Genomic DNA, 57,671 nt, shown 5'->3' with positions numbered 1-57,671 from the left:
CCGCCAAAGGTTAACAGGCCGGATAAGCTCATACCGAAGTGTTCGCCATACAGTAAAATGATGGCAACCACGATGGTAATTTTGATGATACGCGACAGGATCCTCGCGCTGGTGATATCTCTGCCTTTATTAATCTGCGTCTTTTCAAACTGATTAATCACCAGAAAAAGTTTGATGGTCAGGATTAACGCAATCAATGAGGTGCAGATAAAGTCGACCACGCTGGGGGAGATAAATTTCAGGCTGTAACTTTCGATAACGTTATTAGCAATGCTGCCAAACGTCCCAATGATAATGGCATAGACAAAAAATTGTGCGGCATGAAATATGAATCCTTTGCAGCGACGCTCTCCACGATGATACCAGACGCTCATCAGGACCAGCGCGGCACAGCAGCTGAGAATTACCGTCAAATTAAACGCATTATTCATAAACAGTTCAGCGATCATGATTCTTCCTGGCAACTCCATGTTATCTAAATATCATCTGACATCTTAATCCCCAGATATTTTACTCAGTTAGGGCGGTCAGATCATTAATCAAAAGGAGAGATAAATAATGCAATCAGCGTTATTTTCAGCGAAATAGTGCTGACGTCAACCCAGTATGCGGTTTATGTAGCAGACAGTCAGTTGATGTCATGGTATTGTTAGCGCAAAGTAACAAGGTTTTCATCTGCAAAAGGACAGTACTATGATCATGGCTAAGCTGAAAACAGCGAAGGGACGGAAATTTTTGTTGTGCCTGCTTGGAGTGTTTATTATCGCAGCGTCGGTCGTGACGCGCGCGACGATCGGCGGCGTTATTGAACAGTATGACATTCCGCTATCCGACTGGACCGCTTCAATGTATGCCATTCAATCTGCAATGATTTGTGTCTACAGCATGGTGTTTACGATTCTGTTGGCTATCCCGCTTGGTATCTATTTCCTCGGCGGCGAGGAGCAACACTAGGCGTTTAAAATGCCGGATGATATCGCCATCCGGCATTTTATTATGTGGTTAATCGTCTTCTTCGTCGTCCAGTTCAACTGGCGTCTGATATTCATCTGGCTTGATGACCAGCAGGTCACAGCGTAGATGATCGATAACCTGTTCCGCGGTATTACCAAGAAACGCGGCAGAAATACCGGTACGTCCGACGGTCCCCAATACCACAATACCTGCCTGTAAGTGCTCGGCTAAATCAGGAATGACCTCTTCAGGTAAGCCTTTTTCAACGTGCGTCACTTTCTCATCAATACTGAATTTCTGGCGTAGCGCCTTCATGGCCAGCAGATGCTGTCCACGGATTGCGTCGTTATAAACGCTGGGATCAAATTCAGGCAGTTCAATCGCGATGTTGATTGGCGTAACAGGGTAGGCGCCTACCAGATGCACTTCGGTATGGTTAACCTGTTCTGCAAGCTGTAGCGTCTCTTTGACCAGTTTTTCATTGAGCGCGTTGTGATAAGCCTCTTCACTGGCGAGGTTTACTGCAACCAGTGCTTTACCCCCTTCAGGCCATGGCTGGTCTTTCACCATCCATACCGGACTTGGACATTTACGCAATAAATGCCAGTCGGTTGGCGTAAATATTACGGCTTCGAGGCGGTCGTGTTGGTGCGCCATCTTGAGGACCAGGTCATGCTTGGCGCTGATGACTTCCTGGATAATGGCTTCAAAGGGTCGGTTATGCCAGACCACTTTAATCTCCAGAGGGATCCCTGCTTCGATATAGTATTTCGCTTGTTCACGTATCCATGCAGTTCGCTGGCTGATAACCCCCTGACGCATTGCCGTACGCTCATCGGGCGACAGCAGGGTAGTCATCTCATAGGAAAAGTCATAGATCGGCAAAAAGGCTTTAATTTTGCCACCAATCCGTTGATGCAAATAAACAGCTCGCCGTAATGCTGGTTGATCGTCCTGGTTCGGGTCGATGACGACCAGCATATTTTTATACATAGCCATACAGGGTCTCCTTACAACTGTCATCGCAGTTTGTAACTAAAAGAGTAACCCAATAATGTGGTTTGAAACAGGGAATAACCTCCTGCCAGATCAATAAATCGGGATAATTTAGCGATTTGACAGAAGGATAACAGAGATGCTTGCGGAAAGATTACGCAACGTTACGCGTATGGCCAGCAAGAACTGCCAGCGCGTCGCTATTCTCAATAGTGATGTATTTGCCTTTCACCGCCAGCATACCGCTTTTCTGGAAACGACCCAGCAGGCGGCTGATGGTTTCAACCGTCAGACCGAGGTAGTTACCGATGTCGCCACGGGTCATGGTCAGGCGGAATTCACGAGGCGAGAATCCACGCTGGGCAAAGCGACGAGACAAATTGTAGATAAAGGCCGCCAGGCGCTCTTCAGCGTTTTTCTTCGACAACAACAGGATCATATCCTGGTCGCCTTTGATTTCGCCACTCATCAGACGCATCATCTGCTGACGCAGATTTGGCATTTTGCCGGACAGGTCATCAAGGGTTTCGAAAGGAATTTCGCATACCATCGAGGTTTCCAGCGCCTGAGCAAAGCTCGGGTGATGTCCGCTGCCAATCGCGTCAAAACCGACCAGATCGCCCGCCAGATGGAAGCCAGTAATCTGCTCATCGCCTTGTTCGGTAATGGTATAGCTTTTAATCGTTCCGGAGCGGATAGCATAGAGTGATTTAAGCTCATCACCTGCTTTAAAGAGCGTCTGCCCCTTTTGGATAGGCTTTTTGCGCTCGATGATGTTATCGAGCTGGTCAAGCTCATGCTCGTTAAGTGTGAACGGGATGCAAAGCTGGCTGATGCTGCAATCCTGGCAATGGATAGCACAACCGCCAGACTGAATGCGCCGTATAATTCGCTTTTCCGGGATCATAGGTCTGCTCAAGCCGTAATTGATATTTGTCAATTTTAACATCTTTTTGGTGAGCACGTAAGCCTGAGCTACTCCCAAGAGAGAATAATTCAAGCATAACTGGAGTGAATATTTGTATCTGCTTGATTAACCACAATTAATTTGGGATCGCATTATGCGGAAGTGTGATGGATAAGGCATTAATTGCCTGGAATCTAGAGTAGCAAATAACCTTCGTGACGCAATAACCACTCTTTTCGTTGTACGCCACCGGCATATCCGGTCATGGTGCCGTTACGTCCAATGACGCGATGACAGGGGACCACAATGCTTATTGGATTGGAGCCATTAGCTGCGCCGACGGCTCTTGCAGCACCGGGGCGTCCCAACTGTTCGGCCAGTTGACCATAATGCATGACCTGCCCGCAGGGGATAGTGCGTAACGCTTGCCAGACTTCACGCTGGAAAGGCGTCCCAGCGGTTGCCGTTTCCAGCGTGTCAATGATGCTGAGGTTTCCGGCAAAATACTCAGCGAGTTTGTCGCTTAATCCACCTGGGTTTTTGGCGGTAATGCGCTGATAACCTTCTGTGCGGTAATGAATATCCAGCAATTGTTCCATGCGATCGCTGTGCTGATCCCATTCCACTGCGCGCAGGCGAAATTGCTCATCACAAATGACCCACAGCGGGCCCAGCGGCGTGTCGATGGTGTCTTCCAGTAAGTTAAGCATCCGTTTCTCTCATTACAGCATTCAGGCGAGGCTACACATTATCACGCCAGTGACCGTCGCAGCTATACCTCTAAAAATGGATATCAACTTGTCGTGAGTAGATCGGTTCAGCGCGACGGATCCGGTTAATTATTGGAAATAACCGTAAACCGTTACCGGTATAGTTGTCGGTATAATAGTGCGCGGTTATGATAATGCCCGTCGCAATACGCTGGAGGATGAAACATGAACCTTGATGATGCATCGTTGTTTCTTGACGCTATGGGGGATGTTCAACCGCTGAAAAGCCATACCGATGTACACTGGCAGCCCATGCGCAATCTTCGCACTCCGGCGCGTATCGATACGCTTCAACTGGATAATTTTCTCTCGACGGGATTTCTCGATATTGTCCCGTTAAGTGTGCCGCTCGAGTTTCGTCGCGAAGGTTTACAGAACGGTGTGACTGACAAGCTGCGAAACGGAAAATATCCGCAGCAGGCGAGTCTTAATCTTATTCGCCAACCTGTTGAAACATGTCGTCAGATGCTCTTTAGCTTTATTCTGCAGGCGCAGCAAGAAGGGTTGCGTAATGTGCTGGTGATACACGGCAAGGGACGTGACGATAATTCTCATGCCAATATCATTCGCAGCTACGTAGCGCGCTGGTTGACGGAATTTGACGACGTGCAAGCATATTGCGCCGCACTGCCGCATCACGGCGGCAGCGGGGCATGCTATGTGGCATTGCGTAAAACCGCGCAGGCAAAACAGGATAACTGGGAGCGTCACGCTAAACGTAGTCGCTGAACGACGTAAACATCAGGCGGCCAGCACTCTGTTCCTGCCTTCGTTCTTGGCTTTGTACAACGCGTCGTCAACACGTTTGAATAACTCATCGATACTTTCATTTGTTTCGTGCCGTGCTACACCAATGCTGACGGTAAAGCGGGGAAGGCCAGGGAGAGTCACCTTTGCCACCGTCGCACGGATCACTTCTGCGAGGTTGAGAGCGACATCCAGCGACGTTCGCGGCAGGAGCAGCACAAATTCTTCACCACCCCAGCGAAAAATAAGATCGTCTTTTCGCGCACAGGATTCCAGGGTGCGTGCCAGAGCACAAAGCACTTCGTCGCCTTTTAAATGGCCAAACAGATCGTTAATGCTTTTAAAGCGATCCGTGTCTATCAACAACAGGCTGTAGTCCTGCGTCAATGATATCGCATGCGTCTGTTCCGGCTCGGTTACCTGATAAAAATGTCGGCGGTTAAGTAATCCCGTTAAAACATCTCGCAGGGCCGCACGCTCCAGCTCCTGTTCCAGCCGCTTTTGTTCGGTAATGTCATGAATAATGCACAACATCAGTTTATTACCGTAAATTTCGATCGGTCCGGCGTAGGTTTGCACATGACGGGAAGTCCCATCAGCCAGTTTATGGACAAAATGCAAAGGTTTATGGCCGCCGGGCAGATGGGCGATTTCATGCATCACCGGAAGTATATGGCGGCCCAGCATATTGATTTCCCATGTATGTTTCTGACACATCACATCATGAGTGTATCCATAAAAATTGAGCGCACTGAGGTTTGCATCCACGATCAACCCATCGCGGGACGGATCAATAAGTAACATTGGCGCGGAATTAGTCTGGAAGAAGCGCGCATAAAATCCCTGTTTTTTCCGCTGATAGGTTGCTGAACGGCTCGCTTTCAGACCCTGTGCAGCAGGCGTCTCAATGCCTTCGAAAAGGATGACTTCACCCATGCCAGGCAGGGGTTTAATGGAAAGGCGACTTGCCATTGCAATCTCTTCACCGTCGCGGTAAACCGTGAGAATTTCCACTACATGGTGATGATTTCGCAAGTCGCTGAGATACATGGTTAAGTCATTTTGAGCATGCGTTGAAAATGTTCCCTTGCGGAGCGGGGAAAAACAGAGACCCTGCATTAGCTCCCGTGCAACGTTATTAGCGAACACCAGCTCTTCGGTATGTGGCAAAACAATCCACACCGGAAAGGTTAATAAATCCAGTGAATGCAGCTCGGTTGTGCTCATCGATAATCCCGTTATCTTTATCTGCTGTGTTGCCTGTTAAATGGCGAATATTTTTAGATATTACGTCTCACAATGTTATTGATTGTCGGTGAGACAAGGGGTGTACAACTGGCTTTTGCTTGATACTGTTTTCTTGTTGTATCAGTTCATGAATCTTATGTGCTGGCAGCGGTTTTGCAAACAAGAAACCTTGCAGCATGCTACACCCCATCTGAGTAAGGAGTATTTCCTGTTCCTGGGTTTCTATTCCTTCTGCCACCACACGCATATTCATGGAGTGAGCTATGTCAATAATGGTAGACACAATTTTTGTGTTTTTGCTGTTCTCGCTGATATCTTTGACAAATATCCTGTCAATTTTTAATTCGCGCGCCGGAAGAGACTTCAGCATCAATATATTTGAATAACCTGTACCGAAATCATCAATAGATACGGTGATCCCCAAAGCAGAAAAAGCATTCAGGACTTCCACACTGCGTTTCAAATTTTTAAGGGCGGTGCTTTCAGTGAGTTCCAGCGTGAGGCAGGCAGGTGACAGTTGATACTGCGCCAGGGCATTACAAACAACATCAATAATATCATGCTGTTCAAACTGGGCGGGTGAGAGGTTAACGGCGAGCGTCCATTCTGTATTTCCCTGTAATTTCCATTGATGCAACTGCAGGCATGCCTGCTGGATAACCCATTTCCCAACGGGAATAATCAGGCCCGTATCTTCCAACGCAGAAAGAAATTCGGCTGGCAGCAGCATGCCGCGTTCCGGATGATGCCAGCGTAATAATGCTTCAAAACCGGTCAGGGAATGATCTCCAGCGGTATATTTAGGCTGATACCATAGCTCAAACTGGTTGCGTTCAAGTGCTTGCGACAATTCTTGTAAAAATGTCGGCGGTGTATCCGCGATAGCTTCCATTTCCGGATGATAAATAGCCCAGCCGTTTCTGCCCGCCTGTTTGACATGATACATCGCCATATCGGCCTTCACTTTTAGCTCATGCAGCGTTGAGCCATGCTCAGGGTAAATACTGCTCCCCGCACTTAACGAAACCCGAATGGTATGTCCGAACAAGGTAAAGGGTTCACCGATCACATCGGCAATCCGCGTCAGCAGGGCGGAGATATCCTGCTGGTTGCAGTCTGGAACCAGCAGGATAAATTCATCGCCCCCCAGTCTTGCCAGCGTCATTGAGTTATCAAGGCAAGTGAAGATTCGCTGTGTACTGGCTATCAGTAGCTGATCGCCAATGTGATGTCCCCAGGTATCGTTAACGACTTTAAAACGATCGAGGTCGATAAATACCAACGCGAAATGCTGCTGATGCAGTTTAGAATGCCGCAGGCAGGCCAGTAAGCAGGTGTCTATTTGTGTACGATTAGCGAGACCGGTCAGCGCGTCGAAGTGAACCTGATGTTCAAGCTGGCAGTTCAACTGATGCAGATTGTCAGCCAGTCGGGAGGTACGGAGTTGCGAATCCACCATCGAAACCACCAGCATGATCCCCAAAATAACAAGCGTGACGGCGCAGACCCAGATAGAAAGTTCCAGCGTGCTGAGACCATCGTGCGCAGTGTGTCCAAAATGGGTGAACGTAGCGGCTCCCATACCGGTGTAATGCATAGAGGCTATTGCCAGCGCCATAATAAAGGCAGCAATAAGCCGATTTATTAGCGCTCGACGGCTATTTTGGCGTAAGTGAAAGGCCAGCCACAAACCCACGCCAGACGCAGCGACGGCAATAATCACGGAGAGCAGGATCAGCGAGCGATCCCAGGTTATAGCCACATGTTCGATAACGGCATACATACCAACGTAGTGCATTGTAACAACACCGGCACTTAATATGCTGGTAGCAATGAGCAGGCGTTTTGTTGATAGCGTATTACCAGAAATGGCGATATTGATGGCGACTGTCGCAGAAATGAGCGCAATAAAGAACGAAAACGCGGTGAGGGATAAATGGTAATTTATTGGCATACTCATTTTCATGGCCAGCATACCGATAAAATGCATCGACCAGATCCCCATACCCAGCGTAGCGCCGCCAGAGAGTCGCCAGAAGGTAGATTCACGTCTGCTGGAAATTGCCACTTTGCCCGCGCTGTCGAGAGCAATAAAGGAGGCAATAAACGCGACAATAAAGGAAATCCCAATCAATACAGGGTCCCACGACACGTGCAACATCTTACTACCTATCAAAAAAAAGACGTGATGATAAATTTAGCAGGTTTTGTCCAGTTAACCTGATAAAACCTGGGATGTTCTTGTGTTTTTACAATAACTATTAGAGGGAAGGGGCAAACATCGAAAATGATAGACCTTTACTTATACAAATATTCATAAGATTTATAATTCTGTGCATTTTATGCACACGACGTGCTTGTCATCACAATAATCTAACGACAAGCGCCAGTCTCATCCTTTGTAGGATAAAACACCTGGTTAATGTAAATTAATAGTGTGATTGCCTGTCTTAAGTGAAAGGATTGCAGACTCTCATTGAAAGTTCGTCTTTCGTCTCCGCGTTATGGAAATTTGCATTGCAGATGCTATAAAAAATAATATCCACGTTATTTCTTAGCGCACAGGACTAAAATGTTAAATGATATTAGCGTCAGAACCTTTATTATTTTATTTCTGCTCATTACGGCGGTCGCTCTGAATGTTTTTGAAATGATATTTTCTGCTCCCCCGGTAATTATCATTGGAACTAATTTGGTCAGTTTTACTTCTATATTATGTTTGTGGTGGTACATGACGAAATATTTGGTCGTGCCAATTAATACGGTTAAAAGAAGCATTGAGGAGGTAACCTCCGGGAATCTGGCGATTAGTATTCCAGAGTTTGGCAATAACTGTGCGGGGAGATTAATACCGGGCATTAATAGTTTATCAAGTAATATTTCAACACTCGTTAATGAGATCAGAACATCTTCGCAAACGGCGATGGCGCTCTCTGAACAGCTCGCGGAACGCAGCGCTGAGTTATCAGTAAAAACAGAGCAGCAATCCGGAGCATTAATGCAAACGGCTGCCAACATGGATGAAATAGCGGTCAGCACGCGTAACAATGCAGAGAATACGCAAATGGCGAGTGCTAAGGCCAATATTGCAACACTATCTGCCCGGCAGGGCGGTGATTTAATGGTGCAGGTCGCAACCAATATGCAGTCGATCACCGAGTGCGCCCAGCAGATGACAGAAATTATTACCCTGATAGATGGTATTGCATTCCAGACAAATATTCTGGCATTGAATGCCGCCGTAGAAGCGGCGAGAGCGGGAGAACATGGCAAAGGTTTTTCCGTGGTGGCCGGAGAGGTACGAATGCTCGCGCACCGTAGCGCAGATGCCGCTAAGAATATTAAACATCTGATTGCCCAAACTCATGAAAACGTTCAGCAAGGTGCGGCTATTGTGCGTGAAGCTGAAAAAAATATGCAGGATATTGTTGGTGGTGCCGGGCAATTAAACCAACTGATGGGCGAGATATTAACCACTACGCAGGAGCAGGAGAAAGGGATCATCAGTATTACTCATGCGCTCGCGGAACTGGAAAACGTTACCCAGAGTAACGCCATTATGGTGGATGAGCTGTCTGACTCTTCGGATATTCTGAAAAATCAAGTGACTGACCTCCAGTCACGAACGCACAAGTTTCGTTTAAGTCACGCTTTTGAATCTGAGAGACGCCAGCGGGCTTAACAGGGTACCTCACAACAAGCGCCACATTTGTCGGCGCTTTTTGTTATCAGATACTTTTATGAGTCATTTCAGCACAATGGGACAATGAGATATTGCTTAACATATTCTGACGGCTAGACTAACGAAAAAAGCTGAATGTTTGTGGAGGCGCTGTGGAAGCCATTAAGGGAACGGATGTTAATGTGCCGGATGCCGTGTTTGCCTGGCTGTTGGATGGGCGTGGTGGGGTGAAACCACTGGAAGATAACGATGTTATCGATACTCAGCATCCCTGCTGGCTGCATCTTAATTATACTCATCCTGAAAGTGCGCAATGGCTGGCGACAACGCCCTTACTTCCCAATAACGTGCGTGATGCGCTGGCGGGTGAAAGCACGCGCCCGCGTGTCAGCAGGGTAGGAGAAGGTACGTTAATTACGCTGCGCTGTATCAACGGCAGCATCGACGAGCGGCCTGACCAACTGGTAGCGATGCGTTTATATATGGATGAACGTCTGATTGTCTCAACGCGTCAGCGCAAAGTGCTGGCACTGGATGATGTGGTCAGCGACCTCCAGGAAGGTACAGGGCCGGCTGATTGTGGCGGTTGGCTGGTGGATGTTTGTGATGCGCTGACCGATCATGCCAGCGAATTTATCGAACAGTTGCACGACAAAATTATCGATCTGGAAGATAACCTGCTCGATCAGCAGATCCCGCCGCGTGGCTTCCTGGCATTACTGCGTAAGCAGTTAATTGTGATGCGCCGTTATATGGCGCCACAGCGTGATGTCTATGCCCGCCTGGCGAGCGAAAGGTTGTCCTGGATGACTGACGACCATCGGCGACGGATGCAGGATATCGCTGACAGGCTGGGGAGAGGGCTGGATGAAATCGATGCCTGTATTGCCAGAACCGGTATCATGGCGGATGAAATTGCGCAGGTGATGCAGGAGTCTCTGGCTCGCCGAACGTATACAATGTCATTGATGGCAATGGTTTTTCTTCCCAGCACATTCTTAACTGGGCTTTTCGGCGTTAACCTCGGCGGTATCCCCGGCGGTGGTTGGCAGTTCGGTTTCTCACTTTTTTGTATTCTGTTAGTGGTCCTGATTGGTGGTGTTACTTTATGGTTGCATCGTAGTAAATGGTTGTAACAACAACGTTTTTTAGTGACTTTTGCGCATGAAAACGTCCTGAATTTTGAGCGAGGTCAATAAACCATCTACCTATTCGGGGCAATATCTCTCTCGCAGGTGAATGCAACGTCAAGCGATGGGCGTTGCGCTCCATATTGTCTTACTTCCTTTTTTGAATTACTGCATAGCACAATTGATTCGTACGACGCCGACTTAGATTAGTCGGCTTTTTTTTTGCCTGCAGAAAATCAGCGTCTACCCTAAAAGAGTCAACCTGAATGACTGGAGGAGTATATGACCTGTCTGATTGCAACTGCGCACACGGATTCGCTCCCGACTGACCCGGTTCCCATTCCCGATCCCATTCCTCGTCCGCAGCCAATGCCGGATCCGCCGCCGGATGAAGAACCTATTAAATTGTCGCATCGTGGGCGTAGATCTGCGAGGATACGCGCCTGCTGAATGTGAGTTTTTACCGCGAGATTAAATTGTGACCGCTTTTTCAACCCTGAATGTTTTACCTGCTGCTCAACTCGAGAACCTTAACGAGCTGGGTTATCTTGAAATGACGCCTGTTCAGGCTGCCGCATTACCGGCAATCCTGGCGGGGAAAGATGTTCGCGTGCAGGCTAAAACCGGCAGTGGCAAAACGGCTGCTTTTGGTCTTGGGCTATTACAGCATATTGATGCCGCGCTGTTTCAGACGCAGTCTCTGGTGCTGTGCCCAACCCGAGAGCTTGCCGACCAGGTGGCGGGTGAACTGCGTCGTTTAGCGCGCTTTCTGCCAAACACCAAGATCTTAACGCTATGCGGTGGGCAGCCCTTTGGTGCACAGCGTGACTCTCTGCAGCATGCACCTCATATTATTGTCGCCACGCCGGGGCGTTTACTCGACCACCTGCAAAAAGGCACCGTTTCTCTGGAAGCCCTGAATACGCTGGTTATGGATGAAGCCGACCGCATGCTGGATATGGGCTTTAGCGATGCGATTGATGATGTCATTCGCTTTGCACCAGCTTCTCGCCAGACCTTGCTGTTTTCTGCGACCTGGCCGGAAGCCATTGCCGCCATCAGTGGCCGGGTGCAACAAAATCCATTAACCATTGAAATTGATACGGTCGATGCGTTACCGGCGATTGAACAGCAGTTTTTCGAAACCTCCAGCCACGGAAAAATTCCGCTGCTGCAAAAATTGCTCAGCCAGCATCAGCCTGCTTCATGCGTCGTTTTTTGCAACACCAAAAAAGACTGTCAGGCCGTGTGTGACGCATTGAATGCGGCGGGGCAAAGCGCACTTTCACTGCATGGCGATCTTGAACAGCGCGATCGCGACCAGACGCTGGTGCGTTTTGCCAACGGCAGCGCACGCGTTCTGGTTGCCACCGATGTGGCCGCACGTGGCCTGGATATTAAATCACTCGAACTGGTAGTTAACTTCGAACTGGCGTGGGATCCGGAGGTTCATGTCCATCGTATCGGACGTACCGCGCGAGCCGGTAACAGCGGTCTGGCGATTAGTTTCTGTGCGCCGGAAGAAGCACAGCGTGCCAATATTCTTTCTGAAATGCTGCAATTGAAGCTGAACTGGCTGCCAGCGCCAGCTAACGTGTCAATCCTGCCGCTGGAAGCAGAGATGGCGACATTATGCATTGATGGTGGCAAAAAGGCTAAAATGCGTCCTGGTGATGTTCTGGGGGCTCTGACCGGTGATATTGGCCTGGATGGCGCCGATATCGGCAAAATTGCCGTTCATCCGGCACACGTCTATGTCGCCGTTCGCCAGAACATAGCGCACAAGGCGTGGAAACAATTGCAAAACGGTAAGATTAAAGGCAAGACTTGCCGAGTTCGTTTATTGAAATAAATACCCATTGGAGTGCCTGATGGCGCTCCGCTTATCAGGCCTACAACGGGTATATGCTCGTTGTAGGCCTGATAGGGCGTTTACATAATCGACTTACTTCACTTCCACCACGTTCAGGCGTAACTCATCCAGTTGAGCATCATCTTCTTCTGGCTGCCAACCCGCAGGCTGCAGCGGGATCTCTTCACGATCGAACGCTAAATCACCGCCGTCCACAACCTCTGAACCGTGCTTAATGCCTTTAAAATCGAACAGATTGATATCGCTCAGATGTGAAGGCACAACGTTCTGCATCGCACTGAACATGGTTTCAATCCGACCTGGATAGCGTTTGTCCCAGTCACGCAGCATGTCAGCAATGACCTGACGCTGCAGGTTAGGCTGTGAGCCACACAGATTGCACGGAATAATCGGGAAACCTTTCGCTTCGGAGAAGCGCTCGATATCTTTCTCACGGCAGTAAGCCAGCGGGCGGATCACGATGTGCTTACCGTCATCACTCATCAGCTTCGGCGGCATACCTTTCATTTTTCCGCCGTAGAACATGTTTAAAAACAGCGTTTGCAGGATGTCGTCGCGATGGTGGCCGAGCGCAATCTTGGTGGCACCTAACTCGGTTGCCGTACGGTATAGAATGCCGCGACGCAGGCGAGAGCAGAGCGAGCAGGTCGTTTTGCCTTCAGGGATTTTGTCTTTGACGATCCCGTAAGTGTTTTCTTCGACAATCTTGTACTCAACGCCCAGCTGTTCCAGATACTCCGGCAGAATGTGCTCTGGGAAGCCAGGTTGTTTTTGATCGAGGTTAACCGCAACCAAGGAAAAACTGATCGGGGCGCTTTGCTGCAAATTACGCAGGATCTCCAGCATGGTATAGCTGTCTTTCCCGCCGGAAAGACACACCATAATGCGATCGCCGTCTTCGATCATATTGAAGTCGGCAATGGCTTCGCCCACGTTACGACGCAGACGTTTTTGCAATTTGTTCAGGTTGTATTGTTCTTTCTTGCTAATATCTTGATTTTGCGACATTTAATAGAGGCTCAATTCATAGTGTGGCATCAGAAGAGTATGCATCACGCCGGATAGTCCGGCAAAAGAAGTCTGATATAAAAACTGTGGCGTGTATGGTACGGATAAGCGGGAAAAATGTCAGCACATTTAGGACAGGAATCGTGGGGTATAAGTGGTAGAAACAAAAAGCCCGCAGCGATGTGCGGGCCTGAAAGCTTAGCGGACTACCAGTACCGAACACTCCGCATGACGCACTACTGCTGCGGCGTTAGAGCCCAGCAGGTAGGTGGTGATGTCAGGTCGGTGTGAGGCAATAATGACCATATCAGCCGGTAATTTTTTGGCGATCTCCAGAATCTTATCTTTCGGCGCACCTTCTGCGACATGAATGTGCACTCTGTCCGTTGGGATATTGAACTTCTTGATAATCTCTTCCAGTTGAGATTTTGCTTCGGCTTTCAGATCGTCCATGGCCGGTAACTCTGCCGAGTAGGCCAGTCCCAGAGAAGCGTAGTAGGGCAGTGACGGAATTACGGTCAGAAAATGGACCTGCGCATCGTCAATTTTGGCCTCTGCTTCAACATGGGCAATAACGCGTTGAGTTAATTCTGAGTCTGAAATATCGATGGGTACAAGAATCGTTCTGTTCATAAAACCTCCTGTTTAAGTATCCACCTAAAGCTTACCGCGTAATGGCACTTTATGTACAATGACAAAGATCACATTTTGGCATCACTTTATTTTGATTTCAGGAAACTTGCCTTTTATTACGCCGTCGTAAAATCGACCTTTCGAGACCACGCTCAGGAAATCACGAAAAATACGGGCAGGGACAGGCTGATATTGCAGGGTAGCCAATTGGTGAAAGCGAATTTCCAGCGTGTGAGAGGATTCGTCATAGCCGACGGATGCAATACGGGATGATTTTACAGGATGATGATTCATTGCAGGTATCCTCTACTACAGGTCTTAATGCAAGATATCATCTATCAGAGAGATGTTTTAACGCAACAGATATAATGTTTTGATCTGGATAAAACAGAATTGTTAGAACATAAAGAGAGCCCGCTGTTGCCAGCGGGCTGACGGATTAGAACTGGTAAACCATACCCAGTGCTACAGTGTCATCAGTAGAGATGTCATTGCGAGTGTAGAAGCTGTCGTCTTCGTCCAGCAGGTTGATTTTGTAATCAACATAGGTGGAGAAGTTTTTGTTGAAGTAGTAAGTAGCGCCTACAGAAGCATATTTGACCAGATCTTTGTCACCGCTTGTTCCTGCTGGGCTTGCAGCAGTACCTGGCATAGTCAGATCCTTACCTTTAGACATCAGGAAAGAAACTTCCGGACGCAGACCGAAGTCGAACTGGTATTGCGCAGTCACTTCAAAGTTCTGAGTTTTGTTGGCGATAGTATTATCACTACCGTCAGAACCACCATACGGAGTCATATTGCGGGTTTCAGAGTACATGGTTGCCAGGTAGATATTGTTCGCGTCGTATTTCAGACCAGCAGTCCATGCGTCAGCTTTATCACCACCTGCAGTTGAATGGTTTACCTGCTCGTTAGTACGGTCAGAAGAAGTGTATGCGGCACCGAAGCTTACGCCCATACCCAGATCGTAGGTAGAGGAGATACCGAAGCCGTCACCGTTAGAGTTCTTCATGTTACGATCGTCGCCACCGTTATTGGTGCCTTCTTGTTCTGGTGACTGATTTTCGTTCGCGCCTTGGTACTGCAGCGCAACGTTCAGACCGTCAACCAGACCAAAGAAGTCGGTGTTACGGTAGGTTGCAACACCGTTTGCACGACCGGTCATGAAGTTGTCTGCTTTGGTGTAAGAGTCGCCACCGAATTCTGGCAGCATATCGGTCCAGCCTTCAACGTCGTACATGACGCCGTAGTTACGGCCGTAGTCGAATGAACCGTAGTCGCCGACTTTAATACCTGCGAATGCCAGACGAGTCCAGGAGTCGCCTTTATCGCCTTCGGTGCCGTTGGCCTGAACCTGATATTCCCACTGGCCATAACCGGTGATCATATCGTTAACCTGAGTTTCGCCTTTGAAGCCCATACGCATATAAGTCTGATCGCCATCGCTGTTAGCATCGTCAGAGAAATAATGCAGGCCGTCTACTTTACCGTAGAGATCTAATTTGTTGCCGTCTTTATTATAAACTTCAGCAGCGTGAGCAGCGCCTGCAGCCAGCAGGGCAGGAATTATGAGAGCCAGTACTTTTCTGTTCATTGAAATAATCCTTTAGTTTTTTTATTAACCTGTGACTACCCATGTAGGGAGTAAAAGCATGCTAAAGGAGAAGTTCCGTAAAGAGATAAATATGAATTGTTACGCCTTAAGTAAAACCTTAAATAAATAATTCTACGGAAATGATGATAATTGCGATGAATGTGTTGCGTGAAAATATATAAAATAAAAATTATACAATTGAATTTTGTTGGGCTATTCTGCGCGTGTTATATGCCTTTATTGTCACGTTTTATTTTTCGTTGGTATATTGATGGTAATTATTAATTAGCCAGCGAATAAATTGACAAGCCCGAACAACTGTTCGGGCTTTTTTTTGGTTCCAGGCAAATACTGAGATAAATGTATTACTCGGCACCGCTCTTTTCTGCTTTACCTGCCAGTTGGGCCAGGAAGTCGTAGCGTTTTTGCAGATCGGCGGCGGCGTCTTTCCACAGCTGCTCAGCAACTTCTGGCTGTTGGGCATTCAGGCGGCGGAAGCGCTGCTCGTTAAGCAATGTTTCGGCCAGCGCGTCTGACGGTGGGCGAGAGTCCAGCGCCAGCGGCAATTTACCTTCATTTGCACGACGCGGATCAAAGCGGTACAGCGGCCAGAATCCGGTCGCCGTCAGCTGGCGCATCTGATCGTGGCTTAGCGCGAGATCGTAACCGTGCTCCTCACATGGGCTATAGGCGATAATCAGTGACGGACCTGGATAGGCTTCCGCTTCCTGAATCGCTTTCACCGTCTGGTTCAACTGTGCGCCCAGAGAGATCTGCGCGACATAAACATGCCCGTACATCATCATACTGACGCCAAGATCTTTACGCGCCTTGCGCTTGCCGTGTTCGCCAAATTTGGTGACAGCCCCGAGCGGTGTGGCTTTCGACGCTTGTCCACCCGTGTTGGAGTAACATTGAGTATCCAGCACCAGAATATTGACGTTCTCGGTCAGACTCAGGACGTGATCCAGACCGCCAAAACCAATATCGTAAGCCCAGCCGTCGCCGCCAATCAGCCAGATGGATTTCTCGACCAACGCGTCGGCATCGGTTAACAGCTGCTGTGCGCCTTCGACATCTTTCAGGTGCTGGCGCAGCGCGGCAACTTGTTCACGGCGTACTTCTGGCGTCGCTTCAGCGTGCAGGGCGTCATTCAGTTCAGCCGGAATGTTATCGGCAAACTGTTCCAATAAACGCATAACGCGCACACGGTGCTGATCTACCGTCAGACGGAAGCCCAGACCGAACTCGGCGTTATCCTCAAACAGTGAGTTTGCCCACGCGGGCCCACGACCGTTAGCGTCGGTGGTATACGGCGTTGAGGGCAGGTTACCGCCATAAATCGATGAACAGCCGGTCGCATTGGCGATCAGCATGCGGTCGCCGTACAGTTGCGTAAGCAGCTTGATATACGGCGTTTCACCACAGCCCGAGCAGGCGCCGGAATATTCAAACAGCGGCGTTATCAACTGTGAGGTACGAATATCAATGCGTTCCAGTTTAGTGCGGTCTATTTCCGGCAGATTGAGGAAGAAGTCGTAGTTAACTTTTTCTTCTTCAACATGCTCAAGGCGCGACATCATATTGATGGCCTTGATCTCCGGATTCTGCCTGTCTTTCGCCGGGCACACTTCGACGCACAGATTACAACCGGTGCAATCCTCAGGCGCAACCTGCAGGACATATTTCTGACCGCGCATATCGCGTGATTTCACATCCAGAGAATGCAGGCTGGCAGGGGCGTTTTCCATCGCTTCTGGTGAAACCACTTTGGCGCGGATTGCCGAGTGCGGGCAAGCGGCAACGCAGTGGTTACACTGGGTACACAGCTCTTCCTTCCAGATGGGGATCTCTTCGGCGATATTGCGTTTTTCCCAACGCGTGGTGCCCATTGGCCAGGTGCCGTCTGGCGGCAGCGCGGATACGGGAAGAGCATCACCCAGACCGGCGAGCATTGCCGCGGTAACGGTTTTCACGAAATCCGGCGCGGCATCAGAAACCACCGGTGGGCGGTTAGCGCTGTGCGGGTCAACTGGCTGGAGTGCCACTTCGGCGACGGATTCACGCGCCAGAGCCAGCGCCTGCCAGTTACGTTCAACCAGATCCTGACCTTTACTGCTATAGCTTTTCGCAATAGCACCCTGCAATTCAACCAACGCGCTGTCGCCGGGTAAGATTTGCGTCAAATGGAAGAATGCCATTTGCATAACGGTGTTAATACGCGCTGCCAGACCGCATTCGCGAGCGATTTTGGCCGCATTAATCACGTAGAAACGGGCCTTCTTCTGATTCAGTACTGCCTGAACTTCCTGCGGCAAACGCGCCCAGACTTCATCCACGTTGTAAGGAGTATTAAGCAGGAAGATCCCGCCTGGTTTCAGGCGCTCGGCCATCTGATACTTATCGATAAATTGTAGCTGGTGACAGCCAACAAAATCGGCTTGTGAAACCAGATACGCTGATCGAATAGGCTGCTCGCTGACGCGCAGGTGAGAAACCGTCAGACCGCCTGCTTTTTTCGAGTCATACACGAAATAACCCTGCGCATACCACGGCGTCGAGTTACCGATAATCTTGATATTATTTTTGGTGGCCGACACGCTGCCGTCACTGCCCAGACCGTAGAACAGCGCTTCGAGCTTCGCGGTACCGGGCAGGGTGTTTTCCGGTAGCGGTAGTGACAGGTTGGTGACATCATCATAGATACCAACCGTAAAGCGAGGTTTCGGCTTCGCGCTACTCAGCTCAGTAAATACCGCCATGACGCAGTCCGGGCCAAACTCTTTGGAGGAAAGGCCATAACGCCCGCCAATTACGCGTGGTAGGGTTTCCCGCTCTCCGCAGTTAAAGGCTTCCGCCAGCGCGGTCATTACATCCAGATACAGCGGTTCTGCCTGGGCACCCGGCTCTTTAGTGCGATCCAGAACGGCGATGCTGCGTACGGTTTCCGGCAGGGCGCGCAGTAAATGTTTGGCAGAGAATGGGCGGAACAGCCGAACTTTCAGGACGCCAACTTTCTCTCCACGAGCAAGTAACTCTTCGACGACTTCTTCGCAGGTACCAATTGCAGAACCCATCAAGATAATGACACGTTCCGCCTGTGGATGACCGTAATACTCAAAGGGTTGATACTGGCGGCCCGTCGCCGCGGCGAAGTCGTTCATCGCCTGTTCGACGTTTTCGTAAACCGCGTTGTACCAGGGATTTGTCGCTTCACGCGACTGGAAGTAGGTATCCGGGTTCGCAGATGTCCCGCGAATAACGGGATGTTCAGGGTTCAGCGCGCGGGCACGATGCGCATCAATTTCAGCTTGCGGCATCAGGCTGAGGATCGTGTCATCGGCCAGCGGCACAATTTTATTGATTTCATGCGATGTGCGGAAACCATCAAAGAAATGAATAAACGGAACCCGACTTTTCAGAGTGGCCATTTGTGAAATGAGCGCAAAGTCCTGTGCTTCCTGCACGCTGCTGGCACACAGCATCGCGCACCCTGTCTGGCGCACTGCCATTACGTCGGAATGGTCACCGAAGATAGACAGCGCATGAGTAGCAATGGTACGCGCGGCAACGTGCAGCACAAATGGCGTCAACTGACCGGCCAGTTTGTACAGCGTTGGGATCATCAGCAACAGGCCCTGCGATGAGGTAAACGACGTAGAGAGCGCACCGGTCTGCAATGCACCGTGAACGGTCGCGATTGCGCCGCCTTCTGACTGCATTTCTACGACGCGAGGGGTATCTCCCCAGACGTTTTTAAGCCCGTTTCCGGCCCAGGCATCTGCCTGTTCAGCCATTGTCGAACTGGGCGTAATCGGGTAGATGGCGATAACTTCGCTGGTACGAAATGCGACTGAAGCAACCGCACCATTACCGTCAATTGTGATCATACTGACACCCTTACATTGCGCAAAAAGAGGGACTCGCGTAACTGCGGCGAATCCTGTAGTTATCTTTCTATTTTAGCAAAAGCGCTAAAGACAGATTTTCGCTTTTGTGTCCTGGGAATAATCAGAATGAATGGTTTGATCAAAGGAGTAGCCAAAAAATTGCCAGAAAATGTAAATAGCACGCATAAATGCGCATTTTGCCTCTCGACGGCAGTGTTTCCGCTGCCTATTATTTATGGCTGTGTCGTTTGGTTAATATTCAGAGGGGAGTAAGATGCGCGCAGCGTTTTGGGTAGGGTGTGCCGCGTTATTATTATCGGCGTGCAGCAGTGAACCTGTTCAGCAGGCAACCGCCGCTCATGTCGCACCGGGAATGAAGGCCGTAATGTCCAGTTCTGGAGAGGCAAATTGCGCCATGATTGGAGGTTCGCTCTCCGTGGCACGCCAACTGGATGGTTCTGCCATCGGCATGTGTGCATTACCTAACGGCAAACGCTGTAGTGAGCAGTCGCTTGCCGCCGGAAGCTGTGGGAATTATTGAGCCACTGCTTTTATTACATTAAATCTGCCAGTTTAAACGTCAACGTTTGTTCTGCCGTAGCCAGTGTTAACTGGTCAGCAGTCAGATCAACTTGTGCGCCTTGCTTAAACATCTCGCTGACGATGCCGTCGAGCGCGTTAAGCTGTGGATCGGCGCACATCATGCGCGTCATTGCCATGTCTTTCACTTTTAATTCACCGTCGGACAGCTTGCCCTGACCATGGAACTGATTACACATTTTTCCCGACACCGTCATATTTTCACCGAAACTTAATTCAGGTGGGTTATTGGCGACGGTTACCGGCTTACCATTGACGCTCTGCAAAACGAAGCGGTGATGCTGCAACTGTTCGCGATTGACGGACACTTTTCCATTGCTCACACAGCCAGCCATCAGCATGCTGAGCGCAATCAACGTGACAACTTTCTTCATTCTATTTCTCTGGGTTTGTGACGGGAATACATTCAATATAATAATGATACTGAGTGTTTTATCATCGGTGATTGTCTGAAAATGCTCCCCTGAATCCAGGGGAGCACGGAAATCAGAAGAGGGCGTTTGGACAGGTTTCGCCTTTGGAGATTTGTGCCAGATTCTGTAGCGTAGTCTCAGAAATGCTGGTTAACGCTTCGGCGGTCAGGAACGCCTGGTGCCCGGTAAACAGCACGTTATGACAGGCCGACAGACGACGGAACACATCATCCTGAATCACGTCATTGGATTTATCTTCAAAGAACAGATCGCGTTCGTTTTCATACACGTCCATACCCAGAGAACCAATTTTCTGGTTTTTCAGCGCATCGATAGCGGCTTGCGAGTCGATCAATGCACCACGACTGGTGTTAATAACCATCACGCCGTTTTTCATTTGCTCAAAGGCTTCGTGATTGAGCAGATGATAATTCTCCGGTGTTAACGGGCAGTGCAGAGAGATGACATCGGACTCGGCAAATAGCGTTTTAAGATCGACATATTCAACGCCTAACTCCAGCGCAGCAGCGCTTGGGTAGGGATCAAACGCCAGCAGGCGCATACCAAAACCTTTCAGGATCCGCAGGGCCGCAATACCGATTTTACCGGTACCGATCACCCCAGCCGTTTTGCCATACATGGTAAAGCCGGTCAGCCCTTCAAGAGAGAAGTTGGCATCACGGGTACGCTGATAAGCGCGGTGAATGCGGCGATTCAGCGTCATCATCATGCCAATCGCATGCTCAGCGACGGCTTCCGGTGAATAGGCTGGCACACGTACGACCTGCATACCCAGCTCTTTTGCAGCGTCGAGATCGACGTTGTTGAACCCGGCGCAACGTAGCGCGATATATTTCACGCCATGCTTTTTCAGCTCTTCCAGAACAGGGCGGCTACCATCGTCGTTGACGAAAATGCACACGGCTTCGCAGCCATGGGCGGTTTTGGCTGTTTTTTCCGTCAACAGAAAGTCAAAGAATTCAAGTTCAAAACCAAAAGCCTCGTTAACCTGCTGCAGATACTTCTTGTCGTACTGTTTTGTACTATAGATGGCGAGTTTCATAAGACTTTCTCCAGTGATTTTGACGTCACATTAATCCAATTCAAATTATTTTACAAAATATAAAAAGTTATTGATAGTCATAGACGTAATGAATAATTCCAACGTATATCTGGTTAGTGTGGGCAGATTACGCGTTTTCAACAACTGGAGAATTTTCATCCAGCTCATGCCGGTAAAGACAACGTGGTTAAAAAGCCAGCCGAATCACATCCTGACAGCTACGCTTATACAGGTAGCAAATATCGGGAGGAGTCATGCTAACTCACTCTGAAGCAAAACGATGGGCCACCTTAATGCTGAAGGCGGCATTATGTGATGGTATGAAACCTGATGAGATTTCCCGGCAGGTACATCTGGTCTGCGATCATCATGGTAGGGAGTGCCTCGAAGAACTCATTGAAGAAATTCTGATAGAAGCAGGTCGTATAGGACCTAAACATAGCGATGGACAACTGAGGCCCCATTGAGTCTGAATCTTAATATCCCCGACGGCACGTGTAACAGCGTGCCTATAAAACGGTTATCTATCCTTAATGTGGGCATATCCAGTTAAACATGCCACAATACGGGCCTAAACCGGCTTAAATTTTTGCTAAATCAGGATATTAACTACCCATGAAGGGTAAATATAAAGCCGTTCTGGCACTCCTCTTATTATTGATTCTCGTGCCGCTGACGCTAGTGATGACGCTTGGCCTGTGGGTGCCTACGTTGGTGGGTATCTGGTTACCCGTTGGAACACGCATCGCGCTGGACGAGAGCCCGCGGCTGACACGGCATGGGTTACATATACCTGAACTCCGCTATCTGGTTGAAGATTGTCCGCTAGCGCGCATTACTCAGGCGGATCTGTCTCACCCCAGCCGCTGGTTGCTGAATGTCGGGACCCTCGAGCTGGACTCAGCTTGCCTGGCCAAATTGCCACAGACAGAGCCGTCGCCAGTAGCGCCCAAAACGCTGGCTGAATGGCAGTCAATGCTGCCTAATACCTGGATTAACATCGACAAACTTATTCTCTCTCCATGGCAGGAATGGCAGGGAAAACTGTCACTCTCGCTCACTCCCTCCACTCAACAGCTGCGTTACCAGGGGGAAAAAGTTAAATTCCAGGGGCGTTTGCACGGGCAAAACCTCACAGTAACTGAGCTGGATGTTGCGGCATTTGAAGGCCAGCCGCCGGTAAGACTGGTCGGTGAATTCACTATGCCACTGGTGCCCGATGGACTGCCGGTAAGCGGTCATGCGGTTGCGACGTTAAGTTTGCCGCAAGAACCTACGCTTGTGGACGCCGAACTGGAGTGGCAACAAAACAGCGGACAACTGATCGTCATGGCGCGGGATAATGCCGATCCGCTGCTTGACCTTCCTTGGGAAATAACACGCCAGCAACTGACCATCAACGACGGACGCTGGAACTGGCCTTATCAGGGATTCCCGTTAAGTGGCCGGCTGGGCATGAAAGTTGAAAACTGGCAGGGAGGACTGGAAAACGCGGTGGTGAGTGGGCGTCTGAACGTTCTGACGCATGGCGACGCCGGTAAAGGAAATGCCGTATTAACGCTGGGGCCGGGTAAGCTTGGCATGGATAGTAGCGAGATGCCGCTACAGTTGACCGGTGAAGCGAAACAGGGCGATCTGATCTTCTACGCGAAATTACCCGCGAGACTCACCGGAAGTCTGAACGATCCGCAATTGGCTTTCGAGCCAGGGGCGCTGCTGCGCTCACGTGGGCGGGTGATTGATTCGCTGGATATTGACGAGATTCGCTGGCCGCTGGCAGGGGTAAAAGTCACGCAACGCGGTGTGGATGGGCGTCTGCAGGCTATTTTACGTGCGCATGAAAACCAGATGGGGGGCTTTGAACTGCATCTGGATGGCCTGGCAAATGATTTTCTTCCTGATGCTGGTCGTTGGCAGTGGCGATATTGGGGGGAAGGCAGTTTTACGCCGATGCATGCCCGTTGGGACGTAGCGGGTAAGGGGGAATGGCATGACAACACCCTGAAGCTATTTGATCTTTCCACCGGATTTGATCATCTGCAATACGGCACGATGAAGGTGGAAAACCCACGTCTGGTGATGGACGAACCGATAGTCTGGGTGCGGGATGCAACCAAACCGACATTTAGCGGCGCGCTGTCGCTGGACGCAGGGAACACCACCTTCACCGGGGGAAGCGTGTTACCACCATCGACGCTGAAGTTCAGCGTCGATGGTAGTGATCCGACAATCTTCCAGTTCAAAGGCCAGCTTCACGCTGGGGCGATTGGGCCCGTACAGTTGAATGGTCGTTGGGACGGTATCCGCCTGCGCGGACAGGCCTGGTGGCCAAAACAATCGCTCACCGTATTCCAACCGCTGATCCCACCTGACTGGAAAATGAAGCTACGAGAAGGTGAGCTGTATGCGCAGGTCGCGTTTTCGGCAGCCCCGGAGCAGGGCTTTGAAGCGGGCGGTCATGGAGTGTTAAAAAGCGGTAGCGCCTGGATGCCCGATAACCAAATCAACGGTGTCGATTTTGTATTGCCTTTCCGGTTTAGTGAAGGTGCATGGCAACTGGGTACGCGTGGACCTATTTCACTGCGTATTGCGGAAGTGGTGAATCAGGTGACGGTGAAAAATATCGCCGCCGACCTGCAGGGGGCATACCCCTGGAGTGAAAACAACCCGTTACTGTTGAGCGATGTCAGCGCTGACCTGCTGGGGGGCAAAATCATCATGCAGCAACTGCGGATGCCGCAGCACGATCCGGCCTTATTGCGAGTGCAGAATATCTCTTCCAGCGAGCTTATCAGTGCGGTTAACCCCAAACAGTTCGCCATGTCTGGCCCGGTCAGTGGCGCGTTGCCATTATGGCTGGATAACGAAAAATGGATCATCAAAGACGGCTGGTTGACTAATCCGGGGCCGATGACGTTGCGTATTGATAAGGACACCGCGGATGCGGTCGTCAAAGATAACATGGCGGCGGGGGCGGCCATTAACTGGCTGCGTTATATGGAAATAAGCCATTCGTGGACGAAAATAAATCTGGATAACCTCGGTGTCTTAACCATGCAGTCAACCGTGACTGGCAATAGTCGGGTGGATGGCAAAGTAGGTACAGTTAATTTGAATTATACCCACGAGGAAAACGTCTTTACGCTATGGCGCAGCTTGCGTTTTGGCGACAATTTACAGGCATGGCTTGAACAAAATGCAGCGCTGCCGGAAACCCATTGCCCGGAAGGCAAGGAATGTGAGGAACAACAATGAAAACGATAGCTGCCATGCTGGGTCTGCTGGCTTCATCTCTGCTGGTAGGGTGCACTCCCAGAATCGAAGTGGCTGCGCCAAAAGAGCCCATCACCATTAATATGAACGTCAAAATCGAGCATGAGATCCATATCAAAGTTGATAAAGACGTCGAAAGCTTATTGAAATCGCGCAGCGATTTGTTCTGAGGTCATGATGAGAAAACAGTTTGCAGTGGCGCTGGTCGTCCTGAGTTTACTCAGTAGCAATGCGTGGGCATTGACCCTGAATGAAGCCAGAGCTCAGGGTCGAGTAGGAGAAACGCTCAATGGCTATCTGGTTGCATTGCAAACCGATGCCGAAACGCAGGCACTGGTGAGTGAGATTAATAAAGCGCGCAACGCCAGCTATCAGCAAGTGGCAGAGAGCAATAATATTCCGCCAGATGAAGTAGCAAAAATGGCCGGGCAAAAGCTGGTTGCTCGCGCTAAACCGGGTGAATACGTCCAGGGTATAAATGGTAAGTGGTTGCGGAAAGAATAAATCTCTTTGTACACAACCCCTGGTCACGACGCTGACTTATTCATCGACATCGCAATAGTTGCCACACGGCATAAAATGGATGCTGATATAGTCCAACACCGGTCGCGTTGTGGGGTGAAATCATGTGGCTTCTCAAGTGGTATGTCTGGAATCGTTGGGTATTCAAACTGTTAAGCCGGGATGTCGCGGAGCCTGAACAATTTTTGCTTCATTGCTGGGAAGAGAATCTGGCGAAATGCAGGGATTATGCAACCATCTGGCGTGATATTAATCGCATTCACGGCAAACAGATACGGGTACAGGTAAAGAAGTAAGTGCCGGAGAAACCCTCTCACCGGACGGTGAGAGGGGGAATTATCAGGCAGCAACTACGCTGTCGATAGCGGCTTTCGCGTCGGATTGTGCTTTAGACGCCACTTCCGGGCCGTAAGCAATACCTTCAGCAAAGACGACATTCACGTCGGTGATGCCGATAAAGCCCAGGAATACGTTCAGGTACGGCGTGATCAGGTCGGTTGGTGTATCTTTATGGATACCACCACGGCTGGTCAGCACCACAGCGCGTTTACCCGTCACCAGACCTTCCGGGCCTTTCTCGGTATAACGGAAAGTCACACCAGCGCGGGCAATCAGGTCAAAGTAGTTTTTCAACTGCGTAGGGATGTTGAAGTTGTACATCGGCGCGGCGATAACAATCACATCATGCGCTTTCAGCTCAGCAATCAGCTCATCGGACAGCGCCAGCGCTTCCTGCTGACGCGGCGTCAGCGGTGCATCGCTCGGGCGCATCGCACCCACCAGTTCGCCATCCAGTACCGGTACAGGATTTGCTGCCAGGTCACGGACAGTGATTTCATCAGCAGAGTGCTTTTCACGCCACTGTTCAACAAAATAATCAGACAACTGACCAGACTGAGAGTACCCTGCCAGAATACTGGATTTAAGAACTAATACCTTGCTCATGGGTGTTTCCTTTTATGTGTTTGAAGGGGGTGAGCCCCGTTGCTTGTTGACACTTTATTCACAATCCTGTCGCAGTGATAGCGCAATATATCGAATCCTATGTTCGAAATTATTGAACAACACATGAAAAGCGCCGATGTGGTACTCTATACCTATCATCTAAAAGAGATTTAACCCGGCAGAGCACTGCCTTTTAACGCTATGACAGAACAACAAAAATTAACCTTCAACATGTTGCAGCAACAGCTGGATTCATTGATGCTGCGTGACAGACAGCGTTTTGCCCGCCGCCTGCACGGCGTGAAGAAGGTTAAAAATCCTGATGCACAACAGGCCATTTACCAGGAGATGGCGAAAGAGATTGAGCAGGCAGCCGGTAAAGTTGTGCTGCGTGAAGCGGCGCGTCCGGAAATCAGCTATCCGGAAAACCTGCCCGTTAGCCAGAAAAAACAGGATATTCTGGACGCAATTCGCGATCATCAGGTGGTGATTGTTGCTGGCGAGACCGGCTCGGGGAAAACCACCCAGTTACCCAAAATCTGTATGGAACTGGGGCGGGGGGTAAAAGGGCTGATCGGCCATACCCAACCGCGTCGTCTGGCGGCGCGCACCGTGGCGAACCGTATTGCGGAAGAGCTGCAGACCGAGCCGGGCGGCTGTATTGGTTATAAAGTTCGTTTCAGCGATCATGTCAGTGATAACACCATGGTCAAGCTGATGACGGACGGTATCCTGCTGGCGGAAATCCAGCAGGATCGACTGCTGATGCAGTACGACACCATCATCATCGATGAAGCGCATGAACGCAGTCTGAATATCGACTTTCTGCTCGGCTATCTGAAAGAACTTCTGCCGCGTCGCCCGGATCTAAAAATTATCATCACTTCGGCGACCATCGATCCTGAACGCTTCTCAAAGCATTTCAATAACGCGCCGATTATCGAAGTCTCCGGCCGAACGTATCCGGTGGAAGTGCGCTATCGCCCGATTGTTGAAGATGCAGATGACACCGAGCGTGACCAACTGCAGGCGATTTTTGATGCCGTAGATGAGTTAGGCCGTGAAAATCAGGGCGACATTCTGATCTTCATGAGCGGCGAACGTGAAATCCGTGATACCGCCGATGCCCTGAATAAACTGGATTTACGCCACACCGAAGTGTTGCCGCTGTATGCGCGTCTTTCAAACAGTGAGCAGAACCGCGTATTCCAGTCGCACAGTGGTCGCCGTATCGTGCTGGCGACCAACGTGGCAGAAACGTCGCTTACCGTTCCGGGAATCAAATACGTCATTGATCCAGGCACCGCGCGTATCAGTCGCTACAGTTACCGCACCAAAGTTCAGCGCTTGCCGATTGAACCGGTGTCGCAGGCTTCTGCCAACCAGCGTAAAGGCCGCTGCGGTCGTGTTTCGGAAGGGATCTGTATTCGTCTGTATTCCGAAGACGATTTCCTGTCGCGTCCGGAGTTTACCGACCCGGAGATCCTGCGTACCAACCTGGCATCCGTTATTTTGCAGATGACCGCGTTGGGGCTGGGCGATATCGCGGCGTTCCCGTTTGTTGAAGCGCCGGATAAGCGCAATATTCAGGACGGTGTACGCCTGCTCGAAGAGCTGGGGGCGATAACCACCGACGAACAGGCAACAGCTTACAAGTTAACGCCGTTGGGCCGTCAGCTGTCGCAACTGCCGGTGGATCCGCGTCTGGCGCGCATGGTGCTGGAAGCGCAAAAACATGGCTGCGTACGTGAGGCGATGATCATTACCTCGGCGCTGTCCATTCAGGATCCGCGCGAGCGTCCAATGGACAAGCAGCAGGCTTCCGACGAGAAGCACCGCCGTTTCCACGACAAAGAGTCTGATTTCCTCGCGTTTGTGAACCTGTGGAACTATCTCGGCGAGCAGCAAAAAGCGTTGTCGTCAAACCAGTTTCGTCGCCAGTGCAAAGTCGACTTTCTGAACTATCTGCGCGTGCGAGAGTGGCAGGATATCTACACACAACTGCGCCAGGTGGTGAAAGAGTTGGGTATTCCGGTTAACAGCGAACCTGCTGAATATCGGGAGATCCACGTCGCGTTGCTGACCGGTTTACTGTCTCATATCGGGATGAAAGATACCGATAAACAGGAGTTTACCGGGGCGCGTAACGCTCGCTTCTCGATCTTCCCGGGGTCAGGTTTATTCAAAAAACCGCCGAAGTGGACGATGGTAGCGGAGTTGGTGGAAACCAGCCGCTTGTGGGGACGCATTGCCGCGCGTATCGATCCTGAATGGGTGGAGCCGGTAGCCCAGCATCTGATCAAACGTTCATACAGTGAGCCGCACTGGGAACGCGCGCAAGGTGCTGTGATGGCGACAGAAAAAGTCACTGTCTACGGCTTACCGATTGTTGCGGCCCGTAAGGTGAATTACAGTCAGATCGATCCTGCGTTATCGCGTGAACTGTTCATTCGTCATGCGCTGGTGGAAGGTGACTGGCAAACGCGCCATGCCTTTTTCCGCGATAACCTGAAACTACGAGCGGAGGTGGAAGAGTTAGAGCACAAATCACGCCGCCGTGACATTCTCGTCGATGACGAAACGATGTTTGAGTTCTACGACCAACGTATCAGCCATGAGGTGGTTTCTGCTCGTCACTTTGATAGCTGGTGGAAAAAGGTCAGCCGTGAAACACCGGATCTGCTCAACTTTGAAAAGAGCATGCTCATCAAAGAGGGCGCGGAGAAAATCAGTAAGCTGGATTATCCGAACTTCTGGCATCAGGGTAACCTTAAGCTGCGCCTGAGCTACCAGTTCGAACCCGGAGCCGATGCGGACGGTGTGACCGTACATATTCCACTCCCGCTGCTCAACCAGATCGACGAGAGCGGTTTTGAATGGCAAATTCCGGGGCTGCGTCGTGAACTGGTGATCGCCCTGATTAAGTCGCTGCCGAAACCGGTCCGACGCAACTTTGTGCCCGCCCCGAACTATGCGGAAGCGTTTTTAGGCCGCGTCACGCCGCTGGAACTGCCGCTGCTGGACTCGCTGGAGCGTGAACTGCGCCGCATGACCGGCGTCACCGTTGACCGTGAAGACTGGCACTGGGATCAGGTGCCCGATCACCTAAAAATCACCTTCCGGGTGGTGGATGATAAGAACAAGAAGCTGCAGGAAGGGCGTTCGCTACAGGATTTGAAAGATGCGCTGAAGGGCAAAGTTCAGGAAACATTGTCTGCGGTGGCCGATGACGGTATCGAACAGAGTGGATTGCACATCTGGAGCTTCGGCCGGCTTCCGGAAAATTACGAACAAAAACGCGGTAACTATAAGGTGAAAGCGTGGCCGGCGCTGGTCGATGAGCGTGACAGCGTTGCCATCAAACTGTTTGATAATCCGCTGGAACAACAGCAGGCGATGTGGTGCGGTTTACGCCGCCTGTTGCTGCTGAATATTCCTTCGCCAATCAAATATTTGCACGAGAAGCTGCCCAATAAAGCCAAGCTGGGGCTGTACTTTAACCCGTACGGTAAAGTTCTGGATTTGATTGACGACTGTATCTCCTGCGGTGTGGATCAGTTAATTGACGCCAACGGTGGTCCAGTGTGGACCGAAGAAGGCTTTGCGGCGTTGCATGAAAAAGTGCGGGCTGAACTGAACGATACGGTGGTGGAGATTGCGAAGCAGGTCGAACAGATCCTGACCGCAGTGTTTAATATCAACAAACGTCTGAAAGGGCGCGTGGATATGACCATGGCGCTGGGGCTTGCGGATATCAAAGCGCAAATGGGCGGACTGGTGTATCGCGGATTTGTTACCGGCAACGGTTTCAAACGTCTGGGCGATACGTTGCGTTATTTGCAGGCGATTGAAAAACGGCTGGAGAAACTGGCCATCGATCCGCACCGCGATCGCGCGCAGATGCTGAAAGTGGACACCGTGCAGCAGTCCTGGCAGCAGTGGTTCAATAAATTGCCGCCCGCGCGCCGCGAAGATGACGATGTCAAAGAGATCCGCTGGATGATAGAAGAGCTGCGCGTCAGCTACTTTGCCCAGCAGCTTGGCACGCCGTATCCGATTTCGGATAAGCGTATCCTGCAGGCAATGGATCAGATTACGGGTTAACGCAGTGCTGGACCGTAGGCCGGATAAGGCGTAGCCGCCATCCGGCATCTGTATCCGGTAAAGAACAAACTCCAGGAGTCATGAACATGAGACAGTTTCCGCCACTTTCCGCTAGCACCCTTGCGGCGATTAACACCGTGGGGCAATGGCTGGCGCAAAATGATTTCGCTGAAAATATTACGGTGCAGACAGATTGCGTGATTCTGGCCGGGAACGCAGTGATCCCGACCATCGATGCAGCCTGTCGGATAGCGAAAGAGCAACAGGTTCCCTTGCTGATTAGCGGCGGTATCGGTCACTCAACGACCTTTCTGTATGCCGCCATCGCAGAGCATCCACGCTACCACACGATTCGTACCACTGGTCGCGCGGAAGCGGCGATCCTTGCCGATATCGCGCACCAGTTCTGGCACATTCCTGGTGAGAAGATTTGGGTAGAGGATCAGTCCACCAACTGTGGGGAGAACGCCCGGTTTAGCTGTGCGTTACTGCGTCAGGCGACCCAAACCATGGGGACCGTCATTGTGGTGCAAGACCCTACCATGCAGCGCCGCACCATGGCGACATTTGAACGCGTCACGCGTGACGACCCTCAGGCCCCACGCTGGATCAGTTTCCCCGGTTTTGTCCCCGAGTTGATTGAGCAGGGCGACGGCGTGGATTTTGCCCCGACCGCCGAAGGTCTGTGGTCGGTGGATCGTTACCTGTCTCTCATTACCGGTGAGCTTCCGCGCCTGCGTGATGATGCAACCGGCTACGGGCCTTGCGGCCGCGATTTTATCGCCCATGTTGATATTCCTCAGGACGTTGAGCAAGCCTGGCAGCAGCTAAAAAATGATACCGCGCTGACCGACTTACTTGAGAGCCGTTTTCTGTAATCCCTTCTGCCCGTTTGTCGGCGTTTTACGGCAAACGGGCAGAAAGCCCACCCGTTTTTTCTCTTAATCATCACTTTGCCAGGCGCTTTTATGAAGCAGTTCACAGAACCGCCACTCCAGCGATAATGCGCCATGCATGATTGATATTAATTAACAATAGTTTTACTTGTTGAAAACAAATCAATCACAGGAGAGCCGCATGTCAGTACCCGTACAACATCCTATGTATATCGATGGGCAGTTTGTGACCTGGCACGATGACGCCTGGATTGATGTCGTCAATCCGGCCACGGAAGAGATTATCTCGCGTATTCCCGATGGGCGTGCCGAAGACGCACGTAAAGCGATCGATGCCGCGGATCGCGCTCAGCCGCAATGGGAAGCGTTGCCTGCCATTGAACGGGCAAACTGGTTACGCAAAATTTCTGCGGGTATCCGCCAGCGAGCCGATGAAATCAGCGCGTTGATTGTGGCGGAAGGTGGAAAAATTCGACAACTGGCTGACGTTGAAGTCGCGTTTACCGCCGACTATATCGATTACATGGCGGAGTGGGCGCGTCGCTATGAAGGTGAGATCCTGCAAAGCGATCGCCCGGGTGAGAATATCCTGCTGTTTAAGCGTGCACTGGGCGTGACGACGGGCATTCTGCCGTGGAACTTCCCGTTTTTCCTGATTGCCCGCAAACTGGCTCCCGCCTTGCTGACGGGGAATACCATTGTCATTAAGCCGAGTGAATTCACACCGAATAACGCCATCGCCTTTGCCAAAATTGTTGATGACATTGGTTTACCGCGCGGGGTCTTTAATCTGGTGCTGGGACGCGGTGAAACGGTCGGTCAGGAGCTGGCCGGAAACCCCAAGGTGGCGATGGTGAGTATGACCGGCAGCGTCGGTGCGGGCGAGAAAATTATGGCCGCAGCGGCCAAAAACATCACTAAAGTTTGTCTGGAGTTGGGTGGTAAAGCTCCGGCTATCGTGATGAACGATGCTGATCTTGAGCTGGCGGTGAAGGCCATTGTTGACTCGCGGGTGATCAATACCGGACAGGTATGCAACTGTGCTGAGCGCGTATACGTTCAGAAAGGTATCTATGACCGGTTCGTTAATCGTTTGGGTGAGGCGATGAAAGCCGTGCAGTTTGGCAATCCGGCCGAACGCAATGACATTGCGATGGGGCCGCTGATTAACGCCGCTGCGCTGGATCGTGTGGAGCAGAAAGTCGCACGAGCGGTGCAGGAAGGGGCCAGAGTGGCGCTGGGCGGTAAGGCTGTTGTCGGCAAAGGTTATTACTACCCGCCGACGTTACTGTTAGACGTGCGCCAGGAGATGGCGATTATGCACGAGGAGACGTTTGGTCCGGTGCTGCCGGTGGTGGCGTTTGATACGCTGGAACAGGCGTTGACAATGGCCAATGACAGCGACTACGGTCTGACCTCATCGATCTATACGCAGAATCTGAATACGGCAATGAAGGCGATTAAGGGGCTGAAGTTTGGCGAAACCTATATTAATCGTGAAAACTTCGAGGCGATGCAGGGCTTCCACGCTGGCTGGCGTAAGTCCGGGATTGGCGGGGCTGATGGTAAACATGGCCTGAACGAATACCTGCAAACGCAAGTGGTGTATCTGCAGTCCTAAGTTTTTCGCCGGGTGAGTCTTTACGCCACCCGGCGCCATCCTCACACTTTAGTGGCTACCCAGTTCATCATCATTTCCGGCCAGATGGCCAGCGGTAACCCTTGCGCATCGCGAATACCAAATCCGTGCTTACCGCGTTCAAACAGATGCATTTCGACCGGAACGCCCTGCTCACGTAGCGCATTAAAGAAGACCAGGCTGTTTTCTACCTTCACCGCCGGATCGTCAATGGCGTGTAGCAGGAATGTCGGCGGCGTTGTGCTATCCACGCGTTCTTCCAGAGAATAGTGGCGCAGATCTTCCTTTTCGGGCTTAGCGCCAACCAGCTCAAGACGAGATCCCGGGTGACCGATGTCTTCGCGCAGAGTGACAACCGGGTACACCAGTGCCATAAACGCAGGGCGCGCAGGTTGCTCGTCTACGTTATCTATCGGCATATAAACCGTTTCGGCAAACCGGGTTCCCAGACTGGCGGCCACGTGACCACCGGAAGAGAAGCCCAACACACCGATACGATCAGGGTTAATTTTCCATTCATGGGCGTTGGCGCGAATGTAGCGCATGGCGCGCTGGGCATCGGCCAGCGGCGCGTTTGCGCCTTCCTCATGGCCATCACCCGGCATACGGTAGGTCATCACAAACAGGGTATAACCGCGAGCGTTAAAGAACGGTGCCAGTACGCTGCCTTCTTTATCCATCACCACGCGACGATAAGAGCCGCCTGGCGTGACAAGGATCCCTATGCCGTTAGGTTTTGCGGGGGCATAAACGGTAATTTCCGGGGCGCGAATACCGGTGACCGCACGATCATACTGAGATGTTCCTGTATGTCGGGGTTCAGGCGTAAACACCGCATCGCTGTTTTTTGCTCCGGGGGCTTCACCCTGCGGCCAGAATGAGACGGTGGTGGCCTTAGCAACGGCTTGCTCCATCATGTTTTCTAACGTTTCACGACTCAGTGCTTCCATTACTATGCTCCCTCAGTGGCAAAGGTTAGCTATAGCACAGTCAGTGAATCGAAAACGGGGAGAGACTCACAACGTATTGAATTCGCGGGAAATGAAAGAGGGCGGAGGCGAGCCTCCGCCAGAACATTAGAGCTTGATAAATTTATCCAGCGTACGAATAAGTTGGGTGACAAAACCGTATTCGTTATCGTACCAGGCGACTGTTTTTACCAGTTGCAGATCGCCCACTTCGGTAATTTCGGTTTGTGTCGCATCAAATACCGAACCGAAATGCGAGCCAATGACATCTGACGAGACGATTTCCTCATCGGTATAACCAAATGACTCATTGTCTTGCGTGGCTTTTTTCAGCGCGTTGTTGACCTCTTCAGCAGTGACTTTTTTCCCCAATACCGATACCAGTTCCGTGACGGATCCTGTTTTCACCGGAACACGCTGGGCGTGGCCTTTTAATTTTCCGCTCAATGCCGGAATGACCAGACCAATGGCTTTGGCGGCTCCGGTGGTATGGGGAATGATATTCTCCGCTGCTGCCCGTGAGGCGCGCAGATCTTTCCCGCGAGGTCCATCAACCAGCGACTGCGTTCCCGTGTAGGCGTGGATGGTGGTCATGGTGCCAAGCTGAATACCGAAGCTGTCGTGCAGGGCTTTCGCCATCGGTGCGAGGCAGTTAGTGGTGCACGATGCGACCGAGATAATCCGATCGTTCGCATCCATTGTATCGTCGTTGACGTTAAAGACGATGGTTTTCATATCGCCAGCCGGGGCGGATATCAGCACTTTTTTGGCCCCTGCATCCAGGTGCGCGTTGGCTTTTTCTGTCGAGGTATAAAAACCGGTGCATTCGATGATTATCTCAGCGCCAGTCGTTTTCCACGGAATATTTTTGGCCTCTTTTTCTGCGTAAACCGCGATTTTTTTACCGTCGACAATCAGCGCGTCTTCGGTAAAGTCGATGCTCCAGGGGAACGGGCCGTAGTTTGAATCGTGCTTTAACAGATAGGCGAGAATTTTGGGCGAGGTGAGGTCATTAATGGCCACAACCTCCACGTTGCTTTTGACTTCCAGTAGTCGACGCAATACCAGACGACCGATACGACCAAAACCGTTAATGCCAATTTTACTCATGGTTTTCTCCTGTCAGGATGAGGCGGTACGACATATTTTCCCTACCAGGCTTAGTCCAGACAGGCATCCTCGGCAATAGCGGTTCTTGCGGTTAAGCGTAAGCGACTGAAAATGGGTGAACAAAAGTTAATGAATTTTTAACAAAAGCCCGTTATGTTGACGCATTATTGTTTTTATTCAGGAAGTGTTATGGGGAATAAGTATTCTGGCCTGCAAATCGGTATTCACTGGCTGGTCTTTTTGTTGGTTATTGTGGCGTACAGCGCCATGGAGTTTCGCGGATTTTTCCCGCGCAGCTATCGCCCCTTGTTCAACATGGTGCACGTCTCCTGCGGTATCACTATTTTAACGCTGATGGTGGCGCGTCTGCTGGTCAGGCTGAAATACCCGGCTCCGCCGATTGTGCCAAAACCGAAGCCGATGATGACCGGAATGGCGCATCTGGGGCATCTGGTTATCTATCTGTTGTTTATTGTCCTGCCGATTATTGGGCTGGTGATGATGTACAACCGGGGTAACCCGTGGATTGCATTCGGCATCGTTATGCCACATGCGCCAGAGGCCAACTTTGATTTAGTGGATATGCTGAAGTCCTGGCACGTAACGCTGGCAAACCTGGGTTATTTTGTTATTGCTCTGCATGCTGGTGCTGCCCTGATGCATCACTATTTCTGGAAGGACAATACGTTGTTGCGCATGATGCCGCGAAAACGCTCCTGAGGTAATGCCCCGCAAATGCGGGGCATTTTTTTAGCCGATTATTTTTCCAGACATCATAAAAGCTTATCGACAAGATGGTTAAACAACGCTCAATTCGCCACACTTGTCACTTGATCACTGTCTTCATTAAAACTACTGTATATAAATACAGTTATATGAGAGGCAGATTATTATGTTGTTTTTCCAGCCAGTTGAACACCGCGAAATCAAACACTTCCCGCTATTTAGCGATCTCGTGCCCTGCGGTTTTCCCTCTCCTGCGCAGGATTACGTTGAGAAACGTATCGATCTCAACGATCTGTTGGTGCAGCATCCCAGCGCAACCTATTTTGTTAAATCGTCTGGCGACTCCATGATGGGGGCAGGGATCGGTGCTGGCGACTTGCTGGTAGTCGACAGTGCCAGAAAAGCGGCCCACGGAGACATTGTGGTTGCTGCTATTGAAGGCGAATTCACCGTTAAGCGCCTGCAATTGCATCCGGTGGTGATGTTGAAGCCAGAGAACAGCGCCTACGCGCCGATCATGATCGGCAGCGAGGACACGCTGGATATATTTGGCGTGGTGACATTCATCATTAAATCTGCGGGCTGATTATGTTTGCGCTAGTGGATGTTAATTCATTTTATGCCAGCTGTGAGTCGGCATTCCGGCCCGATCTGAAGGGCAAACCCGTAGTGGTACTCTCAAACAATGATCTGAGTGGTGAGAAACGTTAGTTAATCCTATGCTGTTCACATCATCTTATTCTTGATGGCGTGGGCGTGACATGAGACTTATATTTGCAACTCAAGATTTGACTCTGGCTAACCGCTCCTTTGTAGTGGTCAACTAAAACTGGCCACCGCTTTAGAGTTTTTCCAGTATCGGTTTTCCGATTCATTTGGGGGTAATCCACCGTTATAGTCATGCGGCCTTAGCGAGCTGTAATACCCGACGATATAGTCTGTGATCGCATGAGCAGCTTCGCTAAAGTTTATATAACCTGTCACTGGCACCCACTCGTTTTTCAGACTACGGAAGAAGCGTTCCATCGGGCTGTTGTCCCAACAGTTTCCACGTCGGCTCATACTCTGTCTGATCCGGAAACGCCACAGTAACTGCCGGAACTGCCTGTGAGGTGTCTGTTAAACCCGTGGCGATTCAAAGTTCAAATTAGGTCTAGTGGTCAATTTTAGGTCATCTGCTGATATTCTGAAATTATGCATATTGAGCAATGCAAATTTTAAGAGATTAATGCTCAACTACAGCCAAATTGCAAGGGGGGGAATGATTACTTCTGTATTTCTGCGCGCATACACATTCGTTCATTTGATGCATAATATATAGTAAAACTATAAAAGATGAGTTTTTATCATTTTTAAGTATAGATTTACCCTAATAATACTAGAAATGATTAAGGCAGCAACTTTCTGCTGCCTTCAGGATCCATATGCCTGCAGATCGGTTGAATATGACCTAGGGTTATCTTAATTCCCTGGTTACTGATGCAACGAGTTCCAGACAAAGCAGGAACAACGCATAGGCAGTACCCTCGCCTACAATTGTGCCATTCAGGTGTTGGCCAAAGTCACCAAAACTTTGCGTTGAGTTGACCAGATAGTAGGTGGTTTTACTTACTTTCTTTGCTCTGGGGTTGACCTTTTCAGTACCCGTCATTAATTTTAATAGGTGGACTCGTTTTCCTCCTTGTGGGAAAACTGACCTGAGTCCGTCAATTTTTTCCCCGCTGTAATCCCACTCATCTAACCAATCAGTTGGGATCTTTCTGCCCGGCAGTTCAGAGGCCCATATCAGCTCAAATACACGATCGACGATCCCGCGAATGGTCCCCATGAAAATACCTGGTTGGGTTGGTAAATCTCCGATTGCACGTTCAAGAAGGTGTTTTAATGCTGGGTCAATATCATCAATCTGATCAATTCGTCGTTCAAAAGCAGGTTTAATGTTAGAAATATAAGCATCAGAGGTGCCAAAGAGACGAACTAATGCATTTCCTTCCGTGGGCTGTTCATCCAGATATTTAGTCAGCATTCTGCAGGGTTTTTGTATTTTGTTAGCAGTAAGGGTTACAAACCCTTTTTCCAGCAGACGATCCAGGTCGCTTTGCGCAGCCTCAGTTTTTGGAACGATATTTTCGTCTTTAACGCGAAGGAAAAGATCTTTGGCAGTAATGGGGCAATCGTCCCAGAGGGATTCTATTTGGTCCCGTAGAACTATTAACGCGTCAGAGGCTGCATTACAAACTATTTTAGAATTGACGGCTTGGATGGAAGATTGATTGCTAATGGTGTTGAGTAATCCAAGTAGCAAAACTGGGAAGCCGTTGCTTTCGTTCCTTAGTTCGGCCAATGCACCTTGGTCGAAAGTTAAATTGGGTAATTTTTCCAGTAGCGCTGTTAAGTCTTCATCGTCAAAACAGCCTATTTTTACTGGCTCAGGGTTAAAGATATTCCAAAAATCACTGGTTTGCGCATCTGGATGTCTGATCAATTCTCGCAGTTTGCGTCGACTTGACGTTATGAGTCGTAAACTTGATAGTTGGGCTAACTCCCTCAGTTGGTCCCACAGACTCCTCGTTAATTTGCCATTTTCGAGAGGTTTATCGAACCCGTCCATAATTATCAGTATACACTTGTTCTCATCTTTCAACGCGTTAAGCACGTCATCGATACAAGTATACAAGTCATCGTCTGCTTCCTGTAAAAGTTTTGCATACTCTGGATGACTCTTTGATAAGGCAAATGCAAGCTTTTCAGCCAAAACCTGTAAAAATTGTTTATCTGTCGCTGGTGTCTGATGACCTAAGTCCCACATTATAACGGAAGTGTAGTTGCTTCCAGTTTGACTTAATAAGTTCTCAAGCTTGTGAAGAACGACAGTTTTTCCTGCAAACCGTGCGCCTATTACTTGCAGATGGTCAGGAACGGGTTTGGTCAGCGAAGCTTGCATTTCATCTAAGATACCGCGCCTTCCTATTGCTGGCGGTATCTTTGTTCCGTGAATAGGGAAACTCATATCAGACATTTTCTTCCTCTGCTTCTGTTCGGGCGTGGCTTAACAGAACATTCATATCCTTCTGTTGGGCTATCCATACAGCCATTAGTGGGATGGCGAGTCTGTATTCTCCTCCATCAATTTGTCCCGAGTATTCAATTAGTTCAAGCTCTCTTAGATAGTCGAGGTCTATTTCAAGTGCCTCTTCAAAAACAGTAACACCCATTTGGGTTAGTTGTTCATGTAACGAGCCGAAACTAATGGATTCATCTTGTCGATTTGACTTGGAGTAAAGCATTAATACTAACTGGCGGCGGAATCGGCCGGTCGTAGGGCCTTGCCCTGCATAATCCCATAGGTTAGCGAAATGTTCGTTATCCTGGGCTAGCTTTATAGCGCAATCAGCAACGATAGTGGCCGAAATGTTCTTGCTGCGAGTTTTAATAGCAAAATCAAAAACTTTATTGCATAAACATTGTAACAGGTAAGGATGCATTGCGGTAAGTTGGAGTACTTTATCAATTGCATCAGGTGCAAAAACAAGCCTTCCACGAACGGGCTCTGTAACGACTTTAATGGCATTTGGTTTATCGAGTGCTGTAACCTGAACGTTTGTACCCAGTCCGAACAGTGCTGACCAGTATTCCTCTCTCAAGCGCTTGAGCCTTCGGGATCCTGTGAGGATGGCTGAGAAATGAGGATTATTTTGGATCAGATAACGTATATTTTCTGGCACTTGAGGCGAGGTAATTCCGCTATCAATACCCTCCTGAAGTTTATCGAATTCATCGAGAAGAAGTACGATTCCAACCTTCATGGGTTTCAAAATTTCTTGTAACTCATTCAGATATATCGAAAAATCATCAAAAGGATCTTCCTCGCAAATACCTTTGCGACATGCTTGCGAAATAAGGCGCCTTACACCCAGCGTTTGATTACTATGCTGTAGCGAGCTACCGTCAGGCAAATACAGATCGAATCCATATTTATTCAGGGCTAAAGCAATGTATCTTGCCATTCCCCTGAAGACTTCTACTGTTGGAACTCCTGCTGCATTTGACGCACCACTTACTCCCTGAAGGCTGTAGTAGACTGACAACCAACCTGGTATGATGTCTTTTCCTTCCAGGTGTTTCAATATTGATGTTTTCCCGGCTCGTCTGTTTCCTTCCAGTAATATTACATTTCCATGGGTTGATATTTGTCGGCTAATGCATTCAAGAATATCCTCGCGACCAAAGAAGACGTTATGGCCACTCTCTGGTCCTAACGGGGTACCCGTAACATATGGGCTGCTCCCGAGATCCTGATCAGTAAGACGGCTTACAATGTTTGATTCGGAAACTTCAAAAGCAAGTTCTATTTCCCCCACATACTCCAGACCAGATAATCCGATAGCTTGCCAGTTCAAACGGATGTTAAAACGACCTTCTACTTTCGGGGTGTCTCCATGAAGATGTAACGTACACGCTGATTTTTCTGAAATATAAGCGAATTGCTCAGAACCCCAGTCCGGTTGTGTCTTGAACTGAACGTTTCGCAAAGGCAACACTCCCGGATTTTCAATCTGAATTTCAAATGAATAATTGCTGTCGGCCGGGAGTGATGCTGGAGATGAAATAAGCTTCAGTTCAGTTGGTACTGAGAGATCAGCGATAACAGCTTTTAGCCAAATACGTATACGTTCAGCTGTAACCCGAAGAGGTGTTTCATTATTGGCTTGATTGTCTGCAATCAAGAACAATGCACGTTCAGATTCCTGCAAGACGTTCAGTAATACAGGACCTCGAGGAATTTTCCCCACATCATCAAGCAAATATATTGCCTGGAGGAACGGGGCAATGTTTCTTGCTGCTCGCTCGTCGGTGTATGAGGGAGAGGACTGTTTTTGCGTTTTACGAATCAATTCGACTATGGGTTCGAACTGTTCTAAAGGAGGTGTGGCCTCTGTCCCTGGCACAAAGCGGGGAAGATAGCCTTCAATTTCAAGTAGTAGTTTGCTAAAAGGGTCTGCATCGCTGTAACTGGCGAGGGCAGAGATAAAAGTGAGAATATCAGTGCCGGAGTTGTGATACCTGGCAACTGTGCGTTTCTGAATGGAGAGGGAAAAGACGGGGACAGGCAATTTCAAAAATGCATCACGATTAATACGTTGAATTGCGGTCCCTCGAGCATGCGCTGACAACCAGGTTTGACATGCACGACTATTGATATACGCAAGTAGATAGTCGGGATCTATGCTGTTTTTATCTGGGCGGATCACATAGAGTCCATATCCTGCAAGCGAACCCGAGGTGACATCACTGACAACTGCACTTTTAGCGACGGTGCCTGAACGTGAAATCAGTATATCGCCAGATTGCAGAGTCCAGCGGGGATTATATGCCACATCTGATTTTAACCAACGTGAGATACGGCTGATCTTCCCATGGGCCAAATCGCTTATCTGAATATATCCTTTGGCATCAGGGGAATGCGGTTCTTCTGTTATGTCGGCCGAGTTAAATACTCGTGACACGAAAATAGATGATATTGTCGAAAGCGGTGCCAGATAACCATCTTCAAAGCCCTTTAGAATGGGTTTTAGGGCATTAAGTAATTCATTTCTGTCTCGATGGCGTGGGGTGAGATCCCAGTCTACATCGGCTAATTCTGCGGCTGAAACTTGCCAGCCTGTGTATTCGCTCGCGCTATTACTCTCCGTAAGGAGGTTCGTTTCATTTGGATGAGTTCGTGATGAAAAATCACCCCATTCGCGTGAATGCCGTGCAAGGACAAAACTTGTCAGTTCTACAGTATCAGCTAAAAACGGCTGAGATGGTTTGCTCGTGGCTTTTAGCGCGGACATGTTACTGGCATCAACCATCTGAACATGACGAAAATTGCCTGTTCTATTGAGCACTAAAAGGTATCCCCTAAGGCTTGAACCCGGAATAATGAGCCCTCCGGGCAAGCCTACAACAGCCTGAACCAGACCTTCGTTAACCAGGTGCTTGCGCAAATCTCGATCAGCACCGCTCCTGAACAAGAAACCTTCTGGTACAACGATAACCGCGCGGCCATTTGATTTTAATTTCGATAATGCGTTCTGAACGAACAGCCCTGTGATGTCAGGTGATTTGAACGGGTAATGACTATAGTTATGCGTTTTCCAGTCTGTTCGAATCCCAACGGGCGGATGGGCTACGACAATATCAAATAACTCTCCTGTGTCGCTATTCTCATCAAGACTGTTTCCCGGCATCAGTTTTGTCGATGAAATCCCAGAAAATACCATTCTTGTGAGACCAGTCAGGAAAGTACTGTGGTTAACGTCATTACCGCTTATCTGCAAGGAAGTGAGTGAGTGCTTCTGTTCATTCTGTTGCAGGCGAGTCAAATTCCATGCAGAAATAAGAAAATTGCCTACTCCAAAACAAGGGTCATATACCGATTCTCCTGGGGCTGGATTACTAAGTTCAGCTACCAGGCGAGAGAGGTTTTCCGAGGATGTGTGCTCTCCGTCGTGAGGCGTTCTTGTTTCCGTAAGGACTTGATTAAAAATATCTGAAAGGATTCCAGGTGCAGTCAACGGGTTGAGCTGGAGAGAAGTGACCCATCGCGCAAGAGACAACAGTAGAGATGCGTCAATGCTCTGAATGTGCCGTAACGGATTGTCGAGATGTTTTAAGAACTCAAAATCACTGTCATCAAACCCCTCAGCCTTGTTCCACTCGATATGCGAAGCTAGGGCGTTAATGTTATCTGCAATTTCAGCAAGGTTGGTGCTTTCTGCCCAGTTCTGCAATTGTAGCCAGGAGGGAAGCAAAGGAACGTAGCCGCTTCCCTCAAAGTCTCCAGTTAGTTGCTTTTCCTCATTTTTAACATCCTGCCAGCGGAGCAATAAAAAAACTGAGAAGAGTTCCCGGATCGATTGAGCAGGTAGAACTCGCTTGAGATCCTCTATCCAGTCAGTCGTCATAAGGCTTGTCTCGTAATTATCTGATTTCGTCTTCATCGCTCACCGCAGTGTAATCTTCTTAACAAAGTCCATCTCAAAAACAGGTGCTTAGCAATTTCGCTTAGCGTAATGAAGGGAAATACAGCTGTTGTATTATTTGTCCCAGGTCTTTGCGCAACGCACTGGCTCCACCATAACGCCGAGCAATCTCTACAAATCCACCAAACAGCTCTATAAAAAGAGGAGAATCGTAAGTGCTAGCCTGTTCCAGTACATCAACTCCGCTGTGGCTGTAGTGATCCAGCACGGCTTGCCAAAATGTAGTGAGGAATTCTGCTTGTTGCGAATCTCCGGATCCTCGTAACCACTCGTTTTTCGTTTCCAGCAAATGTTCGACTCGCTGCGCTCTGGTTGGGATTTCAGAAAGCTGGAATCCAATCTTTGCAAGAATATCTACGTCATCAGCCTCAGTGAGTCGTAAGTATCTGCTTAAGACAGGAATACTGATGTACTGGTTATGTAATTGGGTGCGCAGTGAGGAACGAGTCAACTTACTGCCCCAAAGGTGATAGAGCTCGTCCATATTGTTATGGCAGGCGTGTTGAATAGCTGTCTTTGTAAGATCCAGATATTCAGTTACAGAAAGGATGCGGCCATCAGAGAGGTGAACTTCATTCCCCGTAATTGATGCTGTAGACGACAACTCCCAGAGGCTATCTCTTGAAGAGATAGAGTCTTTGTCAGGAGAAAACCGGCTGCCAGAGTTTGATTCTCTTTGGTGTTTGCTGAAAAGACCGTTTTGCAAGTTTTCTTCCAACAGTGTGGCACCTGAATAATCATATATGTTGAGATGGCTTTTCCCTATCACTGGGCAGGGTCTGGAGCCAATAGCTTTCATTTGTCTATAGTTTAGTATGTTATTGATATAACGAGTAAAAACAATATTTTGTATATCTGGTATATCCAACCCCACGAACATATCAACCACTACCAGTATTCTTGGATCGTTTTTTCCGATACGGGAAAATGTTCTTATGATTGACTCTGTGTTTTCCTGTACCGAAGTTAAGCTGGCCACATAGCCGGGGTTACTTGATAAACGCTGTAGTTCGCTGGTCATCAATGAGGCATGTGTAATGTCCGAACAAAATATTACTGTTTTTTCATCTCTTGCCTTCCGCTCACCCAGTAAATCCCACAGGTCTTCTGCTATCTCTCGAGTACGAGAGAGCATATGGAGACGGTGTTTTTGTCCGGTTTCTAAGGAAAGATTCCGCTCCGGGAATGTATAACCTTTTCCTGTTTCATTAGGCTGACGCTGGATGATGTGAGCTGGCACCAGATACCCATCTACTGTCGCCTGTGTCGAGCTATACGCAAAAACAGGGGGACCGAAGTACTCGTTTGCTTGCTCCGAGTGGGATAGGATCTCACCGTCTTTTTTTTCAATATCCAGACCATTTGATATACGTAATTGCAGTGCGTCGCTAAAATATCTAAGAATATTATAAGGTTGCTCATGCATTGACGTTGAAATGTCATTTAAAACAATGAGGTCAAAAAAGTCAGGAGGAAAATCCAGGAACAATGCTTTTTCATTCGTCTTAATAAATAAATGCTGGACAGTCGAAAAGTAGATCTTTGCCGGGTGAGGAATAGCATTTTTAGCCAGATCAAATTCGATCATGTGGCGATCAGCATTGGGAAATGAACTGAACAGTTCGTACATCTGTTGATTGATAATTTTACGGTCTGTCAGAAAAAGAACCCGCCGTTGAGCTGTATTTTCTTTCAGGAATTTCCAAACAAGCTGTAGTAGAACCAGGCTTTTCCCCGAACCTGTAACCATCGAGATCTGCGCCCGGCGATTACCTTGGGCAAAATGCATCAAAGCGTGCTGAACTGCCATATCCTGTTGAATATGCCGAGGGACATTACCCAAGTATGAAGATGATAAAATATCTCGCCACCTTGTCCAGTCAATTGACCAACCAGCACGTTTCATTAGCTCATCAGGAGAAGGGGGGCTCGGTAACGTTTCGAAAGCACGAGTGGTGTTATCTGTGAGGATCCAGTCGTGTCCATTTGTTGATATAGAAAAGCGAAGGAATAGCTGGCTTGCGAACTGGGACGCTTTTTGCATACCTTCCGCGGCACTTTTGAAATCTGCTTTTACCTCAAGCACCGCCAGAGTGATGTTGTGAAAAGTCAAAAGGTAATCAATGTACATGCGTGATGAGGCTTCATTCGGCCCTAATCGCACCTCATGCTTCCATTTCCACCCGGATTTCAAGAGCGCAGGTTCAATAAGTTCTATACCGGTTTGCTTTTCGCTACGTTCCATTAGTTTATCCTGACTCACTAATTTATAAATTGCTCAGCGGTGGTACACGGGCATGACACCTGAAGCATTGCTGGCTGACTATATCATATCTAAGGAGGCCATTGCTTTCGAACGCTTTAAACATATTTATTATGGCCTGCACCCTGTTTCTGAATAGATGGATTTTTGTGTCAGGATCACGCTTTTCAGATATTTGAGCTGGCAGCTAGAAGTTGCATGGCGGTTATGCAGAATACTTTACTTTATGATGCACTTATTGCACATACACGTCCAACTCCTGTGAATAAACTCGGTGAGAGTTAGGTCTTCATCGAAGAGCAGGAAACCGATATGATTTACCGTCACAGTGCCACAGTTTCACTGAACCGGATTTAAGTTAAGCAAAAAACTATATTGGGTCCTCCCATCTAAATTATCAGGTGCTTCAAGCACTTTTAGAAATCGCTTCACAAGCTCCTTGATCCTTAGCCACCTTTAGTAATACTGTATATAAAAACAGTAAAGAGGTCATATCATGCAGCTCATCTTGCCAACAGACGCTTCTGTACCAACCATGCTTCCTCTCTTCTCTGAGAAAGTACCCTGTGGTTTTCCTAGCCCAGCACAGGACTATGTTGAGGACAGACTGGATCTCAATAACTTGTTGATAAGACATCCAAGTGCCACTTACTTCATAAAAGTTAGCGGGGAGTCTATGCATGGCGCTGGTATCAGTGATGGTGATCTTTTAGTGGTTGATCGCTCGCTTTCGGCCGTACATGGCGATATTGTTATTGCTGCTGTTTCAGGTGAATTCACCGTGAAAGAACTTCGTACTCATCCTTATCTACAGCTAGTACCTCACAACCATCATTATTCCGCGATTTCATTTCAAAATGTGGATGAATTAGAAATATTTGGCGTAGTAATTTTTAGTATTAAGGCGCATAAATAGATATGTTTGCTCTCGTCGATGTAAATAGTTTTTATACTTCTTGCGAAACTGTTTTTCGGCCAGACTTGCAGGGGAAACCTGTTGTCGTCGTTTCAAATAACGATGGCTGTATTATTTCTCGCTCAGCTGAAGCAAAATCACTTGGTATAAAAATGGGTGAGCCTTTCTTTAAAATAAAGAATAATACATATAGTTCTAGAATTCATGTCTTCAGCTCTAACTATGCACTCTATGCTGATCTAAGTGAGCGAGTTATGCAGACATTAAATGAAACATCTCCCTCCGTCGAGATTTATTCAATTGATGAAGCTTTTGTTAATTTATCTGGGATGATGAATTGCATGCCCCTAAGTTCTTTCGGCTATGAGATGAAAAATCAAGTATTAAAAAATACTGGTTTAATTGTGGGAGTAGGTATTGCACAAACAAAGACATTAGCAAAGTTAGCTAATCATGCCGCCAAAAAATGGCGTGGCACTGGTGGTGTTGTCGATTTATCGAATATTGATCGGCAGCGTAGACTGATGGCACTTACCTCTGTTGAGGATGTTTGGGGTATTGGTCGAAGAATTAGTAAGAAACTTAACTCCATGGGTATTAATACAGCGCTTGATCTGGCTGAAAGCTCATTGTGGGTAATAAGAAAGCATTTTAATGTCGTGCTTGAAAGGACCGTCCGAGAACTTCGTGGTGAGCAATGCCTTGAACTAGAAGAATTTTCACCAACAAAACAACAGATCATCTGTAGTAGATCTTTTGGCCACCGTATAACTCAGTACTCAGATATGCATCAGGCCATTTGTGCTTATGCAGAGCGGGCGTCAGAAAAACTACGTAGTGAGCGCCAGTTTTGTCGTTTCGTTAGCGTTTTTCTTCGTACAAGCCCACATGCAGATAACGAAATATACTATGGGAATCAAGCATCCGTAAAACTATTGATACCATCTAATGATACACGTGACATTATAAACGCTGCTACGAACGCCCTAAGGAGGGTATGGGTTGATGGTCATCGATATATGAAGGCTGGTGTTATTCTTACTGATTTTTTTAGTAATGGAGTAGCTCAGCTAAATTTATTTGACGATAATACCCAACGAAGAAACAGCGCTGCGTTAATGGAAACCATCGACAAATTGAATAAGTCAGGGAAAGGAAAAATTTGGTTTGCAGGTCAGGGGGTCGAAAAAACATGGGCTATGAAACGTGAGATGTTGTCTCCCTCTTACACAACCCGCTATTCAGATTTGCCAGTGGCGAAGTGAAATGGCTTTGAACTGATTCCCTGATGGGGATTTATATTATAGACGTAAAGATAGGCTATATTAGAGTACATTTTTCCGACTGGAGGAGTTGATAGATATCCAACATGTGAATCGCCATGGATAATCTAGACACTTCCGAGCCGTTGATAATACTGGTTTTCATATTCTGTCGACGACATCTGATTGCTCGAACCATGCTGACGCTTACTATTATAACACATTTCGATGTAATCAAAAATATCGCTGCGGGCTTCATCCCGCGTTCCGTAGATCTTTTTCTTTATTCGCTCGCGTTTCAGTAACTGGAAAAAGCTTTCTGCAACCGCGTTATCGTGACAGTTACCGCGACGGCTCACACTCCTTTCCAGGCCGTGTGATCTCAGGAACGACTGCCATTCATGGCTTGTGTACTGACTGCCCTGGTCCGAGTGAACCGGCACCGATCTTTGCGGATTACGCCGCCATACAGCCATCAGCATTGCGTTCAGGACAATGTCCTTTGTCATCCGAGATTACATTGACCAGCCGATAATTTTGCGTGAGAACAGGTCAACCACCACGGCCAGATACAGCCAGCCTTCGTGAGTCCTGATGTAGGTTATGTCCGTTATCCAACGCTCATCTGGAGCATCCGGATTGAACTGTCGCTGGAGCCTGTTGGGCGACACGATACTGGCCTCGCCTTTGCGTGCACGCGGGCTTCGGTACCCGACCTGAGCCTTTATCCCGACACGCTTCATCAGTCGCCAGACTCTGTTCACTCCGCACTGTTGCCCACTATCCCGCAAGTCCAGATGGATCTTGCGATAACCATAAACGCAACCTGACTCCAGCCAGAACTGTTTGATCTGTCCCGTTAGTCTCAGGTCTACCTGGTGGCGCTGAGAATGCGGCTGCTTAAACCAGGCGTAAAAGCCACTGGGATGAACATCCAGCACCCGGTAAAGCAGACGAACAGGCCAGCAACGGGTGTTGTCACGGATAAAGACGTACCTCAGTCGGACAGCTTTGCGAAGTACGCCGCTGTAGATTCAATCTGTCAATGCAACACCCCTTTCAATTATCTCTTTCGGTGTTTTGAACTTCAGTGTCTTTCTCGGTCTGTTGTTTAGCTGAGCAGCAACCAGATCTAGTTCATGTTGAGTATATTGGGCAAGACATGTCTTTTTAGGAAAGTACTGCCGAATTAGCCCATTTGTGTTCTCATTTGTTCCCCGCTGCCAAGGACTCTGAGGATCGCAGAAGTAAACTTTAACGCCGGTGCTGACAGTAAATTCTAGATGTCTGGCCAGTTCCATTCCTCTGTCCCATGTCAGTGATTTTCTGAGTTCTGACGGTAAACTCAGGAATTTGTCGGTAAGAGCCTGATTTACTGAGACAGAATCTTTGCCCCTGAGTCTAAGGATGATCGTATAACGTGATTTTCGGTCTACAAGTGTGGCTATATGAGAGTTTTTTGTACCTGAGACTAAATCGCCCTCCCAATGCCCCAGAGAGCGTCTGTTATCGATATTTCGGGAACGTTCGTGAATTGGTGTTCCGTTCACTATGTTAATCGTACCTCTTTCGCCTTTGCGGGTATGACGCCTGCCATGGCGAAGGCTATGCGACCGTCGCAGATGCTGTATATTCAGGTGGTGTAGCGCTTCACGGCTACGAAAGTACAGCGTTTTATAAATTGTCTCAGGTGATATTCGCAGCGTTTTTTGACGTGGTTTTGTTCGCCTTAACCATCCTGATATTTGCTCTGGAGACCATTTCATCTCCAGCTTTTCCAGAACAAGCTTTCGCAATGGTAAATTTTGATCCAGTAAGCACGGTTTTGGCCTTTTCGCCATTCTGTTGGCTCGGTTATTAGCATCAACAGCTTTGTAATAGCGTCTGCCCCGATTACGCTGAACTTCACGTGAGATCGTCGAAGGACTGCGATTCAGCGCAGTAGCTATCGCACGAATGCTCATTTTGGCTGACAAACCAGCTCGTATCTCCTCGCGCTCAGACAGTGTCAGGTGAGCTACAGCCCGCTTACGCTCATGGGGTTTTATGCCGCCAGTATCCCTTAACATAGTGAAGATCGTTCCGGGTTTTGAACCCAGGATATTCGCTATTTCACTGAAGCCTGTTCCGTTCTTCCATAGTTCAAAAACAGAGGCTTTTTCCTCTGCTGTAAATGTTCGTCTCATTCAAAAAACCTCCGCAACCCCATGTTTTCACATAACTGTTGCGTTGACCAATTGAATCTACAGCGGCTTTTTTTAATATGTCCCGTTCGTCAGTAACCCGCTTCTGCTCTTTCTGGAGCCGGCGGATTTCGGCCTGAGCATCTGACTGTTCTTTATTAGTGGGTGACGTACTTCTTAATCCAGGCGTAAAGGCTGTGGGTGGTGATATCGAGACGTGTTGCAACGCTTGAAACAGAATGACCGCGATCAACAACCTGTTTGACTGCTTCAATTTTAAACTCTTCGGGATAACACTTACCGCTCATGGGCACCTCTCTTCAAGCCATTTTAAATGACTCTGAGGTGTCTGTTAAACCCGTGGCGATTCAAGTCACTAAAATCGAAAAGACTGAAAAAAGTTAGTAATTAAATATGTTTATAAATCATATCGTTGCTAACAACTAACTGTTAGCTTCATTCAGATACAATGATGGCTGTGTCATTGCCAGCAGTGCGGAGGCAAAAGCGCTTGGCGTTAATATGGGCGCGCCATACTTCAAACAGAAAGATCTGTTCAGCCGCTATGGCGTGTTCTGTTTTAGTTCGAACTACGAATTGTATGCGGATATGAGCAGCAGGGTGATGTCGATTCTGGAGGAGCTGTCGCCGCGTGTGGAGATGTACAGTATTGATGAAGCCTTTTGCGATTTAACGGGCGTGCGAAACTGCCGGGATCTGACGGATTTTGGTCGGGAAATCAGAGCAACCATTTTACAAAAAACACGCCTCAAGGTTGGGGTCGGTATCGCCCAGACCAAAACCCTGGCCAAGCTGGCTAACCATGCTGCCAAAAAGTGGCAGGAACAGACTGGCGGGGTGGTGGATCTCTCGAATATTGAGCGCCAGCGTAAGCTGATGACTGCGCTTCCGGTTGATGAAGTCTGGGGTGTTGGACGCCGTATCAGTAAAAAACTTGACGCTATGGGCATTAAAACGGTCTGCGACCTGGCAGATACCGATATTCGCTTTATCCGCAAACATTTCAACGTTGTGCTTGAGCGCACTGTGCGGGAATTGCGCGGTGAACCTTGCCTGGAGCTGGAGGAGTTTGCGCCAGTTAAGCAGGAAATTATCTGCTCAAGATCGTTTGGTGAAAAACTCACGGATTACAACGCGATGCGAGAGGCAATTTGTACCTATGCTTCACGTGCTGCGGAAAAGCTGCGCAGAGAGCACCAGTTCTGCCGGTTTATCTCTACGTTTATCAAAACCAGCCCATTTTCCCTGAATGAACCGTATTACGGTAACAGCGCATCGATAAAACTGCTGACACCAACCCAGGATAGTCGGGAAATTATAAGGGCGGCCACATGTAGCCTGGACGCAATATGGCGAGAGGGGCTACGTTATCAAAAAGCAGGGGTCATGCTGGGCGATTTTTTTAGCTCAGGTGTTGCACAGTTGAATCTTTTTGATGACAACGCTCCACGGCATAACAGCGATAAGCTGATGGCCGTTCTGGATACGCTCAATGCTGAAAAGGGTAAAGGAACGCTCTATTTTGCCGGACAAGGTATACAACAACCGTGGGCGATGAAGCGAGATATGCTCTCACCGCGTTATACCACGAGATACAGTGATTTGCTGCGGGTTGGATAGGGTTTGTTCATTATTGAATGGAGGGCCTTTTATTCGCCTGATAATCAGGTCTTGCAGCGCCGCAGTATATCACTGGGCCATTGAGAGAATAAGACCGCTGAATAACAGCGGCCTTATTGCTTTTATTTAGACTCTAATTCCGGTGCTTTTTCTTCAGTAAGTTCAACCTCACGATACCAGCGAGGATGGTGTTTCTTCGCCCAGCGTCGACTCACTTTCCCTTCGATCATCCCTTTAATTGAACCTTTTACCCAAAACGCCATGTACATATGGATCAGAATGGCGTGGATCAGCACAATGGCTGCTGTCGCGTGGATTAACAAACTCCAACGAACAATGTTAATTGAGAAATAATGGGCAAAGTAGGGCCTCCAGATAATAACGCCGGTAATCAGTAATACCAGAATTAGACTCATGATGCTCCAGAACATCATTTTCTGCCCTGCGTTGTATTTCCCCACATCAGCGACTTTATGCTCATTGCCTTTAAGTACCTCAACGATCCCTTTAATCCAGGGAAGGTCCTGTTTATCGGGAATGTTGTGGTGTACAAAACGGACGAACATAAACATCAGCACGATGAAAATCATCACCCCGAAAAACGGATGTAGAATTCGCCCCATTTGCGGTGTACCGAAAGTTTCGGTGAGCCATTGCAACGTCGGGAAGAACAGCGCAATACCGGAAAGCGACACCAGGAAGAAGCTTATTACCACCGTCCAGTGACAAGCACGGTCGATGAATTTGGTGCGCAGAATCATTTTGCTTTTACTCATGACCGTTCTCCTCTTCATCATCATCCGTCTCTTTGTTTGGGCCGACTCCCACGTAGTGGTAAATCAGCCCGGCAAAGGTGGCGATAAATCCGGCGGCGGAGAGTGGTTTTAAAATCCCCTTCCAGAAGTTCACTGGTGCGGCGATTTTTGGCTCATCCGGCAGATTGTGGTACAGCGATGGTTGATCCGCGTGATGAAGTACATACATCACGTGGGTACCGCCGACCCCTTGCGGGTTGTAGATGCCCGCATTGGCATAGCCGCGTTTTTTCAACTGCGCCACGCGAGTTTCCGCTACATTGAGCATCTCTTTTTTGGTGCCAAACTGGATAGCGCCGGTCGGACAAGTTTTCACGCAGGCCGGTTCCTGGCCCACGCTGACCCGGTCAACGCACAGCGTACATTTGTAGACCCGGTTATCTTCGGGATTAAGTCGCGGAATATTGAACGGGCAGCCAGCAATGCAGTAGCCACAGCCAATACAGTGCTCGGACTGAAAGTCGACAATCCCGTTGGCATACTGAATGATTGCTCCAGCGGATGGACAGGCTTTCAAACAGCCGGGATCGGCGCAGTGCATGCAGCCGTCTTTGCGGATCAGCCATTCCAGCTTGTCGTTCTGGGTGGTTTCGCTAAAGCGCATCACCGTCCAGGACTTAGCGCTGAGATCGGTCGGGTTGTCGTAGACGCCGTTGCAGTAGCCCACTTCATCGCGAATATCGTTCCACTCTGAGCAGGCGACCTGACAGCCTTTACAGCCAATACAGGTAGTGACATCAATTAATTTTGCCACTTCTGCACGGTAATCCCGCGCCTGGGGCGGCGGCGTGATGCTGTTCGTCGCCGAGCGTTTAATAATATCTTGTGATTGCATAGCCATGAGTTCCCTTCCTTACGCTCGCTCGATGTTGACCAGAAACGCTTTATACTCCGGTGTTTGCGAGTTCGCGTCACCCACCGATGGCGTTAACGTATTGGCGAGGAACCCTTTGCGTGTGGCGCCTTCAAAGCCCCAGTGACAAGGGATACCGATAGTATCGACTTGCTTACCATCGATCGTCAGCGTTTGCAGACGTTTGGTGACCACCGCCTTCGCTTTGATAAAGCCGCGTTTCGACATCACTTTCACCGTATCACCTGCCGCAATGCCTTTTTTGCTCGCCAGCGCCTCACCGATTTCGATGAATTGATCGGGTTGAGCAATGGCGTTGAGCAGTGCATGTTTGGTCCAGTGGCGGAACAGTTCGGTAATGGAGTAAGTTGTGGCGACGTACGGGAAGGCATCCGCTTTACCCATATTGGCGATATCGTCATGGTAGATACGCGCAACCGGGCTGGATACAACATCCGGGTGCAGCGGGTTGGTACCAATAGGCGACTCAATGGGTTCGTAATGTTCCGGGAATGGCCCGTCGTTCATTTTGTCGATGGAGAACAGACGCGCTACGCCTTCCGGGTTCATGATAAACGGACCAACGTTGCTGCCCGGTGCGGCCTGGCCGTAGTCGGCTACGTCCATACCGGCCCATTTTTTGCCATTCCAATGCAGCAGGGTTCGTTTGGGATCCCACGGTTTTCCTGATGGATCGGCCGAAGCGCGATTGTAGAGAATACGGCGGTTGGCAGGCCATGACCACGCCCAGCCCGGTGTGCAGCCCAGACCATACGGATCGCTGTTGTCGCGATTGGCCATCTGGTTGCCTTGTTCTGTCCAGCTTCCGCAGTAGACCCAGCAGAAACTGCTGGTCGAGCCGTCATCGCGCAACTGTGCAAAGCTGCTGAGCTGCTGGCCTTTTTTGGCTATAAGCTGGCCTTTGTCATCATAAAGGTCTTCAAGCGCCTGGCCATTTGCTTCACGCGCAATCTCTTCTGGGTGTGGGTCGTAGGGATCTTTATAATTCCAGGCAATATTCAACAAGGGTTGCGGATTCGCTCCACCTTCCTGTTGATACAACTCGCGCAGCCGCATAAACAGGCGACCAAGGATCTTCCCGTCATGTAAGGCTTCACCTGGTGGTTCTGCCGCAGCCCAGTGCCACTGCAACCAACGCCCGGAGTTAGCGATTGAACCATTTTCTTCAGCAAAGCAGGAAGAGGGCAGACGGAAAACTTCGGTCTGAATATCTGCCGGGTTTACATCGTTCATCTCGCCATGATTTTGCCAAAAATTGGACGACTCAGTGACCAGCGGATCGATAACCACCATATATTTCAGTTTTGAAAGCGCGCGAGTTGATTTGTTTTTATCTGGAAACGCCGCCAGCGGATTGAAGCCCTGAACGATGTAACCATTAATCTTCCCTTCGAGCATCAATTCAGCCTGGGTCATTACGTCATACAGGCGATCCCATTTAGGTAGCCAGTCGTAGCCCCAGTTATTTTCCACTGTTGCATTGTCGCCCCAGAAACTTTTCATCATGCTAACAAAGAACTTCGGCGTATTTTGCCAGTAATTGACCTCATTCACGCCTAGCGCAGGCGGCGTGATTTGCGAAATATAGGTCTGGTAGTCTGGCTGTTTTTCCGACGGCAGCGGCATATAGCCCGGCAGGTTCGTCGACAACAAGCCAAGATCGGTATAGCCCTGAATATTGGAGTGGCCACGTAAGGCGTTAACGCCACCGCCCGCCATGCCTATATTGCCCAGTAGCAACTGGAGCATAGCGGCGGCGCGGATAATCTGTGCCCCGGCGGAGTGGTGTGTCCAACCCAACGCATACAGAATAGTAGCGGTGCGGTCAGGCACGCTGGTGCTGGCGAGAATTTCGCAGATACGATTGAAATCTGCCACTGAGGTCCCACACAACCGGTTAACCATTTCTGGCGTATAGCGGTCGACGTGGGCTTTCAGCAAATTCCACACGCAGCGTGGATGAGACAATGTTTCATCACGCAGGGCATTACCCTGTTCGTCAAGCTGATAGAACCAGCTCGATTTATCGTACTGGCGCTTTTTATCGTCATAGCCACTGAACAAGCCGTCGTCGAACTGATAGTCATCACGGATAATCAGGCTGGCGTTGGTGTAATGGCGCACATAGTCGTGCTGCACCTGGTTGTTTTCGAGCAGATAACGGATTACACCGAGCAGGAATGCGGTGTCGGAACCCGCGCGTATTGGCGCATACAGATCGGCGACGGCGGCGCTACGGTTAAAACGCGGGTCGACTACCACCACGGTGGCGTCGTTTTTAGTTTGCGCTTCGACTACCCATTTAAAGCCTACCGGATGTGCCTCAGCGGCATTACCGCCCATAATAAGCACTACGTTGGCATTTTTAATATCGACCCAGTTGTTGGTCATCGCACCACGTCCAAACGTTGGTGCAAGAGCAGCAACGGTGGGGCCATGACATAACCGTGCCTGACAGTCGATAGCGACCATACCTAGTCCGCGAGCAAATTTACCGTCGAGGATCCCGGTTTCATTACTTGCCGCTGAGGAGCATAGCATGCCCGTGGTGGACCATCGGTTGACGGTAACGCCCCGGGCATTTTTCTCAATAAAGTTGGCATCGCGGTCATCTTTCATAAGTCGGGCAATACGATTAATCGCATCATCCCAGCTAATACGCTGCCATTTATCCGAACCCGGTGCGCGATATTCGGGATACTGCAGACGGGTTTCACTATGAATATAATCCAGCACGCCAGCGCCTTTAGGGCACAACGATCCACGGCTCACCGGATGATCCGGATCGCCCTCAATATGGTAGATACTTTCTTTGACGTTTTTGGCTGTATCGCCAAGGCTGTACATCAGCATGCCGCAGCCTACTGAGCAGTACGTACAGTTATTACGTGTCTCTTTTGCTTTTAAGAGTTTGTATTGACGGGTTTCCGCGTGAACGGAAAAAGATGATAAGAATCCGAGAGATGCAACAGTTGTTCCTGCCATACCGCCCGCGCAGATTCGAAAGAACTGCCTCCGGCTGAGCTCCATTTTTTTCTCCAGCTTAAACTTAAGACATGAAAAAGTATGGTTATTGTAAGGTTAAATTGTTTTATAAACCATTAACTTTTAGTGGTTATTGACGTGGGAGCATATTAATGCTGTAAGCCTGGGGTATGGATTGGTAAAAAATTGATCATGTCAGGTTGGTTGCCGATACGTACGGTGAACTGAATCTTTTTGACGGCAACCTAACGCCGCGGCGTAACAGCGATAAACTGATGGAGGTATCTGGGAAAAGGGTAAAGGAACGCTCTACTTTGTCGGACAAGGGATACAGCAACCGTGGGCGATGAAGAGAGACATGCTTTCACCACGTTATACAACGATTTGCTACGAGTAGTTTGATAGCCAAACCGAAAACAAGGAGTTCATTCCACTCAACCGAACTTATCCATAGTCTATATTTTGACCTTTCCAGACGATCAAACAAAAATTATAGATTCCTGAACATATAGGCATATAAATAACAAGGTTATAAAGGTCGTGATTTCTACAACACAGGACCTCTGGATATGATGGATAAACTATACCAATATGTTTCAACGAAAGAAAACGTGGGAATAAATCTTTGTCGCATTTCTATTGCCATTGTATTTATGTGGATAGGATTGTTGAAGTTCATTCCCTATGAAGCAGATAGCATCGTTCCTTTTGTAGCTAATAGCCCATTTATGTCTTTCTTTTATAACGATCCGAGTAATTATACTCAGTTCATGAACCATGAAGGCGAATTAATAGAGGCTAACCGCGCATGGCATCATGCGAATAATACTTATGGGTACTCTACCGGACTTGGTATTGTTGAAGTCATTTTTTCATTATTAATCCTTGCTCATTATGTATCACCAAAAATCGGTTTTTGGGGGGCGACACTTGCCTTCTTAACTCCTTTTGTCACTCTGACATTCCTGATATTTACACCAGAAACATGGGTAAGTGGCCAGGATTCTCACACCGGGTTTCCCTATCTTTCTGGCGCCGGGCGACTGGTCTTAAAAGACACGATAATGATGGCTGCGGGTCTTATTGTGATGGTGCATTCTGCCAAATGTATCCTTGCACAGAATCAGCACGAGAGAGATTATACCGGCAAAGTATCCGCTGGTCTTAGATAGCTTTCCAGACTATCGTTAAATTAAGGATGTTGTGATGCTTCGGTCTCTAAAAAATATATTTATTACAGCTGCACTGTATCTGCTTATGACGGTAACCAGTCATGCTGCCAACACCGGGAATACTATGATCAAAACGTATAGTACTTATAATTACCAGCAGACCAGAGAGCATCTCATTGCTGCCATTGAGAGTAATAATCTTGTTTTTTTTGGAGAATTTGATCATGCGAAAGAGGCTAAAAATGCTGGACTAACCATGTTACCCACAACCGTCATTATTTTTGGCAATCCTAAAGGTGGCACATCATTAATGCAGGCATATCCTGATATGGCGCTCGATCTTCCCTTTAGAGTATTGATTCGGGAAGAGTCGGATGGACGTGTAGTCGTTGGATATCATCCGGTTGAGATATTACAGACTTATGGACCAGATACTGCGGCAATTCAACCCTTAAAAAATCTGGAAAAATTAGTTCAGAAAGCCATTCAGTGACCTGGCGACCAGGGCTCATCTGACGAGGCCTGGTCGTCACCCTCTCATTAAATAGATGTTAGTTTTTTACAATTACATAAAAATTCTGATAGTATACCCCCCTATAGTATATGGAGGGCGTATGCCGCATTCACCCGAAGATAAAAAACGCATTCTCACTCGTGTACGCCGTATTCGCGGTCAGGTTGATGCGCTTGAGCGCGCACTGGAATCTGGCGAACCATGCCTGTCGATCCTGCAACAAATTGCCGCCGTACGCGGCGCATCCAATGGTCTGATGGGCGAAATGGTTGAGATCCACCTGAAAGATGAACTGGTCAGTGGAGAGACAACACCAGACCAGCGAGC

At 49.0% G+C, this 57,671-nt stretch carries 44 protein-coding genes and 6 pseudogenes (2 of these 50 cut by a window edge); 24 read left to right on the top strand and 26 right to left on the bottom strand.

Annotation, left to right across the window (positions count from 1 at the left end; translation table 11 throughout):
• Nucleotides 1-449, bottom strand: partial view of a mechanosensitive ion channel family protein gene (locus tag OGV57_RS06755; RefSeq protein ID WP_003843943.1) — the 5' end (the start) only. It extends 583 nt beyond the left edge of the window; the window shows 449 of its 1,032 coding nt (coding positions 1-449); the start codon lies at nt 447-449; its stop codon lies beyond the left edge, outside the window.
• A gap of 244 nt (nt 450-693) precedes the next feature.
• Here OGV57_RS06755 and OGV57_RS06750 point away from each other — a divergent pair, with 244 nt between their 5' ends.
• Nucleotides 694-954: a DUF2534 family protein gene (locus tag OGV57_RS06750; protein ID WP_003020403.1), complete on the top strand. Its 261-nt coding sequence runs from the start codon at nt 694-696 to the stop codon at nt 952-954.
• Nucleotides 955-1,002: 48 nt separating this feature from the next.
• Here OGV57_RS06750 and uspE read toward each other — a convergent pair whose 3' ends face one another.
• From uspE to ogt, 3 genes are all read right to left on the bottom strand, one after another.
• A complete protein-coding gene (uspE, locus tag OGV57_RS06745; RefSeq protein WP_003840808.1) occupies nt 1,003-1,953 on the bottom strand; it encodes a universal stress protein UspE in 951 nt (316 codons plus the stop codon).
• A gap of 151 nt (nt 1,954-2,104) precedes the next feature.
• Nucleotides 2,105-2,857: a fumarate/nitrate reduction transcriptional regulator Fnr gene (fnr, locus tag OGV57_RS06740; protein ID WP_003020397.1), complete on the bottom strand. Its 753-nt coding sequence runs from the start codon at nt 2,855-2,857 to the stop codon at nt 2,105-2,107.
• A 194-nt stretch (nt 2,858-3,051) separates the two neighbouring features.
• Nucleotides 3,052-3,567, bottom strand: coding sequence for a methylated-DNA--[protein]-cysteine S-methyltransferase (gene ogt / locus OGV57_RS06735; RefSeq protein ID WP_003840811.1), 516 nt, complete (start codon nt 3,565-3,567; stop codon nt 3,052-3,054).
• 225 nt (nt 3,568-3,792) lie between these two features.
• Here ogt and smrA point away from each other — a divergent pair, with 225 nt between their 5' ends.
• Nucleotides 3,793-4,356, top strand: a complete 564-nt coding sequence (gene smrA / locus OGV57_RS06730; protein ID WP_003843940.1) for a DNA endonuclease SmrA — start codon at nt 3,793-3,795, stop codon at nt 4,354-4,356.
• A 12-nt stretch (nt 4,357-4,368) separates the two neighbouring features.
• On the opposite strand, the gene OGV57_RS06725 is transcribed toward smrA, so the two are convergent.
• Nucleotides 4,369-5,601 carry a GGDEF domain-containing protein gene (locus OGV57_RS06725; protein WP_003843938.1) on the bottom strand — a complete coding sequence of 411 codons (1,233 nt, stop codon included), beginning with the start codon at nt 5,599-5,601 and terminating at the stop codon, nt 4,369-4,371.
• A 67-nt stretch (nt 5,602-5,668) separates the two neighbouring features.
• Nucleotides 5,669-7,783 (bottom strand): putative bifunctional diguanylate cyclase/phosphodiesterase, encoded by a 2,115-nt coding sequence (locus OGV57_RS06720; RefSeq protein ID WP_003843936.1) that lies wholly within the window; start codon nt 7,781-7,783, stop codon nt 5,669-5,671.
• 411 nt (nt 7,784-8,194) lie between these two features.
• Between OGV57_RS06720 and OGV57_RS06715 the strand changes: the two genes are divergently transcribed.
• The 4 genes from OGV57_RS06715 to dbpA all read left to right on the top strand — a co-directional run bounded on the left by OGV57_RS06715 (nt 8,195) and on the right by dbpA (nt 12,286).
• Nucleotides 8,195-9,304, top strand: coding sequence for a methyl-accepting chemotaxis protein (locus OGV57_RS06715; RefSeq protein WP_003840818.1), 1,110 nt, complete (start codon nt 8,195-8,197; stop codon nt 9,302-9,304).
• 152 nt (nt 9,305-9,456) lie between these two features.
• Nucleotides 9,457-10,440 (top strand): zinc transporter ZntB, encoded by a 984-nt coding sequence (gene zntB / locus OGV57_RS06710; protein WP_286530878.1) that lies wholly within the window; start codon nt 9,457-9,459, stop codon nt 10,438-10,440.
• Nucleotides 10,441-10,716: 276 nt separating this feature from the next.
• Entirely contained in the window at nt 10,717-10,884 is a 168-nt protein-coding gene (gene ynaL / locus OGV57_RS06705; protein ID WP_085951593.1) for a proline-rich small protein YnaL, read from the top strand.
• A gap of 28 nt (nt 10,885-10,912) precedes the next feature.
• On the top strand, nt 10,913-12,286 hold the full coding sequence (dbpA, locus tag OGV57_RS06700) for an ATP-dependent RNA helicase DbpA (RefSeq protein WP_003843930.1): 1,374 nt from the start codon (nt 10,913-10,915) through the stop codon (nt 12,284-12,286).
• A 93-nt stretch (nt 12,287-12,379) separates the two neighbouring features.
• Here dbpA and ttcA read toward each other — a convergent pair whose 3' ends face one another.
• The 5 genes from ttcA to nifJ all read right to left on the bottom strand — a co-directional run bounded on the left by ttcA (nt 12,380) and on the right by nifJ (nt 19,432).
• The gene (gene ttcA, locus OGV57_RS06695; protein ID WP_003833209.1) at nt 12,380-13,315 is read right to left on the bottom strand and encodes a tRNA 2-thiocytidine(32) synthetase TtcA; all 936 of its coding nucleotides are present in this window, start codon (nt 13,313-13,315) and stop codon (nt 12,380-12,382) included.
• A gap of 198 nt (nt 13,316-13,513) precedes the next feature.
• Nucleotides 13,514-13,948, bottom strand: coding sequence for a universal stress protein UspF (uspF, locus tag OGV57_RS06690; RefSeq protein WP_003020369.1), 435 nt, complete (start codon nt 13,946-13,948; stop codon nt 13,514-13,516).
• Nucleotides 13,949-14,029: 81 nt separating this feature from the next.
• Entirely contained in the window at nt 14,030-14,242 is a 213-nt protein-coding gene (locus OGV57_RS06685; RefSeq protein WP_003020366.1) for a KTSC domain-containing protein, read from the bottom strand.
• 145 nt (nt 14,243-14,387) lie between these two features.
• Nucleotides 14,388-15,542, bottom strand: a complete 1,155-nt coding sequence (gene ompC / locus OGV57_RS06680; protein ID WP_032935630.1) for a porin OmpC — start codon at nt 15,540-15,542, stop codon at nt 14,388-14,390.
• Nucleotides 15,543-15,907: 365 nt separating this feature from the next.
• Nucleotides 15,908-19,432, bottom strand: a complete 3,525-nt coding sequence (nifJ, locus tag OGV57_RS06675; RefSeq protein ID WP_044700093.1) for a pyruvate:ferredoxin (flavodoxin) oxidoreductase — start codon at nt 19,430-19,432, stop codon at nt 15,908-15,910.
• A gap of 274 nt (nt 19,433-19,706) precedes the next feature.
• Here nifJ and OGV57_RS06670 point away from each other — a divergent pair, with 274 nt between their 5' ends.
• Nucleotides 19,707-19,973 carry a putative hemolysin gene (locus tag OGV57_RS06670; RefSeq protein ID WP_003840828.1) on the top strand — a complete coding sequence of 89 codons (267 nt, stop codon included), beginning with the start codon at nt 19,707-19,709 and terminating at the stop codon, nt 19,971-19,973.
• 13 nt (nt 19,974-19,986) lie between these two features.
• Here OGV57_RS06670 and hslJ read toward each other — a convergent pair whose 3' ends face one another.
• Both hslJ and OGV57_RS06660 read right to left on the bottom strand, forming a co-directional pair.
• Nucleotides 19,987-20,406: a heat shock protein HslJ gene (gene hslJ, locus OGV57_RS06665; RefSeq protein WP_003840829.1), complete on the bottom strand. Its 420-nt coding sequence runs from the start codon at nt 20,404-20,406 to the stop codon at nt 19,987-19,989.
• 112 nt (nt 20,407-20,518) lie between these two features.
• A complete protein-coding gene (locus tag OGV57_RS06660; RefSeq protein WP_003020354.1) occupies nt 20,519-21,508 on the bottom strand; it encodes a 2-hydroxyacid dehydrogenase in 990 nt (329 codons plus the stop codon).
• A gap of 615 nt (nt 21,509-22,123) precedes the next feature.
• Here OGV57_RS06660 and OGV57_RS06655 point away from each other — a divergent pair.
• The 4 genes from OGV57_RS06655 (at nt 22,124) to OGV57_RS06640 (ending at nt 25,599) form a co-directional block, all read left to right on the top strand.
• The gene (locus OGV57_RS06655; protein WP_054528422.1) at nt 22,124-24,763 is read left to right on the top strand and encodes a YdbH family protein; all 2,640 of its coding nucleotides are present in this window, start codon (nt 22,124-22,126) and stop codon (nt 24,761-24,763) included.
• A complete protein-coding gene (locus OGV57_RS06650; RefSeq protein ID WP_003020350.1) occupies nt 24,760-24,951 on the top strand; it encodes a YnbE family lipoprotein in 192 nt (63 codons plus the stop codon). The genes OGV57_RS06655 and OGV57_RS06650 overlap by 4 nt, the downstream gene beginning before the upstream one ends.
• A 7-nt stretch (nt 24,952-24,958) precedes the next feature.
• Nucleotides 24,959-25,285: a YdbL family probable chaperone protein gene (locus OGV57_RS06645; protein ID WP_054528421.1), complete on the top strand. Its 327-nt coding sequence runs from the start codon at nt 24,959-24,961 to the stop codon at nt 25,283-25,285.
• A gap of 122 nt (nt 25,286-25,407) precedes the next feature.
• The gene (locus OGV57_RS06640) at nt 25,408-25,599 is read left to right on the top strand and encodes a hypothetical protein (RefSeq protein ID WP_003020344.1); all 192 of its coding nucleotides are present in this window, start codon (nt 25,408-25,410) and stop codon (nt 25,597-25,599) included.
• A 43-nt stretch (nt 25,600-25,642) separates the two neighbouring features.
• On the opposite strand, the gene azoR is transcribed toward OGV57_RS06640, so the two are convergent.
• Nucleotides 25,643-26,248 (bottom strand): FMN-dependent NADH-azoreductase, encoded by a 606-nt coding sequence (azoR, locus tag OGV57_RS06635; protein ID WP_003843763.1) that lies wholly within the window; start codon nt 26,246-26,248, stop codon nt 25,643-25,645.
• Nucleotides 26,249-26,449: 201 nt separating this feature from the next.
• Between azoR and hrpA the strand changes: the two genes are divergently transcribed.
• The 3 genes from hrpA to aldA all read left to right on the top strand — a co-directional run bounded on the left by hrpA (nt 26,450) and on the right by aldA (nt 32,869).
• A complete protein-coding gene (hrpA, locus tag OGV57_RS06630) occupies nt 26,450-30,352 on the top strand; it encodes an ATP-dependent RNA helicase HrpA (protein WP_054528420.1) in 3,903 nt (1,300 codons plus the stop codon).
• An 80-nt stretch (nt 30,353-30,432) separates the two neighbouring features.
• Nucleotides 30,433-31,230 carry a YdcF family protein gene (locus OGV57_RS06625; protein WP_191218785.1) on the top strand — a complete coding sequence of 266 codons (798 nt, stop codon included), beginning with the start codon at nt 30,433-30,435 and terminating at the stop codon, nt 31,228-31,230.
• Between the two features lie 199 nt (nt 31,231-31,429).
• Nucleotides 31,430-32,869: an aldehyde dehydrogenase gene (gene aldA, locus OGV57_RS06620; RefSeq protein WP_003843758.1), complete on the top strand. Its 1,440-nt coding sequence runs from the start codon at nt 31,430-31,432 to the stop codon at nt 32,867-32,869.
• 41 nt (nt 32,870-32,910) lie between these two features.
• Here aldA and OGV57_RS06615 read toward each other — a convergent pair whose 3' ends face one another.
• Together OGV57_RS06615 and gap are read right to left on the bottom strand one after the other, a co-directional pair.
• Nucleotides 32,911-33,837, bottom strand: a complete 927-nt coding sequence (locus OGV57_RS06615; protein ID WP_054528418.1) for an alpha/beta hydrolase — start codon at nt 33,835-33,837, stop codon at nt 32,911-32,913.
• Between the two features lie 126 nt (nt 33,838-33,963).
• Complete coding sequence (gene gap, locus OGV57_RS06610) at nt 33,964-34,965, bottom strand: type I glyceraldehyde-3-phosphate dehydrogenase (RefSeq protein ID WP_003020325.1); 1,002 nt, start codon at nt 34,963-34,965, stop codon at nt 33,964-33,966.
• A gap of 189 nt (nt 34,966-35,154) precedes the next feature.
• On the opposite strand from gap, the gene cybB reads away from it, so the two are divergent.
• From cybB to OGV57_RS06595, 3 genes and pseudogenes are all read left to right on the top strand, one after another.
• Complete coding sequence (gene cybB / locus OGV57_RS06605) at nt 35,155-35,685, top strand: cytochrome b561 (RefSeq protein WP_044700084.1); 531 nt, start codon at nt 35,155-35,157, stop codon at nt 35,683-35,685.
• Between the two features lie 172 nt (nt 35,686-35,857).
• Complete coding sequence (locus OGV57_RS06600) at nt 35,858-36,277, top strand: translesion error-prone DNA polymerase V autoproteolytic subunit (RefSeq protein ID WP_003020321.1); 420 nt, start codon at nt 35,858-35,860, stop codon at nt 36,275-36,277.
• A gap of 2 nt (nt 36,278-36,279) precedes the next feature.
• A pseudogene (locus tag OGV57_RS06595) lies at nt 36,280-36,381 on the top strand (Y-family DNA polymerase); the annotation flags it as partial.
• Nucleotides 36,382-36,510: 129 nt separating this feature from the next.
• On the opposite strand, the pseudogene OGV57_RS06590 reads toward OGV57_RS06595, so the two are convergent.
• The 4 genes and pseudogenes from OGV57_RS06590 to OGV57_RS06575 all read right to left on the bottom strand — a co-directional run.
• Nucleotides 36,511-36,798, bottom strand: a pseudogene (locus OGV57_RS06590) (integrase core domain-containing protein); the annotation flags it as partial.
• Nucleotides 36,799-37,147: 349 nt separating this feature from the next.
• A complete protein-coding gene (locus tag OGV57_RS06585) occupies nt 37,148-38,710 on the bottom strand; it encodes a hypothetical protein (protein WP_054528417.1) in 1,563 nt (520 codons plus the stop codon).
• Nucleotides 38,703-42,677, bottom strand: a complete 3,975-nt coding sequence (locus OGV57_RS06580; RefSeq protein ID WP_054528416.1) for an N-6 DNA methylase — start codon at nt 42,675-42,677, stop codon at nt 38,703-38,705. Before OGV57_RS06580 ends, OGV57_RS06585 begins: the two co-directional genes overlap by 8 nt.
• A gap of 64 nt (nt 42,678-42,741) precedes the next feature.
• On the bottom strand, nt 42,742-44,964 hold the full coding sequence (locus OGV57_RS06575) for a type I restriction endonuclease subunit R (protein ID WP_054528415.1): 2,223 nt from the start codon (nt 44,962-44,964) through the stop codon (nt 42,742-42,744).
• A gap of 514 nt (nt 44,965-45,478) precedes the next feature.
• Between OGV57_RS06575 and umuD the strand changes: the two genes are divergently transcribed.
• Nucleotides 45,479-45,898: a translesion error-prone DNA polymerase V autoproteolytic subunit gene (gene umuD, locus OGV57_RS06570; RefSeq protein WP_054528414.1), complete on the top strand. Its 420-nt coding sequence runs from the start codon at nt 45,479-45,481 to the stop codon at nt 45,896-45,898.
• A gap of 2 nt (nt 45,899-45,900) precedes the next feature.
• On the top strand, nt 45,901-47,163 hold the full coding sequence (umuC, locus tag OGV57_RS06565; protein ID WP_003836068.1) for a translesion error-prone DNA polymerase V subunit UmuC: 1,263 nt from the start codon (nt 45,901-45,903) through the stop codon (nt 47,161-47,163).
• A gap of 125 nt (nt 47,164-47,288) precedes the next feature.
• On the opposite strand, the pseudogene OGV57_RS06560 reads toward umuC (OGV57_RS06565), so the two are convergent.
• The 3 genes and pseudogenes from OGV57_RS06560 to OGV57_RS06550 all read right to left on the bottom strand — a co-directional run.
• A pseudogene (locus tag OGV57_RS06560) lies at nt 47,289-48,182 on the bottom strand (IS3 family transposase); the annotation flags it as partial.
• A gap of 12 nt (nt 48,183-48,194) precedes the next feature.
• Nucleotides 48,195-49,346, bottom strand: a complete 1,152-nt coding sequence (locus OGV57_RS06555) for an IS30-like element IS30 family transposase (RefSeq protein ID WP_001254932.1) — start codon at nt 49,344-49,346, stop codon at nt 48,195-48,197.
• Between the two features lie 67 nt (nt 49,347-49,413).
• A pseudogene (locus OGV57_RS06550) lies at nt 49,414-49,651 on the bottom strand (transposase); the annotation flags it as partial.
• Between the two features lie 160 nt (nt 49,652-49,811).
• On the opposite strand from OGV57_RS06550, the pseudogene umuC (OGV57_RS06545) reads away from it, so the two are divergent.
• Nucleotides 49,812-50,984 (top strand): annotated as a pseudogene (gene umuC / locus OGV57_RS06545) (translesion error-prone DNA polymerase V subunit UmuC); the annotation flags it as partial.
• 122 nt (nt 50,985-51,106) lie between these two features.
• Here umuC (OGV57_RS06545) and fdnI read toward each other — a convergent pair.
• From fdnI to fdnG, 3 genes are read right to left on the bottom strand one after another with little or no spacing between them, the layout of a single operon-like run.
• Nucleotides 51,107-51,760: a formate dehydrogenase-N subunit gamma gene (gene fdnI, locus OGV57_RS06540; RefSeq protein WP_003020312.1), complete on the bottom strand. Its 654-nt coding sequence runs from the start codon at nt 51,758-51,760 to the stop codon at nt 51,107-51,109.
• Nucleotides 51,753-52,640 (bottom strand): formate dehydrogenase subunit beta, encoded by an 888-nt coding sequence (gene fdxH, locus OGV57_RS06535; RefSeq protein WP_003836079.1) that lies wholly within the window; start codon nt 52,638-52,640, stop codon nt 51,753-51,755. Before fdxH ends, fdnI begins: the two co-directional genes overlap by 8 nt.
• 12 nt (nt 52,641-52,652) lie before the next feature.
• A complete protein-coding gene (gene fdnG, locus OGV57_RS06530) occupies nt 52,653-55,703 on the bottom strand; it encodes a formate dehydrogenase-N subunit alpha (protein WP_071684397.1) in 3,051 nt (1,016 codons plus the stop codon).
• Nucleotides 55,704-55,879: 176 nt separating this feature from the next.
• Here fdnG and OGV57_RS06525 point away from each other — a divergent pair.
• The 4 genes and pseudogenes from OGV57_RS06525 to OGV57_RS06510 form a co-directional block, all read left to right on the top strand.
• Nucleotides 55,880-56,055 (top strand): annotated as a pseudogene (locus OGV57_RS06525) (DUF4113 domain-containing protein); the annotation flags it as partial.
• 175 nt (nt 56,056-56,230) lie between these two features.
• Complete coding sequence (gene rclC, locus OGV57_RS06520) at nt 56,231-56,830, top strand: reactive chlorine resistance membrane protein RclC (RefSeq protein ID WP_054528685.1); 600 nt, start codon at nt 56,231-56,233, stop codon at nt 56,828-56,830.
• A 34-nt stretch (nt 56,831-56,864) separates the two neighbouring features.
• Nucleotides 56,865-57,323 (top strand): DUF302 domain-containing protein, encoded by a 459-nt coding sequence (locus OGV57_RS06515; protein ID WP_008322331.1) that lies wholly within the window; start codon nt 56,865-56,867, stop codon nt 57,321-57,323.
• A 121-nt stretch (nt 57,324-57,444) separates the two neighbouring features.
• Nucleotides 57,445-57,671, top strand: the 5' portion of a protein-coding gene (locus tag OGV57_RS06510; RefSeq protein WP_003020296.1) for a metal/formaldehyde-sensitive transcriptional repressor. Its footprint extends 49 nt past the window's final position; only the first 227 of its 276 coding nucleotides appear in the window; its start codon is at nt 57,445-57,447; the stop codon falls past the right edge of the window.

It is taken from the genome of Citrobacter sp. Cf087, assembly GCF_030334285.1.
GTDB lineage: Bacteria > Pseudomonadota > Gammaproteobacteria > Enterobacterales > Enterobacteriaceae > Citrobacter > Citrobacter freundii.
The sequence above is the reverse complement of the archived record's forward strand: the minus strand, read 5'-3'. Positions and strand labels throughout refer to the sequence as shown.

Excerpts from the sequence above, each read along its gene's own strand:
- OGV57_RS06685 (WP_003020366.1), bottom strand. The coding sequence starts at position 14,242 with ATGAATCATCATCCTGTAAAATCATCCCGTATTGCATCCGTCGGCTAT.
- fdxH (WP_003836079.1), bottom strand. The coding sequence starts at position 52,640 with ATGGCTATGCAATCACAAGATATTATTAAACGCTCGGCGACGAACAGC.
- cybB (WP_044700084.1), top strand. The coding sequence starts at position 35,155 with ATGGGGAATAAGTATTCTGGCCTGCAAATCGGTATTCACTGGCTGGTC.
- fnr (WP_003020397.1), bottom strand. The coding sequence starts at position 2,857 with ATGATCCCGGAAAAGCGAATTATACGGCGCATTCAGTCTGGCGGTTGT.
- gap (WP_003020325.1), bottom strand. The coding sequence starts at position 34,965 with ATGAGTAAAATTGGCATTAACGGTTTTGGTCGTATCGGTCGTCTGGTA.
- OGV57_RS06720 (WP_003843936.1), bottom strand. The coding sequence starts at position 7,783 with ATGTTGCACGTGTCGTGGGACCCTGTATTGATTGGGATTTCCTTTATT.
- OGV57_RS06600 (WP_003020321.1), top strand. The coding sequence starts at position 35,858 with ATGTTGTTTTTCCAGCCAGTTGAACACCGCGAAATCAAACACTTCCCG.
- hrpA (WP_054528420.1), top strand. The coding sequence starts at position 26,450 with ATGACAGAACAACAAAAATTAACCTTCAACATGTTGCAGCAACAGCTG.
- ynaL (WP_085951593.1), top strand. The coding sequence starts at position 10,717 with ATGACCTGTCTGATTGCAACTGCGCACACGGATTCGCTCCCGACTGAC.
- azoR (WP_003843763.1), bottom strand. The coding sequence starts at position 26,248 with ATGAGCAAGGTATTAGTTCTTAAATCCAGTATTCTGGCAGGGTACTCT.
- smrA (WP_003843940.1), top strand. The coding sequence starts at position 3,793 with ATGAACCTTGATGATGCATCGTTGTTTCTTGACGCTATGGGGGATGTT.
- OGV57_RS06655 (WP_054528422.1), top strand. The coding sequence starts at position 22,124 with ATGAAGGGTAAATATAAAGCCGTTCTGGCACTCCTCTTATTATTGATT.
- uspE (WP_003840808.1), bottom strand. The coding sequence starts at position 1,953 with ATGGCTATGTATAAAAATATGCTGGTCGTCATCGACCCGAACCAGGAC.
- aldA (WP_003843758.1), top strand. The coding sequence starts at position 31,430 with ATGTCAGTACCCGTACAACATCCTATGTATATCGATGGGCAGTTTGTG.
- OGV57_RS06660 (WP_003020354.1), bottom strand. The coding sequence starts at position 21,508 with ATGAAACTCGCCATCTATAGTACAAAACAGTACGACAAGAAGTATCTG.
- OGV57_RS06725 (WP_003843938.1), bottom strand. The coding sequence starts at position 5,601 with ATGAGCACAACCGAGCTGCATTCACTGGATTTATTAACCTTTCCGGTG.
- uspF (WP_003020369.1), bottom strand. The coding sequence starts at position 13,948 with ATGAACAGAACGATTCTTGTACCCATCGATATTTCAGACTCAGAATTA.
- OGV57_RS06750 (WP_003020403.1), top strand. The coding sequence starts at position 694 with ATGATCATGGCTAAGCTGAAAACAGCGAAGGGACGGAAATTTTTGTTG.
- rclC (WP_054528685.1), top strand. The coding sequence starts at position 56,231 with ATGGATAAACTATACCAATATGTTTCAACGAAAGAAAACGTGGGAATA.
- OGV57_RS06585 (WP_054528417.1), bottom strand. The coding sequence starts at position 38,710 with ATGTCTGATATGAGTTTCCCTATTCACGGAACAAAGATACCGCCAGCA.
- ompC (WP_032935630.1), bottom strand. The coding sequence starts at position 15,542 with ATGAACAGAAAAGTACTGGCTCTCATAATTCCTGCCCTGCTGGCTGCA.
- OGV57_RS06645 (WP_054528421.1), top strand. The coding sequence starts at position 24,959 with ATGAGAAAACAGTTTGCAGTGGCGCTGGTCGTCCTGAGTTTACTCAGT.
- umuC (WP_003836068.1), top strand. The coding sequence starts at position 45,901 with ATGTTTGCTCTCGTCGATGTAAATAGTTTTTATACTTCTTGCGAAACT.
- umuD (WP_054528414.1), top strand. The coding sequence starts at position 45,479 with ATGCAGCTCATCTTGCCAACAGACGCTTCTGTACCAACCATGCTTCCT.
- hslJ (WP_003840829.1), bottom strand. The coding sequence starts at position 20,406 with ATGAAGAAAGTTGTCACGTTGATTGCGCTCAGCATGCTGATGGCTGGC.
- OGV57_RS06715 (WP_003840818.1), top strand. The coding sequence starts at position 8,195 with ATGTTAAATGATATTAGCGTCAGAACCTTTATTATTTTATTTCTGCTC.
- OGV57_RS06555 (WP_001254932.1), bottom strand. The coding sequence starts at position 49,346 with ATGAGACGAACATTTACAGCAGAGGAAAAAGCCTCTGTTTTTGAACTA.
- OGV57_RS06670 (WP_003840828.1), top strand. The coding sequence starts at position 19,707 with ATGCGCGCAGCGTTTTGGGTAGGGTGTGCCGCGTTATTATTATCGGCG.
- OGV57_RS06625 (WP_191218785.1), top strand. The coding sequence starts at position 30,433 with ATGAACATGAGACAGTTTCCGCCACTTTCCGCTAGCACCCTTGCGGCG.
- OGV57_RS06640 (WP_003020344.1), top strand. The coding sequence starts at position 25,408 with ATGTGGCTTCTCAAGTGGTATGTCTGGAATCGTTGGGTATTCAAACTG.
- OGV57_RS06650 (WP_003020350.1), top strand. The coding sequence starts at position 24,760 with ATGAAAACGATAGCTGCCATGCTGGGTCTGCTGGCTTCATCTCTGCTG.
- ttcA (WP_003833209.1), bottom strand. The coding sequence starts at position 13,315 with ATGTCGCAAAATCAAGATATTAGCAAGAAAGAACAATACAACCTGAAC.
- nifJ (WP_044700093.1), bottom strand. The coding sequence starts at position 19,432 with ATGATCACAATTGACGGTAATGGTGCGGTTGCTTCAGTCGCATTTCGT.
- fdnG (WP_071684397.1), bottom strand. The coding sequence starts at position 55,703 with ATGGAGCTCAGCCGGAGGCAGTTCTTTCGAATCTGCGCGGGCGGTATG.
- OGV57_RS06615 (WP_054528418.1), bottom strand. The coding sequence starts at position 33,837 with ATGGAAGCACTGAGTCGTGAAACGTTAGAAAACATGATGGAGCAAGCC.
- ogt (WP_003840811.1), bottom strand. The coding sequence starts at position 3,567 with ATGCTTAACTTACTGGAAGACACCATCGACACGCCGCTGGGCCCGCTG.
- fdnI (WP_003020312.1), bottom strand. The coding sequence starts at position 51,760 with ATGAGTAAAAGCAAAATGATTCTGCGCACCAAATTCATCGACCGTGCT.
- OGV57_RS06575 (WP_054528415.1), bottom strand. The coding sequence starts at position 44,964 with ATGGAACGTAGCGAAAAGCAAACCGGTATAGAACTTATTGAACCTGCG.
- OGV57_RS06580 (WP_054528416.1), bottom strand. The coding sequence starts at position 42,677 with ATGAAGACGAAATCAGATAATTACGAGACAAGCCTTATGACGACTGAC.
- OGV57_RS06515 (WP_008322331.1), top strand. The coding sequence starts at position 56,865 with ATGCTTCGGTCTCTAAAAAATATATTTATTACAGCTGCACTGTATCTG.